Source organism: Ectothiorhodospira sp. PHS-1 (assembly GCF_000225005.1).
In the GTDB taxonomy this organism is placed as follows: Bacteria; Pseudomonadota; Gammaproteobacteria; order Ectothiorhodospirales; family Ectothiorhodospiraceae; genus Ectothiorhodospira.
In genome coordinates, this window is the sequence record NZ_AGBG01000026.1 from 1 (window position 1) to 44,509 (window position 44,509).

The 44,509-nt window shown below is 65.0% G+C and carries 39 protein-coding genes and 2 pseudogenes; 28 read left to right on the forward strand and 13 right to left on the reverse strand.

From position 1 onward, the window contains the following. Positions 1-25 precede the first annotated feature (25 nt). On the forward strand, positions 26-1,426 hold the full coding sequence (der, locus tag ECTPHS_RS10775) for a ribosome biogenesis GTPase Der (RefSeq protein ID WP_008932777.1): 1,401 nt from the start codon (positions 26-28) through the stop codon (positions 1,424-1,426). Positions 1,427-1,439: 13 nt separating this feature from the next. Here the strand turns inward: der and ECTPHS_RS14815 are convergent, their stop codons facing one another. From ECTPHS_RS14815 to ECTPHS_RS14960, 3 genes are all read right to left on the reverse strand, one after another. Beyond that, on the reverse strand, positions 1,440-1,595 hold the full coding sequence (locus ECTPHS_RS14815) for a hypothetical protein (protein WP_008932778.1): 156 nt from the start codon (positions 1,593-1,595) through the stop codon (positions 1,440-1,442). Between the two features lie 33 nt (positions 1,596-1,628). After that, positions 1,629-2,687, reverse strand: a complete 1,059-nt coding sequence (locus ECTPHS_RS10780; protein ID WP_008932779.1) for a folate-binding protein YgfZ — start codon at positions 2,685-2,687, stop codon at positions 1,629-1,631. A 178-nt stretch (positions 2,688-2,865) separates the two neighbouring features. Then, entirely contained in the window at positions 2,866-3,564 is a 699-nt protein-coding gene (locus tag ECTPHS_RS14960; RefSeq protein WP_210386915.1) for a YhcB family protein, read from the reverse strand. Positions 3,565-3,990: 426 nt separating this feature from the next. On the opposite strand from ECTPHS_RS14960, the gene ECTPHS_RS15200 reads away from it, so the two are divergent. Both ECTPHS_RS15200 and ECTPHS_RS15205 read left to right on the forward strand, forming a co-directional pair. Then, positions 3,991-4,419, forward strand: coding sequence for a protein YgfX (locus ECTPHS_RS15200; protein ID WP_246828358.1), 429 nt, complete (start codon positions 3,991-3,993; stop codon positions 4,417-4,419). 23 nt (positions 4,420-4,442) lie between these two features. After that, a complete protein-coding gene (locus tag ECTPHS_RS15205) occupies positions 4,443-4,841 on the forward strand; it encodes a NifU family protein (RefSeq protein ID WP_008932782.1) in 399 nt (132 codons plus the stop codon). Positions 4,842-4,862: 21 nt separating this feature from the next. Here ECTPHS_RS15205 and ECTPHS_RS10800 read toward each other — a convergent pair whose 3' ends face one another. The 7 genes from ECTPHS_RS10800 to asd form a co-directional block, all read right to left on the reverse strand. Continuing rightward, complete coding sequence (locus ECTPHS_RS10800) at positions 4,863-5,108, reverse strand: succinate dehydrogenase assembly factor 2 (protein WP_040405827.1); 246 nt, start codon at positions 5,106-5,108, stop codon at positions 4,863-4,865. Positions 5,109-5,239: 131 nt separating this feature from the next. Next, positions 5,240-6,016 (reverse strand): succinate dehydrogenase iron-sulfur subunit, encoded by a 777-nt coding sequence (locus tag ECTPHS_RS10805; RefSeq protein WP_008932784.1) that lies wholly within the window; start codon positions 6,014-6,016, stop codon positions 5,240-5,242. A 26-nt stretch (positions 6,017-6,042) separates the two neighbouring features. After that, the gene (gene sdhA, locus ECTPHS_RS10810) at positions 6,043-7,833 is read right to left on the reverse strand and encodes a succinate dehydrogenase flavoprotein subunit (protein ID WP_008932785.1); all 1,791 of its coding nucleotides are present in this window, start codon (positions 7,831-7,833) and stop codon (positions 6,043-6,045) included. Between the two features lie 3 nt (positions 7,834-7,836). Beyond that, positions 7,837-8,217 carry a succinate dehydrogenase, hydrophobic membrane anchor protein gene (gene sdhD, locus ECTPHS_RS10815; protein WP_008932786.1) on the reverse strand — a complete coding sequence of 127 codons (381 nt, stop codon included), beginning with the start codon at positions 8,215-8,217 and terminating at the stop codon, positions 7,837-7,839. 13 nt (positions 8,218-8,230) lie between these two features. Then, entirely contained in the window at positions 8,231-8,608 is a 378-nt protein-coding gene (gene sdhC / locus ECTPHS_RS10820; protein ID WP_008932787.1) for a succinate dehydrogenase, cytochrome b556 subunit, read from the reverse strand. Positions 8,609-8,769: 161 nt separating this feature from the next. Continuing rightward, entirely contained in the window at positions 8,770-8,946 is a 177-nt protein-coding gene (locus ECTPHS_RS14280) for a succinate dehydrogenase assembly factor 4 (RefSeq protein WP_083838836.1), read from the reverse strand. Between the two features lie 174 nt (positions 8,947-9,120). After that, entirely contained in the window at positions 9,121-9,987 is an 867-nt protein-coding gene (gene asd / locus ECTPHS_RS10825) for an archaetidylserine decarboxylase (protein ID WP_008932788.1), read from the reverse strand. Between the two features lie 42 nt (positions 9,988-10,029). On the opposite strand from asd, the gene prmB reads away from it, so the two are divergent. From prmB to ECTPHS_RS10845, 4 genes are all read left to right on the forward strand, one after another. After that, on the forward strand, positions 10,030-10,935 hold the full coding sequence (prmB, locus tag ECTPHS_RS10830; RefSeq protein ID WP_008932789.1) for a 50S ribosomal protein L3 N(5)-glutamine methyltransferase: 906 nt from the start codon (positions 10,030-10,032) through the stop codon (positions 10,933-10,935). A 135-nt stretch (positions 10,936-11,070) separates the two neighbouring features. After that, positions 11,071-12,459 (forward strand): oxygen-independent coproporphyrinogen III oxidase, encoded by a 1,389-nt coding sequence (gene hemN / locus ECTPHS_RS10835; protein ID WP_008932790.1) that lies wholly within the window; start codon positions 11,071-11,073, stop codon positions 12,457-12,459. Positions 12,460-12,461: 2 nt separating this feature from the next. Next, positions 12,462-13,562 (forward strand): chorismate synthase, encoded by a 1,101-nt coding sequence (aroC, locus tag ECTPHS_RS10840; RefSeq protein WP_008932791.1) that lies wholly within the window; start codon positions 12,462-12,464, stop codon positions 13,560-13,562. A 34-nt stretch (positions 13,563-13,596) separates the two neighbouring features. Then, positions 13,597-14,775 carry an MFS transporter gene (locus tag ECTPHS_RS10845; protein ID WP_008932792.1) on the forward strand — a complete coding sequence of 393 codons (1,179 nt, stop codon included), beginning with the start codon at positions 13,597-13,599 and terminating at the stop codon, positions 14,773-14,775. A gap of 60 nt (positions 14,776-14,835) precedes the next feature. On the opposite strand, the gene ECTPHS_RS10850 is transcribed toward ECTPHS_RS10845, so the two are convergent. Beyond that, positions 14,836-15,708 carry a LysR family transcriptional regulator gene (locus ECTPHS_RS10850; RefSeq protein ID WP_008932793.1) on the reverse strand — a complete coding sequence of 291 codons (873 nt, stop codon included), beginning with the start codon at positions 15,706-15,708 and terminating at the stop codon, positions 14,836-14,838. Between the two features lie 192 nt (positions 15,709-15,900). Here ECTPHS_RS10850 and leuC point away from each other — a divergent pair, with 192 nt between their 5' ends. The 10 genes from leuC (at position 15,901) to draG (ending at position 28,106) form a co-directional block, all read left to right on the forward strand. Then, positions 15,901-17,307, forward strand: coding sequence for a 3-isopropylmalate dehydratase large subunit (gene leuC, locus ECTPHS_RS10855; RefSeq protein WP_008932794.1), 1,407 nt, complete (start codon positions 15,901-15,903; stop codon positions 17,305-17,307). A gap of 17 nt (positions 17,308-17,324) precedes the next feature. Beyond that, a complete protein-coding gene (gene leuD, locus ECTPHS_RS10860) occupies positions 17,325-17,960 on the forward strand; it encodes a 3-isopropylmalate dehydratase small subunit (RefSeq protein ID WP_008932795.1) in 636 nt (211 codons plus the stop codon). Positions 17,961-18,061: 101 nt separating this feature from the next. Further along, complete coding sequence (leuB, locus tag ECTPHS_RS10865) at positions 18,062-19,141, forward strand: 3-isopropylmalate dehydrogenase (protein WP_008932796.1); 1,080 nt, start codon at positions 18,062-18,064, stop codon at positions 19,139-19,141. A 118-nt stretch (positions 19,142-19,259) separates the two neighbouring features. Further along, positions 19,260-20,282, forward strand: a complete 1,023-nt coding sequence (locus tag ECTPHS_RS10870; RefSeq protein WP_008932797.1) for an aspartate-semialdehyde dehydrogenase — start codon at positions 19,260-19,262, stop codon at positions 20,280-20,282. Positions 20,283-20,399: 117 nt separating this feature from the next. Then, positions 20,400-23,189, forward strand: a complete 2,790-nt coding sequence (locus ECTPHS_RS10875) for a FimV/HubP family polar landmark protein (protein ID WP_246828359.1) — start codon at positions 20,400-20,402, stop codon at positions 23,187-23,189. A gap of 34 nt (positions 23,190-23,223) precedes the next feature. Continuing rightward, positions 23,224-23,907 carry a CbiQ family ECF transporter T component gene (locus ECTPHS_RS10880; RefSeq protein ID WP_008932799.1) on the forward strand — a complete coding sequence of 228 codons (684 nt, stop codon included), beginning with the start codon at positions 23,224-23,226 and terminating at the stop codon, positions 23,905-23,907. A 49-nt stretch (positions 23,908-23,956) separates the two neighbouring features. Next, complete coding sequence (gene truA, locus ECTPHS_RS10885) at positions 23,957-24,757, forward strand: tRNA pseudouridine(38-40) synthase TruA (RefSeq protein WP_008932800.1); 801 nt, start codon at positions 23,957-23,959, stop codon at positions 24,755-24,757. Between the two features lie 180 nt (positions 24,758-24,937). After that, positions 24,938-26,455 carry a nitrogenase cofactor biosynthesis protein NifB gene (gene nifB, locus ECTPHS_RS10890; RefSeq protein WP_008932801.1) on the forward strand — a complete coding sequence of 506 codons (1,518 nt, stop codon included), beginning with the start codon at positions 24,938-24,940 and terminating at the stop codon, positions 26,453-26,455. A gap of 52 nt (positions 26,456-26,507) precedes the next feature. Next, positions 26,508-27,212 (forward strand): nitrogen fixation protein NifQ, encoded by a 705-nt coding sequence (locus tag ECTPHS_RS10895; RefSeq protein ID WP_008932802.1) that lies wholly within the window; start codon positions 26,508-26,510, stop codon positions 27,210-27,212. Further along, entirely contained in the window at positions 27,213-28,106 is an 894-nt protein-coding gene (gene draG, locus ECTPHS_RS10900; protein WP_008932803.1) for an ADP-ribosyl-[dinitrogen reductase] hydrolase, read from the forward strand. Here draG and ECTPHS_RS10905 read toward each other — a convergent pair. Continuing rightward, positions 28,103-29,284: an alanine--glyoxylate aminotransferase family protein gene (locus tag ECTPHS_RS10905; RefSeq protein ID WP_008932804.1), complete on the reverse strand. Its 1,182-nt coding sequence runs from the start codon at positions 29,282-29,284 to the stop codon at positions 28,103-28,105. The two genes, draG and ECTPHS_RS10905, sit on opposite strands and share 4 nt — an antisense overlap. Before the next feature lie 171 nt (positions 29,285-29,455). On the opposite strand from ECTPHS_RS10905, the gene purL reads away from it, so the two are divergent. Next, on the forward strand, positions 29,456-33,346 hold the full coding sequence (gene purL, locus ECTPHS_RS10910; RefSeq protein ID WP_008932805.1) for a phosphoribosylformylglycinamidine synthase: 3,891 nt from the start codon (positions 29,456-29,458) through the stop codon (positions 33,344-33,346). Further along, the gene (locus ECTPHS_RS10915; RefSeq protein WP_008932806.1) at positions 33,346-34,086 is read left to right on the forward strand and encodes a glycosyltransferase; all 741 of its coding nucleotides are present in this window, start codon (positions 33,346-33,348) and stop codon (positions 34,084-34,086) included. Before purL ends, ECTPHS_RS10915 begins: the two co-directional genes overlap by 1 nt. A gap of 6 nt (positions 34,087-34,092) precedes the next feature. Here the strand turns inward: ECTPHS_RS10915 and ECTPHS_RS10920 are convergent, their stop codons facing one another. Then, the gene (locus tag ECTPHS_RS10920) at positions 34,093-34,926 is read right to left on the reverse strand and encodes an NAD(+)--dinitrogen-reductase ADP-D-ribosyltransferase (RefSeq protein WP_008932807.1); all 834 of its coding nucleotides are present in this window, start codon (positions 34,924-34,926) and stop codon (positions 34,093-34,095) included. Between the two features lie 172 nt (positions 34,927-35,098). On the opposite strand from ECTPHS_RS10920, the pseudogene nifH reads away from it, so the two are divergent. The 9 genes and pseudogenes from nifH (at position 35,099) to ECTPHS_RS10965 (ending at position 44,331) form a co-directional block, all read left to right on the forward strand. Further along, positions 35,099-35,979: pseudogene (gene nifH / locus ECTPHS_RS10925) on the forward strand (nitrogenase iron protein). Positions 35,980-36,112: 133 nt separating this feature from the next. Further along, positions 36,113-37,582, forward strand: coding sequence for a nitrogenase molybdenum-iron protein alpha chain (nifD, locus tag ECTPHS_RS10930; RefSeq protein WP_040405821.1), 1,470 nt, complete (start codon positions 36,113-36,115; stop codon positions 37,580-37,582). A 99-nt stretch (positions 37,583-37,681) separates the two neighbouring features. Next, positions 37,682-39,252: pseudogene (gene nifK / locus ECTPHS_RS10935) on the forward strand (nitrogenase molybdenum-iron protein subunit beta). A gap of 73 nt (positions 39,253-39,325) precedes the next feature. Beyond that, on the forward strand, positions 39,326-39,538 hold the full coding sequence (nifT, locus tag ECTPHS_RS10940; protein WP_008932811.1) for a putative nitrogen fixation protein NifT: 213 nt from the start codon (positions 39,326-39,328) through the stop codon (positions 39,536-39,538). Between the two features lie 53 nt (positions 39,539-39,591). Further along, positions 39,592-40,311 (forward strand): nitrogen fixation protein NifX, encoded by a 720-nt coding sequence (gene nifX, locus ECTPHS_RS10945; RefSeq protein WP_008932812.1) that lies wholly within the window; start codon positions 39,592-39,594, stop codon positions 40,309-40,311. A gap of 228 nt (positions 40,312-40,539) precedes the next feature. Then, positions 40,540-41,952: a nitrogenase iron-molybdenum cofactor biosynthesis protein NifE gene (gene nifE / locus ECTPHS_RS10950; protein WP_008932813.1), complete on the forward strand. Its 1,413-nt coding sequence runs from the start codon at positions 40,540-40,542 to the stop codon at positions 41,950-41,952. Position 41,953: 1 nt separating this feature from the next. Continuing rightward, positions 41,954-43,384, forward strand: coding sequence for a nitrogenase iron-molybdenum cofactor biosynthesis protein NifN (nifN, locus tag ECTPHS_RS10955; RefSeq protein WP_008932814.1), 1,431 nt, complete (start codon positions 41,954-41,956; stop codon positions 43,382-43,384). Positions 43,385-43,394: 10 nt separating this feature from the next. Beyond that, positions 43,395-43,838 carry a NifB/NifX family molybdenum-iron cluster-binding protein gene (locus ECTPHS_RS10960; protein WP_008932815.1) on the forward strand — a complete coding sequence of 148 codons (444 nt, stop codon included), beginning with the start codon at positions 43,395-43,397 and terminating at the stop codon, positions 43,836-43,838. Between the two features lie 34 nt (positions 43,839-43,872). Continuing rightward, on the forward strand, positions 43,873-44,331 hold the full coding sequence (locus ECTPHS_RS10965; RefSeq protein ID WP_008932816.1) for a NifX-associated nitrogen fixation protein: 459 nt from the start codon (positions 43,873-43,875) through the stop codon (positions 44,329-44,331). Positions 44,332-44,509: the final 178 nt, after the last annotated feature.

Below are 44,509 nucleotides of genomic sequence, written 5' to 3' on the forward strand. Positions count from 1 at the left end.
TTTTTCATAACATCGGTATGTCCCAATGAAGCCCGTCATTGCCCTGGTAGGGCGCCCCAATGTGGGAAAATCCACCCTTTTCAATCAGCTCACCCGTTCCCGCGACGCCCTGGTGGCGGACCTGCCCGGACTCACCCGTGACCGTCAGTACGGCACCGGTCGCGTCGGCGGCTACGGCTACATGGTGGTGGATACCGGCGGTCTCAGCGGCGAGAGCGATACCCTGGATACACTGATGGCTCAGCAGACTCGCCAGGCCATCCGTGAAGCGGATCTGGTGATGTTTCTGGTGGATGGCCGCGCCGGCCTGTGCGGTGCGGACGAGACCATTGCCCAGGAGCTGAGAGGCTTCAACAAGCCGATCGTGCTGGTGGTCAACAAGACCGACGGCGTGGACCCGCAGGCGGTCACCGTCGAATTTCACCGCCTGGGTTTGGGCGAACCTCGTTCCATTGCCGCTTCTCATGGTCGTGGTATCCAGGCTCTGATGGCTTCGGTCCGATCCCTGCTGCCCGAAGCCATGGATGACGAGGACGAGGGTGAGCGTTGGCCGGGCATTCGCATTGCCTTTGTCGGGCGTCCCAACGCGGGCAAGTCCACCCTCATCAACCGCATCCTCGGCGAGGAGCGGATGGTGGCCACGGACATCCCCGGCACCACCCGTGACAGCGTTTTCGTGCCCTTTGAACGGGATGGCCAGGTCTATACCCTGATCGATACCGCCGGTGTGCGGCGTCGTTCCAGGGTCAAGGAGACGGTGGAAAAGTTCAGCGTGGTGAAGACCATCCAGGCCATCGACGCCGCCCATGTGGTGATCTTCCTGCTGGATGCCCGGGAGGGCATTGCCGAACAGGATGCCCATCTGCTGGGAATGGTGATGGACGCCGGTCGGGCGCTGGTGGTGGCCATCAACAAGTGGGACGGCCTGACCCCGGATCAGCGGGATCGGGTGAAGACTGACCTGCTGCTCAAGCTGCCCTTCCTGGACTTTGCCGAACGGCGGTTCATTTCCGCCCTTCACGGCACCGGGGTCGGCGACCTGTTCGGCGCCGTGCAGCGGGCCCATGAGTCCGCCTTCCGGGACATGGGTACCAGTGTCCTGACCCGTCTGCTGGAAAGCGCCGTGGTGGCGCATCAGCCGCCCCTGGTGCGGGGACGGCGGATCAAGCTGCGCTATGCCCATCAGGGGGGGCGCAATCCACCGGTGATCGTCATCCACGGCAACCAGACCGACGCGCTGCCGGGGGCCTACAAGCGTTACCTCACCAACCACTTTCGCGAACACCTGCAACTGGTGGGTACTCCCATCCGGCTGGAGTTCAAGAGCGGCGAGAACCCTTACGAGGGCAAGCGCAATACCCTCACACCCCGCCAGATCCACAAGCGCAAGCGCCTGATGCGGCACATCAAGAAGAAGGGACGATGAAGGCCCGGTCGGATCAGACGAGCCGCAGGTAGCCGGCCACGAACAGCACCCCCATGATCCCGGCGGTGATGTACAGGGCGTTGGAGAGTTTCCTGTTGCCGGGGCGGCTGAAGTAGGCCGCCCACAGCATGAGCAGGATCACGACGAACAGAAAGAACAGAAAACGCACGGTGATGGCTCCCGAAAGGTCATCGCTCCATCATCAGGGGGCTGCCGCCAGGTCAAAGGCGTAGGGGAGGGCCTCCACCCGGGTCGGGGTACCTTCCGGCCCCTCCAGGCGGGGTTCCCCGGCTTCCGCGCTGACGACCTGCATCACTGCCAGGGCGGCGGCGCCGCCATCGGGATGGAGCTGGGCATCGACGATGGTGCCGGCGGGCTGATCGGATGGCTGGGCCGGATCGACGAGGATGTCTCCGGGCCGTGGTGGTGTTTCCACCGGCAGGTGGATCAGATACATGCGGCGTTTGAGCTTGCCCAGGTACTGCATCCGGGCCACCACTTCCTGTCCCGGATAACAGCCCTTCTTGAAACTCACGCCGTCCAGCAGATGCAGGTTGGTCATCTGCGGCACGAAGGCCTCGGCCGTGGCCGGATAGAGATTGGGTATCCCCGCCAGGATGTCCATCAAGGCCCATTGCGCCGCGCCCACCGGGGCGCAATGGACATTGAGGGCCTGCCAGAGTCGCTGCATGGATTCCAGGTCGCCGTACAGCTCGAAGCGGGGATGGCGACCGGGGACGCGAATGATCGTGATGCCGTCATGACGGGTACAGGCGTTCGCTTCGGCGGGGATGTCGCCACCCACGGCGTCCCTGAGCAGGGTCTCCGCATGTGGGCCGGACAGCCCCAGGGGGATGAAGGCGCCACCGGCGTCTTCCAGGGTCACCTTGGCCCGCAACACGTACAGGGACAGACGCTTGAGCACCGCTTCCACCTGTTCCCTGGGCAGGCGCAGGTAGAAGGCATCACCGCGGTTGAACAGGCGGAATGTACAGATCATGCGGCCCTTGGCGGTGCACCAGGCACCCGGAAGGCTTCGCCCGGGACCGACCTCGCCCACATCGCAGGTGAACTGCCCCTGCAGGAAGGCGGAGGCCTCCTCGCCGTGGGCACTGATCAATCCCAGGTGTGACAGATCGCAGATCACGTCGCCGGTAACGGCCACGCTGCGTTCACGCTCCGGGTTGCCGTAGTGGGATACCCGGTCGTTGTCCATCTCGGCACCGGCGTCGAGCAGGAAGGCTTTCCACTCGGGTTTCATCAGTTCGCACCTTTGGGGATGTCTCGATATCCGAACGCCATCTTAGACCAAAGTTCGATACAAGGGGAGAAAGGGCAAGGCGCCATAAACGCACATCCCGGCACGAGGCCGAGATGTGCATGCGGGACCTGCCTGTCCCTCGGGGAGAACCCCGGTGCTCATCCTGGGTCTGAAGCGCTTACTTCTTGGCGGCTTCCAGGTCCTTGGCGGCCAGGCGGATGCGATCAGGCTGGCCGGGGGCCTTGACGGAAGTGGCGCCGGGTATGGTCTTGGCGGACTCGGCAGCCTTGGGCTTGATGTCGCGCTTCAGCGCCGTGGCGCCACGGGGATCGGGGCGGCTCTGGGGCTTGGGCTGAGGTGCGGCGGCAGCGGCGGGCTTCTGCGGGGCCGGAGCAGCCTTGGGTGCCGGTGCGGGAGCAGCGGCCTTGGGAGCGGCAGCCGGAGCAGGGGCAGCCTTGGGAGCCGCGGGGGCGGCCTTGGGTGCTTCAGGCTTGGCGGCGGCGGGAGCCTTGGCGGCGGGAGCGGCAGCCTGAGCCGGCTTGGCGGCGGCGGGGATGGCGCGTCTCTGTTCTTCCTTGGACAGTTCCAGCAGCGCGGAGGCGCGGCGGGGCAGGAAGCGGTTGGAGGGGCCGTCACCCAGGCGATCGTAGCTGTCTACCAGGTGATCATAGAGTTCACGGTAGGAGTGGGCCATGCCCGTGAACAGGGTGGCGGTCTTTTCGAAGTGACGGTTGACCTGGGATCGATAGTTGTTGATCTTGCGCTGCTGGTTGTCCAGTTCCTTTTCCAGGTCCCGTACCCGACCGGCGTCCCCCTGCTGCCGACCGAACCAGAAGCCCAGCAAGCCCGCGCCCACAAAACCCAGGACCGTGAGCATGCTGTCCCCAACCATCAAGAACTCCCGCATATTCGCGGCTATTTCTGTCGATGACATACTTATCTCCTGCAAGTTTGCCGCCGTTGGCCCCCGCGACCATACGGGTCTTTGTGGCGGCGGTTAGCCCGCGGTGTCTTTAAGGTGACGACCGCATGTTGATGACTCCGGTGAGTCGAAAATCCCGTTGATGCTATCCAGCCCGAACATTATGCACAATAACAGCAAGGTATGCTGCCATGAATTCGGGATTAAGTCGTTGTTTTCCCACTTTAATGGTTGGTTATGGGTGGTGAGCCTGGAAGGCCTTTCCAGGTCATGTCACATGATGCTGAATGATGGTTTTGAAGGCCTAAGGATGACAGGGATATTTTGCAGGGAGCGTTGACCGTGGTCATGGTGACGAACAGTCGTGGGTATTTTGTGCGCTTGAAGTCCTCCGCGAAGGTCCTGGGAGGGCTGTTTCTGGTTCATATGGCCGCGCTGGCATCCGTCTGGAGCAGCGGCCTGCCGTTCTGGGGGCAGGTATCGGCCACCCTGGGTGGCCTGTGCAGTCTGGTGCTGATGGTACGCCGGGTGGGTGTGGGGCCATTTCCCGGACAGTGGCGTGCCGTGGGTTGGGATGCCGATGGGACATGCTGGCTGGAGTCATGGGACGGTCGGCGGGTGATGGCGCGGATCCTGCCCGAGTCGGTGGTATTGCCGGGGTTGATCCTGTTGTTGTTGCGGGATGAGACGGGGCGCCGCCTGCAACTGCCGCTGATCCGGGATGCGGTGGTCGGCGGGGATCTGCGGCCGCTGCGACTGCGCTTGCGCCGGGTAGCCGGGGACAGGCAGACTGCGGGGCCGGAGCCGTGATCACGGGCAGGAGCATGACCGTCATGACCGAAACCAGAACCGACCTGGACTCGCTGCTGAGTCCTGATGCCCACCATGTTTATTCCGAGGCGGAACTGGATGCCATCGAGGCCGTGGACCCCGAGTTGGCATTGAGGCTGGATCGCGCCCAGACCCTGGCCGCCCGGATGCGGGAGGACGCACCGGCCCGGGGTGACATCGACGAGGCGGCCGTGCGGGCCGCGGTGGAGGAGGCGCGTCGGGTGCTGATGCAGGATGGCGGCGATATCGAGTATCTGCACCTGGAGGGACGGACGGTGCTCGTCCGTCTCAAGGGGGCCTGCGTGGGGTGTCCCCGCTCGGCGCTGGATCTGCGCAACATCGTCGAGCGCCTGGTCAAGGCCCGTTGCCCCGGGGTGGAGGCGGTGGTCAACCGTTTTTGATGTTGCGCAACAAAGGCGGGCTCAGCGCTCGATGAAGTGACGCCTGACGCGGTCGATCATCGTGGCCAGTTCGGCCTTTTCCACCGGCTCGCCGTAGAGGAGCCAGCGCTGGAGGTCGTCATCTTCCTGCTTGAGGATTTGCTCGAAGGTCTGCAGTTCCGCGGCATCCAGGTGTTCACCCTGGGCGAGCAGGAACCCCTCCAGCATGAGATCCAGCTCCTTGGTGCCGCGTCGGCAGTGCCAGCGTAATCGGGCGATATCGCTCATCATTCAGGACTCATGGGCAGGCAGGAACGAAGTCCGCGGGGCAGGTCCGCCTGCGAACGGCGGCGCGGAAATCCCCGGCCGGATGCCATCGCGGCCGGGGGTATTTCCTGGGACGGGGATATCCGGCGGACTCAGCGCCGGATCACCATCAGCTTCTTGATCTCCGCAATCGCCTTGGCCGGATTCAGGCCCTTGGGGCAGGTGCGGGTACAGTTCATGATGGTGTGGCAGCGGTACAGCTTGAACGGGTCCTCCAGAGCGTCCAGACGCTCACCGGTGGCCTCGTCACGGCTGTCCGCGATCCAGCGGTAGGCCTGCAGCAGGATGGCCGGACCCAGATAGCGGTCGCCGTTCCACCAGTAACTGGGGCAGCTGGTGGAGCAGCAGGCGCAGAGGATGCACTCGTACAGGCCGTCCAGCTTGGCGCGCTCTTCCTTGGACTGCAGCCGCTCGGAATCCGGCGGCGGCGGGGTCTGGGTCTGGATCCAGGGCTTGATGGACGCATACTGGGCATAGAAGTGGGTCATTTCCGGAATCAGGTCCTTGACCACCTTCATGTGCGGCAGCGGGTAGATGTTCACATCTCCCTTGATCTCGTCGATGGCCTTGGTGCACGCCAGGGTATTGGTGCCGTCGATGTTCATGGCGCAGGACCCGCAGATCCCCTCCCGGCAGGAGCGCCGGAAGGAGAGGGTGGAGTCCATCTCGTCCTTGATCTTGATGACGGCGTCCAGCACCATCGGCCCGCAGGTGTCCAGGTCCACCTCGTAGGTGTCGATGCGCGGGTTTTCACCGCTGTCCGGGTCCCAGCGATAGATGTTGAAGCGCTTGACGTTGGTGGCACCCTCGGCCTTGAAGGTCTTGCCCTTCTTGATCCGGGAATTGATTGGCAATACAAACTGGGCCATGGTCTTGCGTTCTCCTGAATCTGCGCTCAGTAGACCCGTGCCTTGGGCGGCACGACTTCCACGTCATCGCTGAGGGTGTACATGTGCACCGGGCGGTAGTCGAGCCTGACCTTGCCCTGTGCGTCGACCCAGGACAGGGTGTGCTTCATCCAGTTCTCGTCGTCGCGCTCCGGGAAGTCCTCGCGGGCGTGGGCGCCGCGGCTTTCCTGGCGATTCACCGCCGAGCGGATGGTGGCCACGGCGCTGCCCAGCAGGTTTTCCAGTTCCAGGGTTTCCACCAGATCCGAGTTCCAGACCAGGGAGCGGTCAGTGACCCGCACGTCGCCGAAGGACTGGAACACCTCGTCCATGCGCTCGCAGCCCTTCTGCAGGGTCTCGCCGGTACGGAACACGGCGGCATAGCGCTGCATGCATTCCTGCATGTCGCCGCGGATGGAGGCGGTGGAGCGGCCGCCGTTGGCGTAGCGCAGGCGGTCCAGGCGCTCAAGAGCAGCGTCACTGGCGCCGGCCGGCAGGTCGGGCACGGAGGCACCGATGTCCTTGACGATCTCGGCGGCGCGGATGGCGGCGGAACGCCCGAACACCACCAGGTCCAGCAGGGAGTTGGAGCCCAGACGGTTGGCGCCATGGACGGACACGCAGGCCGCCTCGCCGATGGCCATCAGGCCCGGCACGATGTGGTCCGGATTGCCGTCCTTGAGGGTGACCACTTCGCCACGGTAGTTGGTGGGGACGCCGCCCATGTTGTAGTGCACCGTGGGCAGCACGGGGATGGGTTCCTTGGTGACATCCACGCCGGCGAAGATCTTGGCGGTTTCGGCGATCCCCGGCAGGCGCTCGTTGATCACTTCCGGACCCAGGTGCTCCAGATGCAGGTGGATGTGGTCCTGTTTCGGACCCACGCCGCGACCTTCGTTGATCTCGATGGTCATGGAGCGGGAGACCACGTCGCGGGAGGCCAGGTCCTTGGCGTTGGGGGCATAGCGTTCCATGAAGCGCTCGCCCTTGGAATTGGTCAGGTAGCCGCCTTCGCCGCGCACCCCTTCGGTGATCAGGCAGCCGGCACCGTAGATGCCGGTGGGGTGGAACTGGACGAACTCCATGTCCTGCAGGGGCAGGCCGGCGCGCAGCGCCATGCCCATGCCATCGCCGGTACAGGTGTGGGCGGAGGTGCAGGAGAAGTAACTGCGGCCGTAGCCGCCGGTGGCCAGGACCACCAGATGGGCGCGGAAGCGGTGCAGGGTGCCGTCCACCAGGTTCAGGGCCATCACGCCGCGGCAGGTCTCGCCGTCCATGATCAGGTCGGTGGCGAAGTATTCGATGAAGAATTCCGCCTGGTGCTTGAGGGCCTGCTGGTACAAGGTGTGCAGGATGGCGTGGCCGGTACGGTCGGCGGCGGCACAGGTGCGCTGGGCGCGGCCTTCACCGAAGCGGGTGGTCATGCCGCCGAAGGGCCGCTGATAGATCTTGCCGTCCTCGGTACGGGAGAAGGGCACGCCGTAGTGTTCCAGCTCGATGATGGCGGGCACGGCCTCGCGGCACATGTATTCGATGGCATCCTGGTCGCCGAGCCAGTCGGAGCCCTTGACGGTGTCGTACATGTGCCAGCGCCAGTCATCTTCGCCCATATTGCCCAGCGCCGCGGAGATGCCGCCCTGGGCTGCCACGGTATGGCTGCGGGTGGGGAAAACCTTGGTCACGCAGGCGGTCTTGAGACCCTTTTCCGCCATGCCGAAAGTGGCTCTCAGGCCGGCGCCACCGGCGCCCACCACCACCACGTCATAGGCATGGTCGACAATCTTGTAGTCGCCCTTCATCAATCAGCTCCCGAAAGCAATGCGCAAAATGGCGACGATCCCAATGATCGCCAGCAGCCACGCGAGAAACGTCATGGCAATGAGCACGGTGAATTTCTTGCCTTCACTGTGCACGTAATCTTCGATCACGGTGTGCAGGCCCATCTGGATGTGGTGGAACATCACGCCGACGCCGAGGATCAACAGGACCGTGTTCAGGGGTTTGGCGGCCCAGGCTAGGGTGGCCTCGTAGCCGGCGCCGGCCAGGGTGGCCAGGCTGAAGATCAGCCACAGCATCAGCGGTACCAGGGCGATGGAGGACAGACGCATCACCCACCAGTGGTGGGTGCCGTCCTTGGCGGAACCGAGGCCGCGGGCCCGGCCGAGTGGTGTACGAAGGCTCATGTGGATATCCCCGTCAGATCACGACGACCCAGAAGATCAGGGTCAGAAGCAGTGTGGTGGCCAGGGCGGTCCAGCCGGTGACGTAGACGCCCTTGATGGTCAGTGCGACACCCGCATCCCAGACGAGATGGCGAATGCCGGCGCACAGGTGATAGAACAGCGCCAGGGTGACGGGGATCAGGATCGCGATCCCGATCCAGCCATGCAGCAGGGCCTCGGCCCGGGCGAACGCCTCGGGGCCGGCGGCCAGGGCGGCCAGCCAGTAGACCAGGATCAGGCTGGCGACGCTCAGGATCACGCCGGTGATCCGGTGCAGGATCGAGAGTACCGAGGTCATCTGCGGCCGATAGACCTGCAGATGGGGTGACAGCGGCCGGTTGTCGTTTGGCATGGCTTGGAAGGCTCCGCTTGAAGAATCCGCAGTGTGCGGGTGTTGACGGTCTGCGGCCCCGAACCCGTGATACGCATGACGCTCCGGGGCGGGGCAGGTCGTTCAGTCGTGCAATACTCGAGGATAGCGGGTGCAAGAGTGCCCGGTGGTCCGGGCTGCTTTCAGAAGTCGGTGCAACGTCCGCGCTGTTCCCAGTCACCGTAGCGGGTGGGCTCGGGACCCTGGTAGCCCCCGATCTCGCGGGTGGACTCGGCTGTGACGGATGAAGGGGTATCTGTATCGTCCGCCTTCGACGCCCGGTCATCATCGGGCGTCGATGTGTGATCTTTCTCGCTCATGGATGTTCTCTGTTATTCGCCACGATAGGGGCGTCCGGGTGCTTGTGGCGGCCGATGGTGATGTGAAGACACCGGCTGCGCCCCCCGTGATATGGCTGCCGCGCATGACGCGGCGCATCAAATACGAGTATAAATAGCAGTTCTGCGCCGGACCCGCAAGGGTCCGGCCTCGCCTCAGCGTCGCGCCAGGGCCTGGCCCATGCGCACCGCCTGCCCAGGCGCCAGTGCCGGCAGCCAGCCGGAGACCTGTTCGGGGAGTAGCAGGATGACGGTGGAGCCCAGGTTGAATCGCCCCATTTCCTCACCCCGCGCCAGGGTCGGCGGGTTGTCCCGGTGGTCCCATCGGCACGGTGTCCGGGGGCTGCGCGGCGTGACCTCGCCGGCCCAGACCGTCTCGATGGAAGCCACGTTGATGGCACCCACCAGCACCATGGCCATGGGGCCGAAATCCGTCTCGAACAGGCAGGCCAGGCGCTCGTTGCGGGCGAACAGGCCGGGTACGGTCTTGACCGTGAAGGGCGCCACCGAGAACAGGCGACCGGGCACGTATACCGATTCCCGCAGGGAGCCGTTCCAGGGCATGTGGATGCGGTGATAGTCCCGAGGGGACAGGTAGAGGGTGATGAAGTGTCCGTCGGCAAAGGGCGCCGCCAGGTCTGCGTCCCCGCCCAGCAGGGCAGTGGCCGAGTAGGCGTGTCCCTTGGCCTGGATCAACTGCCCGTCGCGAATGCGGCCGAGCTGGCTGACGCGGCTGTCCGCCGGGCTGATCAGGGTGTCCGGGGCGGGGTCCAGCGGCCGGGCGCCGGGCTTGAGGGCGCGGGTGAACAGGTCGTTGAAGCTGGCGTAGCGGCTCGGATCCGATTCGACGGCCTCGGACATGTCCAGGCCATAGCGGCGAATGAACCACCGTGCCACCGGGTCCTTGTGCCGGGTTTCCCAGCGCGACAGACGGTAGACCAGCCGCGAGATCCCATGATGGGGCAGCAGATACAGGGGCAGGGCCTTGAGCCAGTCCTGCCAGTTGGCCACTTGATCGTTCATAGGCGTATTATTCCACACCCTGAACCGCACTGGCTGATTTCCATGACCGATTCCACCGCTACCGACGGGCTGCTGACCGTCCGTGACTTCATTCGCTACGGCATGAGTCGTTTCACCGCCGCGGGCCTGAGTTTCGGCCATGGCACCGACAATGCCCTGGACGAGGCCGCCTGGCTGGTGCTTCACACCCTGCACATGCCCCACGACATGACCGGTCCCTGGCTGGAATGCCGTCTCACCCGGGACGAACGGGCGCGGGTGACGGAACTGCTGGAGCAACGGGTGCAGACCCGCAAGCCCGCCGCCTACCTGACCGGTCAGGCCTGGTTCATGGGGCTGGAATTCTTCGTCGACGAGCGGGTGTTGGTGCCCCGCTCCCCCTTGGCGGAACTGATCCAGCAGGGTTTTGCGCCCTGGATCGAGGCCGGGGCGGTGCATCGGGTGCTGGACCTGTGCACCGGCAGCGGCTGCATCGGCATTGCCTGCGCCCATGTGTTTGACGAGGCGAAGGTGGATCTGGGCGACATTTCCCCCGATGCCCTGGTGGTGGCGCGGGAGAATATCCGTCGTCACGGCCTGGAAGGGCGGGTGGAAGCGGTGCAGTCCGATCTTTTCACGGGTCTGGGCGGGCGCCGCTATGACATCATCGTCAGCAATCCTCCCTATGTGGACGCCCGGGACATGGCGGCCCTGACTCCGGAGTTCCGTCATGAGCCGGTGCTGGGGTTGGCCTCGGGGCCGGACGGCCTGGATGCGGCCCTGGAGATTCTGCGGGGCGCGGCGGATCACCTCAACCCCGGCGGCATCCTGGTGGTGGAGGTGGGCAACAGCGCCCCGGCCCTGGAAGCGCGCCTGCCCGACGTGCCGTTCACCTGGCTGGAATTCGAGTCGGGCGGGGAGGGGGTATTCCTGCTGACCGCCGAGCAATTGCAGGCGCTGGATCTGTAGGGGCGAACCGTAAAACCGTCCCGGGATGGCCGTCGACTTGGCACAAGTCACCAAAATCCCCCAATACGTTCGGCACATCCGTCCCGAGCGGTTACAATAGACAGTTACATTCCTAGACCGGGTACCAATGCCGTCATGAGCTTGTCGCAGACCATCGATTTCGATCTGGACCTGATCAACCGTTACAACACGGCGGGTCCCCGCTACACCTCCTATCCCACCGCCGTGCAGTTCCACGAAGGTCTGGATGCCGATCGCTATGCGGAGATCGCCCGGGGCACCAACGCCAGCGGCCGTCCCCTGTCCCTGTATTTCCACATCCCCTTCTGCGACACCGTGTGTTTCTACTGTGCCTGCAACAAGGTGGTGACCAAGGACCGCGCGAAGGCCCGCCCCTACCTGGATCGGCTCTACAAGGAAATGGCCCTGCAGGGCGAGCTGTTCGACCGCAGCCGTCCGGTGACTCAGCTGCATTGGGGCGGCGGCACCCCCACCTTCATCTCCCATGACGAGATGATCGAGCTGATGGACAAGACCCGTGAGCACTTCAGGCTGCTGGATGACGATACCGGCGAGTATTCCATCGAGATCGATCCCCGCGAAGTGCAGGAGGACACCCTCGCGCTGTTGCGCAAGCTGGGTTTCAACCGCATCAGCCTCGGGGTGCAGGACTTTGACGAGACCGTGCAGAAAGCCGTCAACCGGGTCCAGACCGAAGCCCAGGTGATGAGCGTACTGGATGAGGCCCGCCGTCTGGGCTTCCGCTCCACCAGCGTGGACCTGATCTACGGTCTGCCGCATCAGACTCCGGACACCTTTGGCGACACCGTGCGCAGGATCATCGAAGTGAACCCGGCCCGGATATCCGTATTCAACTACGCTCACCTGCCGGACCGCTTCAAGCCCCAGCGCCGCATCGACGAGGATGCCCTGCCCAATCCCGCCGACAAGCTCACCATCCTGCAGCAGACCATCCAGCAGCTCACCGAGGCCGGGTATGTCTACATCGGCATGGACCACTTTGCCCGTCCCGACGACGAACTGGCCGTGGCCCAGCGTGACCACACCCTGTACCGCAACTTCCAGGGGTATTCCACCCACTCCAACTGCGACCTGATCGGCCTGGGTTCCACCAGCGTGGGCGTGGTGGGCAACAGCTACAGCCAGAACCACCACGACCTGGAGAAGTATTACCAGTGCCTGGATGAGAACCGCCTGGCCGTGTTCCGGGGCGTGGAACTGGATACGGACGACCTGCTGCGCCGGGATGTCATCACCCGTCTGATCTGCCACTTCGAACTGGCGTTCGCAGACGTGGAGCGGGCCCACGGCATCGTTTTCGGTGACTATTTCGCCCAGGAACTGGAAGGACTCAAGCCCATGGAGGCCGATGGCCTGCTCAAGGTCACCGGCAACGCCATCACCGTGCAGCCCGCCGGCCGCCTGCTGATCCGGAACATCTGCATGGTGTTTGACCGTTACCTGCGCCAGGCCACCGAACAGCGCTATTCCAAGGTGATCTGAACGTGTCGGGCAACACCATCGGCAAGCTGTTCACGGTCACCGGCTTCGGTGAGAGCCACGGGCCGGCCATCGGCTGCATCGTCGATGGCTGTCCGCCCGGACTGGCCCTGTGCGAGGCCGACCTGCAGCAGGACCTGGAGCGGCGGCGACCGGGCAAGACCCGGCACACCACCCAGCGTCGGGAACCGGACCAGGTGAAGATCCTCTCCGGGGTGTTCGAGGGGCGCACCACCGGCACGCCCATCGCCCTGATGATCGAGAATACCGATCAGCGCTCCAAGGACTATGCCGACATCGCCCGGCAGTTCCGGCCGGGCCATGCGGACTATACCTACCACAAGAAATACGGCCTGCGGGATTACCGGGGCGGCGGCCGCAGTTCCGCCCGGGAGACCGCCATGCGGGTGGCGGCCGGTGCCATTGCCAAGAAATACCTCCGGGAACGTTTCGGTGTCCAGGTGCGGGGCTATCTGGCCCAGCTCGGCCCCATCCGCGCCCGGCAGGTGGACTGGTCCGTGGTGGAGACCAATCCCTTCTTCTGCCCGGACCCGGACCGGGTGCCGGAGATGGAGGCCTACATGGATGAGCTGCGCAAGTCCGGCGATTCCATCGGCGCCCGCATCAACGTGGTGGCCACCGGGCTGCCCCCCGGCTGGGGCGAGCCCATCTTCGATCGCCTGGACGCGGACATTGCCCATGCCATGATGGGCATCAACGCGGTCAAGGCGGTGGAGATCGGTGACGGCTTCGCCTGCGTGGAGCAGAAGGGCACCGAGCACCGGGACGAGATGCTGCCCGAGGGCTTTGCCTCCAACCATGCCGGAGGCGTGCTGGGAGGTATCTCCAGCGGCCAGGACATTCGCGTCAGCATCGCTCTGAAACCGACGTCCAGCCTGCGCATCCCGGGGCGCTCCCTGGACGTGGACGGACAGCCGATTGAGGTGATCACCACCGGACGTCATGACCCCTGCGTGGGCATTCGCGCCACCCCCATTGCCGAGGCCATGCTGGCCATCGTCCTGATGGACCATGCCCTGCGGCATCGGGGACAGAACGGCGATGTGTCGGTGACCATGGCGGACATTCCCGCGGGACAGCCCTGAGCGGCCATCCCGCCGCGCCATCATGTAAAACCCCATGCCTGCCGCCTACTGGAAACTTTCCAGCTTCTATTTTTTCTATTTCGCCAGTATCGGCGCCTTCATGCCCTACTGGGGGCTGTATCTGAACGAGCAGGGGTTCTCCGCCGGACAGATCGGTGAGCTGATGGCCATCGTGCTGGCCACCAAGATCATCGCCCCCAATGTCTGGGGCTGGGTGGCGGATCATACGGGGCGTCGCACCCTGGTCATCCGCATCGCCGCCGCCCTGGCCATGCTGTGCTTTTCCGGGCTGCTGTTCTACAGCGGCTACTGGTGGATCGCCGTGGTGATGGCCTTGTTCAGCTTCTTCTGGAACGCGGCCTTGCCCCAGTTCGAGGCCACCACCATGAATCACCTGGGCAAGAGCACCCATGCCTACAGCCGCATCCGGCTCTGGGGGTCCATCGGTTTCGTGCTCTCCGTGGGTTCCCTGGGGGCGGTGTTCGAACGGGTGGATGTGGCTGTCCTGCCCTGGATCGTGCTGGTGCTGCTGGGCTTCATGTGGCTGAGCACCCTGCAGGTCCGTGATGGTCAGGCGCCGGTGCACGAGTCTGCCCCCGTCTCTATCTGGTCCACCCTGTCCAGTCCGGCGGTGATCCTGCTGCTGGTGGCCTGTTTCCTGATGCAGGCCAGTCATGGCCCCTATTACGCCTTCTTCACCCTGTATCTGGAACTCCACGGCTACACCCGGACCATGGCCGGTTATCTCTGGGCCCTGGGGGTGCTGGCGGAGGTGGGCGTGTTCCTCATGATGCACCGGTGGCTGCCCCGTTTCGGTGCCTGGCCGTTGCTGGCGGTGGCCATGTTCGTCACCATGGTGCGCTGGGCCCTGCTGCCGCTGTTCGTGGACAGCCTGCCCATCATCATCCTGGTGCAGCTCATGCACGCGGCCAGTTACGGGCTCTACCACGCGGCCGCCATCTCTCTGGTGCACCAGTTCTTCGTGGGGCGCCAGCAGGGCCGGGGGCAGGCCTTGTATTCCTCCCTGAGCTTCGGCATGGGCGGGGCCATCGGTGCCCTGATCAGCGGCTATGTCTGGGATGGCCTGGGGCCGGCCTGGGTCTATGTGATGGCCTCGGTGATGGCGGGTCTGGGCTGGCTGGCCGCCATGGCCGGCAGCCGGGCCTGGAAGGCCGCCTGGGGGCGTGCCCCATCTTCCCGAAGCAATTATTAATCGAGGCCCTATGTGCCGCCCGCGCAGCTACGGTGCGCGAAGGGGTGGAACCTCGTATCCCTACGGCATCGCCCGCTGAGCCTCCAGCAGCCGGATCAGGGCGGTGGCGGCATTGGAACGGGTGCGTTCCCGGTGGATGACCCAGCCCAGTGACCGCTCCATGGTCAGCCCCTCCAGCGCCAGCCGTTGCAGGGATTCCCCCATGGACAGGGGCAATACGCCCCAGCCCAGCCCGATCCCGACCATCATCTGAATGGTCTCCAGATAATTGGTCTCAAGAATCCGGGCGGGGGCAATGCCCAGGGGCAGGAAGGCCCGTTCCACCAGACCTCGGGTGAAGGTGCCCGCCGGCGGCAGGATGGCGGCATGGGCATTGAGCCGTTGCGGGGTGACATCCCCCCGGGTCAGATCATGATCCGGCGCGGCCATGGGCACCAGCGGGTCATCCCAGATCACCCGGCAGCCCAGCAGGGGAGAGGGCCTCTCCGGCAGCGTCACCACCGCCAGATCCACCAGCCCCTGTTCCGCAAACCGGCAGGCATCCTCGGAATCCATGAAGCGGATGTCCAGCTCCACGGCGGGATATTGCCGGGCGAAGGCCTTGAGCACCGGCGGCAGACGCCGCAGGCCGATGTGATGGGAGGTGGCCAGCACCAGGGGGCCTTCCACCCGGTCCGACAGACTGTCCAGGAGCCGACGGGTCTCTTCCAGGTCCAGCAGGATGCGCCGGGCCTGGGGCAGCAATACGCGACCCGCCTCGGTCAGGCTGACCTGGCGGCCGATGCGGTCGAACAGCCGGCGTCCCAGTTCTTCCTCCAGGGCGGCCACCCGCTTGCTCACCGCCGGTTGGGTCAGGTGCAGCATTTCCGCGGCCCGGGAAAAGGAGCCGGCGGTGGCAACGGCGGTGAAGGCTTTCAGGTTATCGATCAGCATGGAGAATCATCATGGCAGAGTGGCTGAGACTGATCTTGATCCTTCTCCCCGCCTGGGAGAAGGGCCGGGGATGAAGGGCCTCATGATCGGGATGTGCATTCTTTATGGGAATCTCATTCATGAATAACATGAATTTGTGTTATCAAACAGATCGGCCTATCCTCATTCCCAGCGTACACCGAGGTAAGCGTGATGACTGCAAAGACCCTTTACGACAAGCTCTGGGATGCCCACGTGGTCCGTACCGAAGAGGACGGCACCGCGCTCCTGTATATCGACCGGCATCTGGTCCACGAGGTGACCTCGCCCCAGGCCTTCGAGGGCCTGCGACTGGCCGGCCGCAAGCCCTGGCGCAGCCACTCCGTGGTGGCGGTCCCCGACCACAACGTACCCACCCGTGATCGGGATCAGGGCATCGCCGATCCGGTCTCCCGCACCCAGGTGGAGACCCTGCAGCAGAACGTGCGGCATTTCGGGCTCACCTTTTTCCCCATGGGGGACATCCGCCAGGGTATCGTCCATGTGATTGGACCGGAGCAGGGGGCCACCCTGCCGGGCATGACCGTGGTCTGTGGCGATTCCCACACCTCCACCCACGGCGCCTTCGGTGCCCTGGCCATGGGCATCGGCACCTCCGAGGTGGAGCATGTGCTGGCCACCCAGTGCCTGTTGCAGAAGAAAATGAAGAGCATGCTCATCTCCGTGGACGGGCAGGTGGGTCCTGGTGTCACCGCCAAGGACATCGTGCTGGCCATCATCGGCGAGATCGGCACCGCCGGTGGTACCGGCTATGCCATCGAGTTCGGGGGAGACGCTATCCGCGCCCTGTCCATGGAAGGACGCATGACCGTCTGCAACATGGCCATCGAGGCCGGTGCCCGTGCCGGCATGGTGGCGGTGGACGACACCACCATTGATTACGTCAAGGGTCGTCCCTTTGCACCCAAGGGGGCCTACTGGCACCAGGCGGTGGCGGCCTGGCGCGAACTCCATTCCGATCCCGATGCCCGGTTCGACCGGGTGGTGCATATCGACGCCGCCGGTATCGAACCTCAGGTGACCTGGGGCACCTCTCCCGAAATGGTGTTGCCGGTCTCCGGCAAGGTCCCCAACCCGGACGCGGTGGCCGACGAGGTGAAGGCCAACGGCATGCGCCGGGCCCTGGAATACATGGGCCTGACCGCCGGCATGCCGGTGTCCGACATCACCGTGGACAAGATTTTCATCGGTTCCTGTACCAATGCCCGCCTGGAGGATATCCGCGCCGCCGCCGAGGTGGTCAAGGGACGTCGCGTGGCCGGGAACGTGAAGCTGGCCCTGGTGGTGCCAGGTTCCGGGTTGGTGAAGCAGCAGGCGGAACAGGAGGGGCTGGATCGCATCTTCCTGGATGCCGGGTTCGAATGGCGCGAACCGGGCTGTTCCATGTGCCTGGCCATGAATGCGGACCGGCTTGAGCCCGGCGAGCGTTGCGCCTCCACCTCCAACCGCAATTTCGAGAGTCGTCAGGGCTTGGGTGGCCGCACCCATCTGGTGAGTCCGGCCATGGCCGCGGCGGCGGCGGTGACGGGCCGATTCGTGGACGTGCGTGAGCTCAACTGACAAAAGGTACCGCAGTGATGGAAAAATTCGAGACACTCAACGCCCTGGTCTGTCCGCTGGACCGCTCCAACGTGGATACGGACGCCATCATCCCCAAGCAGTACCTCAAGTCCGTGAAACGCACCGGTTTCGGCCCCAACCTGTTCGATGACTGGCGCTACCTGGACCCGGGTGAGCCGGGCATGGACCACAGCCGGCGTCGGGTGAACCCCGACTTCGTACTCAACCAGCCTCGCTACGAGGGGGCGCGGATCCTGCTGGCGCGCAAGAACTTCGGTTGCGGTTCCTCTCGCGAACACGCGGTATGGGCCCTGACCAACTACGGTTTTCGCGTGGTCATCGCGCCGAGCTTTGCGGACATCTTCTTCAACAACAGCTTCAAGAACGGCCTGCTGCCCCTGATTCTGGACGAGGCCATTGTCGATCAACTGTTCCGCGAGGCCGAGGCCTCGCCGGGCTACAGGCTGACCGTGGACCTTCAGGCCCAGACCGTGGTGACGCCATCCGGGGCATCCTTCCCGTTCCAGGTGGACCCCTTCCGCCGCCACTGCCTGCTCAATGGTCTGGATGACATCGGCCTGACCTTGCAGCACGGGGAGGATATCCGGGCCTACGAGGCCCGTCGTCGGACCGAGGCGCCCTGGCTGTTCTGAGCCTTTCCCCTCATCCCCGGCCCTTCTCCCCCAAGGGGGAGAAGAGAGCCCCATGCAAAGCCCCTCTCTCCAATTCCACTCATCGCGGAGAATCGACATTCATGACCCAGAACATTCTCATCCTGCCCGGTGACGGCATCGGCCCGGAAATCGTTGCCGAGGCCACTCGTCTTCTCAACGCGCTCAAGGACCGTTTCGGCCTGGCCGTGGAACTGGAAGAGGCCCCCATCGGTGGCGCAGGCTATGATGCCGCCGGCAAGCCACTGCCCGACGAGACCCTGGCCCTGGCCCGGGCTGCCGATGCGATCCTGCTGGGTGCCGTGGGCGGCCCCCGCTATGACCAGCTGGCCTGGGAACTGCGCCCCGAACGGGGGCTGCTGGCCATCCGCTCCGAGCTGGCCCTGTTCTCCAACCTGCGCCCGGCCATCCTCTATCCGCAGCTGGCATCCGCCTCGGCCCTGAAGCCGGAGATCGTCGGCGGCCTGGACATCATGATCCTGCGCGAGCTGACCGGCGGTGCCTACTTCGGCAAGCCCCGCGGCATCCAGGCCCGCGAGGACGGGGTGCGGGAAGGCTTCAACACCATCATCTATTCCGAGCCGGAAATCGAACGCATCGTACGCAGTGGTTTCGAGATCGCCATGAAACGTGATCGCCGCCTGTGTTCGGTGGACAAGGCCAATGTGCTGGAAGTCTCCCAGCTCTGGCGCGAGGTGGCCGAGCGGGTGGCCAAGGAGTACCCGGAGGTGGCCCTGTCCCACATGTACGTGGACAATGCGGCCATGCAGCTGGTGCGGGCACCCAAGCAGTTCGACGTGATCGTGACGGAAAACATGTTCGGCGATATCCTCTCCGATGCCGCCGCCATGCTCACCGGTTCCATCGGTATGTTGCCTTCCGCCTCCCTGGATGCCGGGGGCAAGGGTATGTACGAACCCATTCACGGCTCCGCCCCGGACATCGCCGGCCAGGGCGTGGCCAATCCGCTGGCCACCTTGCTGTCGGTGGCCATGATGCTGCGCTACACCCTGAACGAAGAGGCCCAGGCCGCCCGCGTGGAAGCCGCGGTAGGCCGTGTGCTGGATCAGGGGCTGCGCACCGCCGACATCTGGACCGAAGGCTGCCGCAAGGTGGGAACCCGGGAGATGGGCGAGGCCGTGGTGGCCGAGCTGGCGGACTGACGGGCAAGGCAGACGATGGCCGGTATCCGGGATTTTCGTGCGGATACCGGCGTACCTGTTAGACTGATACACAACGCAGTTCGAACGACAGATACCGAATCCAAGGAATTATTGAACGATGAGCAAAACCTATGATGTGGCCGTGGTCGGCGCCACCGGCGCCGTGGGCGAGACCATGTTGTCCATCCTGGCGGAACGCAAGTTCCCGGTAGGCAATGTCCATGCCGTGGCCAGCAGCCGCTCCGCCGGCAGCCGGGTGGCCTTCGGTAACAAGCAACTGGTGGTGGAAGACCTGGCCACCTTCGATTTCTCCAAGGTGCAGATCGGCCTGTTTTCACCCGGTGCCTCCGTCTCCAAGGAGTATGCGCCCAAGGCCGCGGCCGCCGGTTGTGTGGTGATCGACAATACCTCCCAGTTCCGTTATGACGATGACATTCCGCTGGTGGTACCGGAGGTCAACCCCCACGCGGTGGCCGGGTACAAGAACCGCGGCATCATTGCCAACCCCAACTGCTCCACCATCCAGATGCTGGTGGCCCTCAAGCCCCTGCACGATGCCGCCGGCATCGAGCGCATCAACGTGGCCACCTACCAGGCCGTGTCCGGCACCGGCAAGGAGGCCATCGAGGAACTGGCTACCCAGACCGCCCAGTTGCTCAACGGCAAGCCGGTGGAATGCAAGGTCTATCCCAAGCAGATCGCCTTCAACGTACTGCCGCACATCGACGTCTTCATGGAGAATGGCTACACCAAGGAAGAAATGAAGATGGTCTGGGAGACCCGCAAGATCATGGAAGACGACCGGATCCAGGTGAACCCCACTGCGGTGCGCGTACCCGTGTTCTACGGTCATTCCGAGGCGGTGCACATCGAGACCCGCGACAAGCTCACCGCCGAACAGGCCCGTGACCTGCTGTCCAGGGCGCCCGGCGTGGTGGTCATGGACGAACGCCGTGACGGCGGTTATCCCACGGCGGTTACGGAAAGTGCTTCCCAGGATCCGGTGTTTGTCGGGCGCATCCGGGAAGACATCTCCCATCCCCGCGGCCTGAACCTGTGGGTGGTGGCGGACAATGTCCGCAAGGGCGCGGCCTTGAACAGTATTCAAATCGCGGAAGTTTTGATAAAAGATTTTCTTTAAGCATAGGTCCTGACCTGTCCCTGCACCTGACCGGCAATGCAGTTCCGCCGGTCCGGATGCAGGGCGCGTCACATCGGCAGGGGACTTGGCCGGACCGTTTCAGAAAGGGGACATGCCGTGCGCAGACTGGCTTTGGGAACCGCCTTGTGGGCACTCATGGCGCCGGGGGCGTCCGTGGCCCTTGGCTTGGGGGAGATCGATACCCGTTCGGCACTGAATCAGCCCCTGCGGGCGGAGATCCACCTCTTGTCCGTGCGCCCCGGGGAGATGGAAGACCTGGTGGTCAGGCTGGCCCCCGATGCCCTGTTTCAGCGTCTGGGCATTGATCGCGCCCACCTGCTCTCCGATCTTCAGTTCGAGCCGGTCACCACGTCGGATGGACGTCATGTGATTCGGGTCACCTCCCGTAACCCCATCCGCGAACCCTTCCTGAATTTCCTGATTGAAGCCAGCTGGCCCGGTGGTCGACTGGTCCGTGAGTACACCGTGCTCCTGGATCCGCCCACCATGTTCGAACGGGCACAGCCGCCGGCCCCCGCCGTGACCGCTCCCGCTCCGGTCGACCGCCGTCCGCCGCCACCTGGTACGCCCCGCCCGGATGCCGCGACTCCCCCCCCGTCCACCTACCGGGTCAGGGGAGGGGACACCATGTGGGACCTGGGCACGCGACTGCGTCCGGATGCCGGTATCTCGGTCGAACAGATGATGATGGCCCTGTTGCGCGCCAATCCCGAGGCGTTCCCCGACGACAACATCAACAATGTCCGCAGCGGTAGCGTGCTGCGGGTGCCCGGACGTGACGAGATCATGGCCCTGAGCGCGGCGGAGGCCCGTCGCGAGGTGGCCGCTCAGCACCGTCTGTGGCGGGAGTATCGGGCCCGTGCCGCCGAACAGCCGCCCAGGCCCCAGGTTCCAGCCGCGCCGGATGCACCGCCCGCGCCCCCCGCCGTGGCACTGCCGGATCCGGCGCCGAGGACGGCGGAGGAGGGGCGCCTGGAGATTGTGGCCGAACCCGATGCCCGGACGGCCGATCGGGCGGCACGCCTGGAACAGGAACTGACCCTGCTGCGGGAGACCAGTGAAACCCGGCGCCAGGAAAGTCTCGAACTGCGGGACCGCATCCGCGAACTGGAAGACCTGCTGGAACGTCAGGGTCGCCTGCTGGCACTGAACAATCAGCAACTGGCACAGTTGCAACGGCAACTGGCCCTTGCCCAGGGCGAGGACATGGATGCCATGCCCGCGCCGGTGCCGCCCTCGGCACCGATGATCCCCGAACTCCTGCCGCCCGCGGTGCCTGAGGTCCCACCGGAGGCCCCGGCCCCGGCCCCGGCCCCGGCCCCGGCTGCGCCTGCCGCTCCCCAGCCTTCCGTCACCGCACCGGCACCTCAGCCCCAGGCGACCGGCTTCCTGGCCGAGCTGTTGCGCAGCCCGTCCCTGCTGATCGGCGGGGGCTTCGGTATCCTTCTCATCCTTGCCCTGATCCTGCTGACCCTGCGGCGTCTGCGTGGTCAGTCCGATGAGGCCGGGGAGGCGACCGCCCCGCCGGTGCGTTCGTTCCGTGAGCAGGAGACGCCGGCTTCCGCGGTCGGTACCGGTACCGCCACCCTGACCACCGGGGCCGCGGCGGCGGGTGCCGGTCTGGCCGCGACGGCGACCAGACCCGCTTCGTCCGGGACCATGACGGATGGCGAAACTGATCAGATTGATCTCACTTCCACTGCCATGATGGATACCGTGGAGACCCAGTTGCCCCAGGTCCCCGTGTCCGCCGCGGACGGTACGTCTTCCGAGGCGGGCAGCTGGGATGAAGTGATCAACGACGACACCATCGCCGAAGCTGATGTCTACCTGGCCTACGGCCTCTACCAGCAGGCCGAGGATCTACTCAAGGAGGCCCTGGCCCGCGAACCCGAGCGTCCCGATTACCAGTTCAAGCTGGCGGAAACCTACTTTGCCACCGGCAACCAGAGTGCCTTCGACGAGATGGCGGCACGAATGTTCGAACTCAAGGGAGACCGTGCCTCCGCCCTGTGGGATCGACTGGTGACCATGGGGCAGGAGCTGAGTCCGGGTAACAGCCTCTACCAGGGCATGGGCAAGGCATCTTCCCCAGTGTCTTCGGCGGGTAGGGACGACAGCGATCTCCTGAGTATGCAGGATCTGGACGTTTCTCTCGGTGACGTGGATTTTGATATTCGTGATGACCTGGATGCCCTGGCGACGGATCGTTCCGATGCTTCCGGTATCGATGAGGAAGCACCGACGGCACTGCAGCCAGGGAATGAAGAAGAAGCGCCGACCCGCTTGCAGGATGCTGGCTCCGATATTGCGACGCCGGCCGAGCCAACCCGGGATGCCGGGAGGGTTCGGGATGAGGAGGAGGACACCCTCCAGTTCAATCTGGGGGACCTGGATTTCGACATTGACGAACTGGAGTCGGAGTCCGCCAAACCACGCCAGGCGTCGGTGGATCAGGAGGATGATACGGTCAATATTGACCGGCCTGAACGTCAATCCGTCTCGACGTCTGATCGGCCGGCGGAACCGCCGTCCCCCGGGGACGAGGCAACGCTGGAAATCGATCTCAAGGATCTGGACTGGGCGGATGAAGACGCCACCCTCAAGGTGTCCGAGTCCTCCAGGAAGGACGATGCGGACGATACGGTACGTCTGTTGGAGGACTCCTTTACCGAAGATGATCTGAGAAATCTGGAGGACGACACCCAGAGTCTGGAAGATGCCTTCGGCCTCGGCGATGAAGTCAGCACCAAGCTGGACCTGGCCCGCGCCTACATCGACATGGGCGACGCGGAAGGTGCCCGCGCCACCCTGGAAGAAGTCCTGGCGGAAGGTGATGCCCTGCAGCAGCAGGAGGCTCGGGAACTGCTGGATCAGATCCGTTGACCCTGCTCCGGCGTGATGTTGAGTGTCTGAGCGGATGCACCCGGCCCTGAAGATTCTGGGTGTCGTCCTGTTCATCCTGTGCGTCGCCCAGGCCGGCTGGGCCGTGCTGGCGGTGGGCGGTCTACTGGCCGCCGTCGCGCTGGCGGCCACCGGCGCCGAGGGCGTGGGGCGGTTCCTGGCGATGTCCCGCCGCCTCAAGTGGTTCTTTCTTTCCATCATCCTGATCTTTGGCTGGTTCACCCCCGGTACGCCGTTGCTGGAATGGATGGGGGCCTGGTCTCCGGGGCGGGAAGGTCTGGTGATGGGCCTGCAGCGGACCCTGGTGCTGGTACTGGCGGTGGCCGCCGTGGTCTGGTTACTGCATGTCACCTCGCGGGAATCCCTGGTCAAGGGGCTGTTGTGGCTCACCCGTCCCCTGGCGCCGCTGGGCTTGCCCCGGGAACGTTTCGCCGTGCGGCTGGTGCTGACCCTGGAGGCACTGCCCCAAGTCCGGATACTGGCCGCCGCCGGTCGTCCGGATACCACGCCGCAAGGCCCCAAGGCGCGGCTTCAGGGGCTGGGGCAGCGGGCCACCGGTCTGTTTCGGCAGGTGCTGGAGCAAGCGGAGAAGGCGCCGCTGGAGCCCATTCGCCTGGATCCCGTGCCGCCACCGGGACCGGGTCAGTGGCTGTTGCTGTGCCTGATCCTGCTACCGCTGCTGCTGGCCGCCCTGCACTGATGCCGGGAACTGGTATCATCCCGCCTCCCATTCATGCCCCACGAATCCAATGAACGACACCCCCCGTCGACTGGCGATCGGACTTGAATACGACGGCTCCGGATTCCGGGGCTGGCAGCAGCAAAAAGATGGCCGCACCATCCAGCCCCTGGTGGAACGGGCGCTGGCCAAGGTGGCGGATCATCCCGTGCAGGTGACCTGTGCCGGCCGTACCGATGCCGGGGTGCATGCCACCTGTCAGATCGTGCATTTCGATACCACCGCCGACCGTCCGCCCCATGCCTGGTTGCTGGGCGGCAACAGCAATCTCACGCCGGAGATCAGTCTGCAGTGGGTCAGGCCCGTGGCACCGGATTTCCATGCCCGGTTCTCCGCTCGCTGGCGCCGTTATCGCTATGTCTTCCTGAACCGTTTGGCCCGTCCCGCCGTCCTGCGTGGGCGGGTGACCTGGTATCACCGTCCCCTGGCGGCGGAGCCCATGCACGAGGCGGCCCAGCATCTGCTGGGCGAACATGATTTCAGCAGTTTCCGTGCCCTGGGTTGTCAGGCCCGTCATCCCATCCGGGAGGTGCAGTCGGTGTCGGTGACCCGCGATGGGGATTTCATCTATCTGGACATTCGGGCCAATGCCTTTTTGCATCACATGGTACGCAATATCGCCGGCGCCCTCATGTGCGTGGGTCGAGGCGAGCGGCCCAGTGACTGGTTGGCGGAACTGCGGGAAGCCCGGGATCGCAGCCAGGGCGGGGTGACGGCACCGCCGGACGGCCTGTATCTGGTTCAGGTGGGGTATGACGCGCAGTTCGACCTGCGCCCGGAGGCGGTCATTCCCCGCTACGGCTTCGTTTAGCCGGTGGCTGTGACTTTCCCGACATTTCCCTGTGGCAAGCCCCACATTCTCCCTGGGTGATCTTTTTTTTATCCATTAAAAACAGATAAATACCACCCATTAAAGGCCGGGCACAGGTCTTGCATCCCTCCAGGAAAACCAAGTCAATCCCGCTGCGGCGGGCACCCTGGGAGGATTGTGATGGACCCAAAGCCCGACAGAATCATTCAAATCCCCGTCACCGTCCAGGGCGGGTGCGCCAGCACCAAGCCCAGTTCCGGTTGCGGCGACAGCCACGGTCGGAAACCCGGACTGCCCGCCCACATCCAGGCCAAGATCCAGGATCACCCCTGCTACTCGGAAGAGGCTCATCACCACTTTGCCCGCATGCATCTGGCGGTGGCTCCGGCCTGCAACATCCAATGTCATTACTGCAACCGCAAGTACGACTGCTCCAACGAGTCCCGTCCCGGCGTGGTGTCCGAGGTCCTCAAGCCGGCTCAGGCCATCCACAAGGCCCTGACCGTCGCGGCTTCCATCCCCGAGATGACCGTGGTGGGCATCGCCGGACCCGGTGACGCCCTGGCCAACCCAACCCGCACCTTTGCCACCTTCCGGGGCATCCGGGAGCAGGACCCCGGCATCAAGCTTTGCCTGTCCACCAACGGCCTGGCACTGCCCCAGCATGTGGATGAACTGGTCGCGCTGGGCGTGGATCATGTCACCATCACCATCAACAGCATCGACCCGGAGATCGGCGCCCGCATCCATCCCTGGGTGCTGTGGGAGCGTCGCCGGGTGTTCGGCCGGGAAGGGGCGCGGATTCTGATCAGCCAGCAGCAGAAAGGCCTGGAAATGCTGGTGGAGCGGGGCGTTCTGGTGAAGGTCAACTCGGTGATGATTCCGGGTATCAACGATCACCATCTCAAGGATGTCTCCCGCAGGGTCAAGGAGAAGGGCGCCTTCCTGCACAACGTCATGCCCCTGATCTCCGACCCGGCCCACGGCACCTATTTCGGTCTCAACGGTCAGCGTGGGCCCACCGAGGCGGAACTGTCCGCCCTGCGGGATGCGTGCGAGGGCGATATGAACATGATGCGCCATTGCCGCCAGTGCCGTGCCGACGCAGTGGGCATGCTGGGCGAGGATCGGGGCGAGGCATTTAGCCTGGCGCGCATTGATCAGGATCTGCCGGACTACGACGCGGTCCGTGAACGCCGGGATCAGGTCCAGGCGACGATCAGGGAACGCATGGCGGCGCGCAAGCGCCAGGGAGGCACTGTGACTTCAATACCTTCGGCCGGATCCGCCGCACAACCGCCCGCCCGCCCGGTGCTGATGGCGGTGGCCACCAAGGGCGGCGGCTTGGTCAATCAGCATTTCGGCTATGCCCGGGAGTTTTTGATTTACAAGGCCACGCCGGAAGGGGTTCGGTTCGAGGGGCACCGGCGGGCGGATCTGTACTGCGCCGGACCGGAGGCCTGCAATGACCGGGCCCAGGTGCTGGCCAGCACGGTGCGGGCCCTGGAGGACTGCGAGGTGCTGCTCTGTGCCCGTATCGGCATTGAACCCTGGTCGGTACTTGAGGCGGCCGGGATCATGCCCAACGGCGAGCACGCCATGGCCCCCATCGAGGATGCGGTGATGGCCGTGTACCGAGAGATGATGGCCGCCGGGCGCCTGGACATGGCCGCGGAAGAGGCGACGCAGTGCGCGTGACGCAGCCTGCAAACCCCAGGCGGTCGATGACAGGCAACATGAGGAAATACCCATGCCACTGAATCTGTCAGCGTCGAACATGGCAGCCTCACACGCCGTCACGCCGGTGCCGGCGGGTACCGTGCATTGGAAAAAAAGCCCCCATGGCCGGCACCGCGCCGGCCATCCGCCCCGGGTCGGTGGTTGTGATGAGGTTGCCGAGGCCGGCGAGGGCAGGATGGACAGCCTCCACGACCGACTGCTTGCCCATGCCGGGGGGCTGCCCAACGATGATCTGCTGGCGTGTCTGTTGTCCGCCTGGATCGGCGGTCGCGGCGTCCTGCCGGCGCATCTGGGGCTGTCCGGCAGTGACTACCGGCAGATGCTCGGTCGTCACTTTCCGGGGCTGACCCTCAATCCGCCTGCCCTGGAGCCGGTGGAGGTGCAGCGCCTGGACGAACGGCGGGATCTCCAGCAGTTGCTGCTGTCCCATCGCCGGGGACGGGATCCCTCCGAGGTCTGGCTGGCCGCCATCGTGGCCGCCGCCTGCATGGGGCTGGATCATCTCTGGCAGGATCTGGGGCTTCGCAGTCGTGATCAGCTCACCCGGCTGATGCGGGACAATTTCCCGGGGCTGGTGGCACTCAATGCCCAGGACATGAAATGGAAGAAATTCCTCTACCGCCAGCTCTGCCTGGCCGAAGACATCCTGATCTGCCGGTCACCGTCCTGTGAGGTCTGTCAGGACCATGCGGTGTGTTTCGGGCCGGAGGTCTGATTGTCGAAAGCACCACTGCAATGGGGACTGGGGGCCTATCTGGGGCTGGCCGTGGGGGATGCCCTGGGGGCCACGGTGGAGTTCATGACGCCTCGGGAGATACAGGCCGTTCATGGGGTGCATCGGCGCATCATCGGCGGCGGCTGGCTGAACCTCAAGGCCGGCGCCGTCACCGACGACACCACCATGAGCCTGGCCCTGGGTCGGGCGATCCTGGCATCCGGCGCCCTGGACGGGGTGGCCATGGCCGAGGCCTTCAGTCAGTGGATGCGGGATCGTCCGGTGGATATCGGCCATACCGTGCGTCGCGGCATCATCCGGTATCGGCGCACCGGTGAGATCGAGACGCCGCTCAACGACAATGACGCGGGCAATGGTGCCTGCATGCGGGTCCTGCCCGTGGTGCTGGCGACCCTGGACCAGCCCCTCGATACGCTCCTTGCCGCTTGCCGCCTGCAGGGGCGGATCACCCACCATCACTCTCTGTCCGACGCGGGGACAGCCTGTGTGGCCACCATGGTGCGGATGGCCGTCCAGGGCCACGGCCCCGCGGATCTGATCCAGGGGCCGGTGGAGGCGCTGGTGACGGCCCATCCGGAGTTCCGCTTTCGGGGCAAACGGGAGGAGAATCCCAGTGGATTCATCGTCCACACCCTGCGGGCGGTGTTCCAGGCCCTGTTCGACACGGACAACCTGGAAGACTGCCTGGTGGACGTGGTCAACCGGGGCGGAGATGCGGACACCACCGGGGCCATCGCCGGGATGATCGCCGGTGCCCTGTACGGTGAGGCCTCCATTCCTCACCCGTGGCGAAGTGCCCTGGATGGCCGGGTGGCGGACGCCGTCGCCACCCAGGCCCGGGCATTGATGGCGGGTACCTTTCTCTCCGCTTAGCCGGCGTATACCCGCGATGCGGCAGGCATGGCGTGGCCGCGCTCGATGGGGGCGTTCATTTCCAGCAGCACCGCTTCCAGGGCATGCAGGCAGAGTTGCACGTTCTTGCGGTTGCAGCCAAAGCCCATCAGGCCGATGCGCCAGATCTTGCCCGCCAGCGGCCCCAGTCCGGCGCCGATTTCCAGGCCGTAGCGCTCCAGCAGCAGACCGCGCACCCGGGCTTCGTCCACGCCGTCGGGCACCTTCACCGCATTGAGTTGGGGCAGGCGGTGGGCCGCGTCCACCAGCAGGTTCAGACCCATGGCCTCCAGGCCCGCCTTCAGGGCCTCGTGATGATGCCGGTGCCGTGCCCAGGCATTCTCCAGACCTTCTTCCCGCAGCAGCACCAGGGCCTCGTGGAGGGCATAGAGGGCATTGATGGGGGCGGTGTGGTGATAGGCCCGCTTGGCATTGGGACCCCAGTAGCCCATGACCAGGTTCAGGTCCATGAACCAGCTCTGCACCGGATGCTTGCGCCCCTTGATGCGGGTCACCGCGGCCTCGCTGAAACTCACCGGTGCCAGGCCCGGGGTGCAGGACAGACACTTCTGGGTACCGGAGTAGATGGCGTCCACGCCCCAGTCGTCCACCCGCAGTTCACAGCCGCCCAGGCCGGTGACGGTGTCCACGATCACCAGACAGTCATGGGCATGGGCCACCTGGGTGAGGGTCTTCACATCGGAGCAGGCCCCGGTGGAGGTCTCGGCGTGGACAAAGGCCACCAGACGGGCTTCGGGGTGGGCCGTGAGGGTGTCTTCCAGCTGCTGGGGGTCCACCGGACGACCCCACTCACATTCCACCACCACCGGGGTGCCGCCGCAGCGTTCCACGTTCTCCTTCATGCGCATGCCGAACACGCCGTTGATGCACACCACCACGGTATCGCCGGGTTCCACCAGGTTGACGAAGCAGGTTTCCATGCCGGCGGAACCGGGGGCGGAGACGGGCAGGGTGAGGGCATTCTGCGTCTGGAAGGCATACTGCAGCAGGCCCTTCATCTGATCCATCATGCCGACGAAGGCAGGGTCCAGGTGGCCGATGATGGGGCGGCTCATGGCGGCCAGCACCCGGGGGTTGATATCGGAGGGGCCGGGACCCATCAGGGTGCGAACGGGGGGGTGGAAGGACTGGATGGTCATGGTCGGCACGTCCTGTCAGAAGTGGTTGTGTATTATGGTAGGAATTTTGCAAATGGCCCGGAGTATACGAAGCCCGCGCCAAGGGCGGCAAGTCGGCGCAACTCCGTCCCCGTCCCTTGCCGCTTTGCAGTATCATTGCCCCTTTTACGCACCGTAAGTTCGGGGTCATCGATGCTGTGTCTGCCGGGTAGTCCTTCCCTCTCCACCTTCCGCCGTCAACGCCTGTTGGAGGCCCTGCGCCAAGCGGTGCCGTCCATTACCGCCGTCAGCGCCCGTTTCGAGCACTTCGTGCAGACGGAGCGGGAACCGAGTGCCCGTGATCGCCAGGTGCTGGAACAGCTGCTGACCTACGGCGGCGGCACCGCCGATGAAGGGCATGGCCGATTGATCCTGGTGGTCCCCCGTATCGGCACCATCTCCCCCTGGTCCAGCAAGGCCACCGATATCGCCCGCAACTGCGGCCTGGACGGCGTGGTCAGACGCATCGAGCGGGGCACCGCCTGGTGGATCGACAGCGACACCCCCCTGGACGCCGAGGCCCTGGCACGCATCCTGCCCCTGCTGCACGACCGCATGACAGAAACCGTCCTCCATGAACGGGACGAGGCGGTGACCCTGTTCTCCAACGCGGCGCCGGCACCGCTGCGGACGATCCCCCTGGGGGACGACCCCCATGGCGTCCTGGCCCGGGTGAACGGGGAACTGGGCCTGGCACTGACCCAGGACGAGATCGACTACCTGGCCGATGCCTACGAGGCCCTGGGCCGGGATCCCTCCGACGTGGAACTGATGATGTTTGCCCAGGCCAATTCGGAGCACTGCCGCCACAAGATCTTCAACGCGGACTGGGTGATCGACGGCAAGCCCCAGGAAAAAACCCTGTTTGCCATGATCCGCAACACCCATGCCCATGCCCCGGAAGGCATCCTCTCCGCCTACCGGGACAACGCTTCGGTGATCCAGGGCCACAAGGCCCGACGCCTGACCCCGGACCCTGTGAGCGGTGAATACCGGGATCAACCGCTGGACCTGCCCATCATCATGAAGGTGGAGACCCACAACCACCCCACCGCCATCTCCCCGTTCCCCGGTGCCGCCACCGGTTCCGGCGGCGAGATCCGCGACGAGGGCGCTACCGGCCGGGGGTCCAAGCCCAAGGCGGGACTCACCGGGTTCTCGGTGTCCAACCTGCGCATCCCCGGTTTCGAGCAGCCCTGGGAACAGGACTTCGGCAAGCCCGAGCGCATCGAATCCGCTCGCCAGATCATGCTGGACGGCCCCATCGGCGCCGCCGCCTTCAACAATGAATTCGGCCGTCCCGCCCTGGCGGGTTATTTCCGCACCTACGAGGCCCTGGTGCCCGGCGCGGGAGAACCGGAACTCAAGGGCTATCACAAGCCCATCATGATCGCCGGCGGCGTCGGCAGCATTCGCGCCGAGCACGTGGAGAAGCTGGCCCTGCCGGAAGGCACCCCCGTGGTGGTGCTGGGCGGCCCGGCCATGCTCATCGGCCTGGGCGGCGGCGCCGCCTCCTCCATGGCCAGTGGCGAGAGCGCCCTGGAACTGGATTTCGCCTCCGTGCAGCGGGGCAATCCGGAGATCGAGCGCCGCTGCCAGGAGGTCATCGACCGCTGTACCGCCCTGGGCGCGGATAACCCCATCCTCTCCATCCATGACGTGGGGGCCGGTGGCCTGTCCAATGCCATCCCCGAGATCCTCAACGATGCCGGCCGCGGCGGCAGCATCGAACTGCGCACCGTGCCCTCCGACGAGCCGGGCCTGTCCCCCATGGAGATCTGGTGCAACGAGGCCCAGGAACGTTACGTCCTGGCCATCGACGCCCGCCGCCTGGAGGCCTTCACCGCCCTGTGCGAACGGGAGCGGGCGCCCTTTGCCGTGGTGGGCACGGCCACCGCCGAACAGCGTCTATTGGTGGGCGATGCCCTGTTCGCCAATCACCCCGTGGACCTGCCCATGGAAGTGCTGCTGGGCAAGCCCCCGAAGATGCTTCGGGACGTGCATCATCGCAGTTTCCAGAAACCGGAGGTGGATACCTCGGTCATGGATCTGGGCGAGGCCGTGCGCCGGGTACTGCGTCTGCCCGCCGTGGCCTCCAAGTCCTTCCTCATCACCATTGGCGACCGCACCGTGACCGGGCTCGTGACCCGGGATCAGATGGTCGGCCCCTGGCAGGTGCCGGTGGCGGACGTGGCGGTCACCGCCAGCGATTACTGGTCTTACACCGGCGAAGCCATGGCCATGGGGGAACGCACCCCCATCGCCCTGGTGCATCCCGCCGCTTCCGGCCGCATGGCCATCGGCGAGGCCATCACCAACATGGCCGCGGCGGCGGTGGATGACCTGTCCCTGATCCGTCTCTCCGCCAACTGGATGGCCGCGGCGGGTCATCCGGGGGAGGACGCGGCCCTGTTCGACACCGTCAGGGCCGTGGGAGAGGAACTGTGCCCCCGCCTGGGCATTGCCATTCCGGTGGGCAAGGACTCCCTGTCCATGCGCACGGTCTGGCAACAGGACGGCGAGGCGCGGGTGATGACCGCGCCCCTGTCCCTGATCATCTCCGCCTTTGCCCCGGTGAGCGACGTGCGCAACACCCTCACGCCGGCGCTGGTCACCGACCAGGGCGATACCGACCTGATCCTCATCGACCTGGGCAAGGGCCAGCGCCGTCTGGCCGGTTCCGCCCTGGCCCAGGTGTTCGGCCAGGTGGGGCATCATGCCCCGGATCTGGATGATCCGGACATGCTCAAGCGCTTCTTCGCCGCGATTCAGGAACTCAATCGGGAGGGCTACCTGCTGGCCTATCACGACCGCTCCGACGGCGGGCTGCTGGCTACCCTGTGCGAGATGGCCTTTGCCGGCCGCACCGGCGTCACCGTCCATCTGGATGACCTGGGCGAGGACGACCACGCGGCCCTGTTCTGCGAGGAACTGGGGGCGGTGGTGCAGGTGCATCATGACGCCGTGGAAGATGTGCTGGCGGTACTCCATGGCGCCGGTCTGGGCCATCACAGCCACGTCATCGGCACCCTCAACGACGACCAGGCCATCGTCCTGCGTCGGGGCCACGACACCCTGTTCCAGGCCCCCCGCGGCGAGCTGTACCAGTGCTGGGCCGAAACCAGTTACCGCATGCAGGCCCTGCGGGATGATCCCGACTGCGCCCGGGAAGCCTTCGAGGCGCTGGCCGACGACGGCGACCCCGGCCTGTCCTCGGTGCTGGGCTTTGATCCGTCCGAGGACCCGGCCCTGCCGTTCATCCAGACCGGCACCCGTCCCCGGGTGGCGATCCTGCGGGAGCAGGGGGTGAACGGTCAGGTGGAGATGGCCGCGGCCTTCCACCTGTCCGGCTTTGCCGCCGTGGACGTGCACATGACCGACCTCATCGAGGGTCGGGTGGATCTGGCGGACTTCCGCGGCCTGGTGGCCTGCGGCGGTTTCTCTTACGGCGACGTGCTGGGCGCCGGTGGCGGCTGGGCCCGTTCCATCCTGTTCAACCCCCGCCTGCGGGAGGCCTTCCAGACCTTCTTCCACCGGTCGGACACCTTCTCCCTGGGGGTGTGCAACGGCTGCCAGATGCTGTCCCAGCTCAAGGACCTGATTCCCGGTGCCGGACACTGGCCCCGTTTCGAGCGCAACCGCTCGGAGCAGTTCGAGGCCCGCCTGTCCCTGGTGGAAGTGATGCCCAGCCCCTCGGTGCTGCTCAGGGGCATGGAAGGCTCCCGGTTGCCTATCGCCGTGGCCCACGGCGAGGGCAGGGCGGACTTCGGCGGCGACTCGGCCGAAGGGGTGATGGACTCGGGGCTGGTGTCCCTGCGCTATGTGGACAATCGGGGCGAGCCGGCCCGGCGCTATCCGGCCAACCCCAACGGTTCGCCCCTGGGCATCACCGGGCTGACCACGGAGGATGGCCGGGTGACCATCATGATGCCCCACCCGGAGCGGGTGTTCCGCACCGTGCAGTATTCCTGGCATCCCCGTGACTGGGCCGAGGACGGCCCGTGGTTGCGGATGTTCAGAAATGCCCGGGTCTGGGTGGGCTGATGCCGAAGGCCGCCCCCCAGGTCTCCCTCATCATTCCCGCCTGGAACGAGGCCGAGCTGCTGGGGCGCACCCTGGACAACCTCCGGCAGGCCTGTGACGGCCTGCCGGAGTCGTATGAAATCATCGTCGTCGACAACGATTCCGACGATGACACCCCCGACATCGCCCGGGCGGCGGGTGCCGTCGTGGTGCATGAGCCGGTGCGTCGTATCGCCCGCGCCCGCAATGCGGGGGCCAAAGTGGCGCGGGGGCATTGGCTGATCTTCGTGGATGCCGATACCTGGCCGTCCCGGGCGCTGCTGCGGGCCAGCCTGGACGCCCTGGCCTCGGGGGAGGTCTGCGCCGGGGGTGCCCGGCTGGAGTTCGACCACCTGGAGTACGGGTTCTATCGTCTGGGGAGCCGGTTCTGGAACTGGCTGTCCCTGAGACTGGGGCTGGTGGCCGGGTGCTATGTCTTCTGCACCCGGGAGGCCTTCCAGGCCGTGGGCGGCTTCAGTGAAAAGGTCTATGCGGGGGAGGAGGTGTTCCTGTCCCGCCGCCTCAAGCGCTGGGGGCGTCGCCACGGGCAGCGGTTTCACGTGCTGCCGGAACCGACGGTGCGGACCTCAGGGCGCAAGGCCCAGTGGTTTTCTCCCTGGCAGCATTTTCTGGTGACGGCAACGGTGCTGCTGGTGCCCTTTGCCCTGCGCTCCCGCCGCCTCACCTGGTTCTGGTACCGCAGGCCGACACAAAAGCCCTGAGGGGCGCTACATCAGGCTCACCTTCACCCGATACACCCCGCCGATCACCAGGTGCTCTCCCTCGCCCTGCAACACCCCCGGCAACAGGTCCTGGAAGCAGCAGACCTTGGCCGTCGGCACCTTCACCGTCAGGATGTAATCCCCGAATTCGTCCGCCCGTTCCCGCACCGCGCTGAAGGCATTCACATTATTCAATAGCATCAGGGCCTCGCCGCCGGGCAGACGGGCCAGTACCTCGTGGTCCGCCAGTCGATTCACGCCGCGATACAGGGTGAGATGGGTGCGCTCGGGTGCCCGCCGCCGCAGCTCGTACTGGGTATAGGAGTACAGCAGGTCCAGCTGTGATTCCAGGGCGTTGGTGTTGTAGACCCCGCCTGCCCGTTCCTGCATGAACCGCCCATAGGCCAGTGACTCCGCATCCGGCAGGGGTTCCCGATGAAAGCGGGTGATCAACCCGAAACGGGATTCCACCCAGCCCTTGAGGACCGCCGCCTCCCGGCCGTCCGGGTTGAACCACCAGCCCCGGAGGGTGCGCAGGTAGTCTGCCCGCGCCCGACCACCTTCTTCCCCCTCCGCCAGCCCGCAGGCTGCCGGATCATCCAGGCAGAAATGACCGCGCATGTAGGCCATGAAGTCATGGATGCGGACCGCCGGCCCATCCAGTCTGTCCAGGTGACGCCACAAATCTCCATGCAGTGCCCGCACCCCGTCCAGTTCCAGCGGGGCAGGGTGGTCCTGAAAGGTGAGACTGCCCAGGATCACCGCGGGCAGATTGCAGCGATTGATGGGCAGACGGGCTTCGGCGGGCAGGGAAGGGGGCGGCGGGGTGTCGTTATCCATACAGAACCGGGGTCTTTGTCGTGTATCTCACGTGCAATGTCGGACTGCCTCAATGGTGTTTTTATTTATTAAACAGTGGCTTATGAGTTTATTTTGCGCTTGGCACGGGGTTTGCTGAACACAGGTTGCACGCACACCCAATCGCAACAGTCAGGCAGAGGAGAACAAAGCCATGGCCCTTCGTCAATGTGCAATCTACGGTAAAGGTGGTATCGGCAAGTCCACCACCACCCAGAACCTGGTCGCGGCCCTGGCCGAGGCCGGCAAGAAGATCATGATCGTCGGCTGCGACCCCAAGGCCGACTCCACCCGTCTGATCCTGCACGCCAAGGCCAGGAAACCATCATGCAGATGGCCGCCGATGCCGGCAGCGTGGAAGACCTGGAACTGGAAGACGTGCTCAAGACCGGTTATGCCGGCATCAAGTGCGTCGAGTCCGGCGGTCCCGAGCCGGGCGTGGGTTGCGCCGGTCGCGGCGTCATCACCGCCATCAACTTCCTGGAAGAGGAAGGCGCCTATGAAGAAGACCTGGACTTCGTCTTCTACGACGTGCTCGGCGACGTGGTCTGCGGTGGTTTCGCCATGCCCATCCGCGAAAACAAGGCCCAGGAGATCTACATCGTGGTCTCCGGCGAGATGATGGCCATGTTCGCGGCCAACAACATCGCCAAGGGCATCGTGAAGTATGCCAGCTCCGGCAGCGTCCGTCTGGCCGGCCTGATCTGCAACAGCCGCAACACCGACCGCGAAGACGAACTGATCATCGCCCTGGCCGAAAAGCTGGGCACCCAGATGATCCACTTCGTGCCCCGCGACAACGTGGTGCAGCGGGCCGAAATCCGCCGCATGACCGTGATCGAGTACGACCCCAAGGCCAAGCAGGCCGACGAATACCGGGCCCTGGCCCGCAAGGTCATCGACAACAAGCTGTTCGTGGTCCCCACCCCCTGCACCATGGATGAACTGGAAGACCTGTTGATGGAGTTCGGCATCCTCGACGCGGAAGACGAGAGCATCGTCGGCAAGACCGCGGAAGAAGAAGCCACCGCATAAGGGGCTGGGCCGGAAGGGAGGTGCCCCGAGGGGGGCCTTCCGCTGGCAGGCGCGCCGCAACGCGGCGTGTTCATGAGCATTCCACCTGGCGCGTGTCCACGGATAAGTGGCGGCGCAAGAGGAGCAAATCGCAATGTGCGCAATGAAACGCGAAGAAGCCGAGGCCCTGATCCAGGAAGTCCTCGAGGTCTATCCGGAGAAGGCCCGGAAGGACCGTGCCAAGCACCTGGCCGTCAGTGACCCCAATGTCGAACAGGCCAAGAAGTGCATCGTCTCCAACCGTAAGTCGGTGCCCGGGGTGATGACCATCCGCGGTTGTGCCTACGCCGGTTCCAAGGGCGTGGTCTGGGGACCCATCAAGGACATGGTCCATATTTCCCACGGCCCCGTCGGCTGCGGCCAGTATTCCCGCGCCGGTCGCCGCAACTACTACACCGGCCATACCGGCATCAACGCCTTCGGCACCATGAACTTCACCTCGGACTTCCAGGAGAAGGACATCGTCTTCAGCGGCGACAAGAAGTTGGAAAAGCTCATCGACGAGATCCAGACCCTGTTTCCCCTGCACAAGGGCATCAGCATCCAGTCCGAGTGTCCGGTGGGCCTGATCGGTGACGACATCGAGTCCGTCTCCAAGAAGAGGGCCAAGGAACTGGACAAGCCGGTGGTGCCGCTGCGCTGCGAAGGCTTCCGTGGCGTGTCCCAGTCCCTGGGTCACCACATCGCCAACGATGCCATCCGCGACTGGGTACTGCCCAACCGCGATGACGACACCAGCTTCGAATCCACCCCCTACGACGTGGCCCTGACCGGTGACTACAACATCGGCGGCGACGCCTGGGCCTCCCGCATCCTGCTGGAGGAAATGGGCCTGCGGGTGGTGGCCCAGTGGTCCGGCGACGGCACCATTTCCGAGCTGGAACTGGCCCCCAAGGCCAAGGTGAACCTGCTGCACTGCTATCGCTCCATGAACTACCTGGCCCGCCACATGGAAGAGAAGTACGGCATTCCGTGGATGGAATACAACTTCTTCGGCCCCACCAAGATCGCCGAGAGCCTGCGCAAGATTGCCGCGCTGTTCGACGAGAAGATCCAGGAAGGGGCGGAGCGGGTGATTGCCAAGTACACCTCCGAGATGAACACCATCATCGAGAAGTACCGTCCGCGCCTGGAAGGCAAGAAGGTGATGCTCTATGTGGGTGGCCTGCGCCCCCGTCACGTGGTGGGCGCCTACGAGGACCTGGGCATGGAAGTGGTGGGTGCCGGTTACGAGTTCGCCCACAACGACGACTACGACCGCACCATCAAGGACCTGGGTGAAGGCACCCTGCTGTATGACGACGTCACCGGCTATGAGCTGGAGGAGTTCGTCAAGCGGGTACGGCCCGACCTGGTGGGTTCCGGGATCAAGGAGAAATACATCTTCCAGAAGATGGGCATTCCCTTCCGGCAGATGCACTCCTGGGATTATTCCGGTCCCTACCACGGCTATGACGGCTTTGCCATCTTCGCCCGGGACATGGACATGACCCTGAACAATCCCTGCTGGGACAAGCTACAGGCCCCGTGGAAGAAGGCCGCAGCGGCTGCCAAGGCCGCCTGAACCTGACCGTGGCGCCGCCGCAATCGGCGCCACGGCCACCGACAGATGTCATTCCAGACCGTTCGTCCACAGATTGGTGGCGCGGCAGGAGAAATCACCATGAGCCAGAACGCAGACAACATCAAGCCCTGCTACCCCCTGTTCCAGAGCGAGGAGTATCAGGAAGTCCTGGCCCGCAAGCGGGCCGTTGCCGAGGAGGCGCACAGCCCCGAAAAGGTACAGGAAGTCTTTCAGTGGACCACCACGGAAGAGTACAAGGAACTGAACTTCCAGCGCGAGGCCCTGACCGTGGACCCGGCCAAGGCCTGCCAGCCCCTGGGTTCGGTGCTGTGCTCCCTGGGTTTCGAAAACACCCTGCCTTACGTGCACGGTTCCCAGGGTTGCGTGGCCTATTTCCGCACCTACTTCAACCGCCATTTCCGCGAGCCCATCGCCTGCGTCTCCGACTCCATGACCGAGGACGCCGCCGTGTTCGGTGGGCAGAAGAACATCATGGAAGGCCTGCAGAACGCCAAGGCCCTGTACAAGCCGGCCATGATCTCCATCTCCACCACCTGCATGGCCGAGGTCATCGGTGACGACCTCAACGCCTTCATCGGCAACGCCCGCAAGGAAGGCTACATCCCCGAGGACTTCCCCACGCCCTATGCCCATACGCCGTCCTTCGTGGGCAGCCATACCACCGGCTGGGACAACATGTTCGAGGGCACCATCCGCTACTTCACCGTCAACGACATGGAAGGCAAGGAGCCTGGCAAGAACGGCAAGCTCAATCTGGTGCCGGGTTTCGAGACCTACCTGGGCAACTACCGGGTGATGAAGCGCATGATGAAGGAAATGGGCGTGGACGCCACCTTGCTGTGCGACCCGGAAGAAGTGCTGGACACCCCGGCCGACGGCGAATACCGCATGTACGCCGGCGGCACCACCCAGGAAGAACTCAAGGATGCCCCCAACGCCCGGGACACCATCCTGCTGCAGCCCTGGCAACTGGAAAAGACCAAGAAGTACGTGCAGGGCACCTGGAACCATGAAGTGCCCAAGCTGAACATCCCCATGGGTCTGGAGTGGACCGACGAGTTCCTGATGAAGGTCTCGGAGATCACCGGCCAGCCGATCCCCGCCTCCCTGGAAAAGGAACGGGGCCGTCTGGTGGACATGATCACCGATTCCCACACCTGGCTGCACGGCAAGACCTACGCCCTGTACGGGGACGCGGACTTCGTCATGGCATGGCCAAGTTCCTGATGGAGCTGGGCGCCGAGCCCAGGCACATCCTGGTGCACCATGCCAACAAGCGCTGGAAGAAGGCGATGGAGAAGATCCTCTCCGAGAGCCCCTACGGCGCCCGCAGCGAAGTGCACGTCAACCGGGACCTGTGGCACCTGCGTTCCCTGGTGTTCACCGACAAGCCGGACTTTTTGATCGGCAACTCCTACGGCAAGTTCATCCAGCGCGACACGCTGGCCAAGGGCAAGGAGTTTGAGGTACCGCTGGTGCGGATCGGTTTCCCCATCTTCGACCGCCACCACCTGCACCGCATGACCACCCTGGGCTATGAGGGCGGCATGTACATCCTCACCACCCTGGTGAATGCAGTGCTGGAGCGTCTGGACGAAGAGACCCGCATCATGGGCGACACGGACTACAACTACGATCTGGTTCGCTGATCCACCCGCGCCCCACTCCAACCCCTCTCCCCCCTGGGGGAGAGGGGCTCACTTCGCCGGAGAGCACACCATCATGCCCAGCGTCATGATCAACAAGACCGAAGCCGGGGGCCTGACCCTCTACGTCCCCAAGAAGGATCTGGAGGAGATGATCGTCTCCATGGAACACGAGGGCCCCGGCCGCTGGGGCGGGGAACTGACCCTGGCGGACGGTTCCCGCTATTACCTGGAGCCCATGGACGCGGCGCCCCGGCTGCCCATCACGCTGCGCGTCAAGCGCCTTTGATAGTGAACCGGGTCAATGAATGCGCCAGATACCGACACCAGCAGGAGATCCTCATGTCACCCGACATCCTCAACCGTGAATGCGCCCTGCGCATCGCTCTGGCGAGCCGGGTCCTGCCCGGGGTGCAGCTACCGCGCCTGATCGAGGCCATCATCGAGAAGGTGGATGCCCCCATCCGGGAGGACGGCCTGGCCCGGCTCACCGTGGCGGATCTGCGCCAGGCCCTCAAGCGTCCCAAGTCGGAATCGGAGGAGGAGGGCGGCCCCGGGGACGAGGCCCTGGAAATGGCCGTTCGTTATCTCAGTGGGGAACGGGACGTGGAGCCCGGATTGCCCACCATCGAGGACTACGTGCCCGGTGACATGGCGGATTCCGTGCGTATCGCCATGGCCTCCAATACCGGGGAAAAGCTGGACGGACATTTTGGTTCCTGCCTGCGGTTTCTGGTTTATCAGGTATCCGCCACTGAATCCCGCCTGGTGGACATCCGCGAGACGGAAACCGCGGATCTGAGCGATGATCGCAACGCCGCCCGTGCTGCGATGGTGAATGACTGCCAAGTATTATATATCCAGGGCATCGGTGGTCCCGCCGCCGCCAAGGTGATCCGCGCCGGGGTACACCCGGTGAAGTTCCCTCGGGGCAGCGTGGCAGCGGAAGTCATCACCCAGTTGCAGGATGTCCTCAAAGGTTCCCCCCCGCCCTGGCTGGCCAAGTCCATGGGACGCCAGCCGCAGACGCTGGAAAAGTTCCGTACCGGGCTGGAAGCCTGAATGAATCTCTCTACGCCCTTCTCCCCCCGGGGGAGAAGGGCCGGGGATGAGGGGCGACCCATCCTCCGCAATGACACCCTTGCTCCAATCCTCCCACCATTGTCACATTCGCAACAATCCCTCCGTTCCTGAAAGTCTTGAATAAACAATGGCTTGACGCCATTATTCAGCCTGGCCCGCTCCTTGCATTTCATCACCTCAACAACGCGCCAAACGCGGAGGCAAGGCATGAAGGCACAGGACATCAAGGCACTGCTGGACGAACCGGCCTGTGCCCACAACACCCACAAGCCCAAGGGCGGCTGCACCCGGCCCAAGCCCGGCGCCACCGCCGGCGGTTGCGCCTTCGACGGCGCCCAGATCGCCCTGCTGCCGGTGGCCGATGTGGCCCATATCGTCCACGGCCCCATCGCCTGCGCCGGTAACACCTGGGACAACCGGGGTACCCGCTCCTCCGGTGGCCCGGACCTGTTCCGCCTGGGCATGACCACCGACCTCACCGAACAGGACGTGATCATGGGCCGCTCCGAAAAACGCCTGTTCCACGCCATCCGCCAGGCCGTGGAGGCCCACCGACCCCCAGCGGTGTTTGTCTACAATACCTGCGTCACCGCCCTCATCGGCGATGACGTGGATGCCGTCTGCAAGGCCGCCCAGGAACGCTTCGGGGTACCGGTGGTGCACGTGGATGCCGCCGGTTTCTACGGCTCCAAGAACCTGGGCAATCGCATCGCCGGCGAGACCATGGTGAAGAAGGTGGTGGGTACCCGGGAGCCGGACCCCATCCCGGCGTCCGCGACACGCCCCGGCATCCGGGTCCATCAGGTCAACCTCATCGCCGAATACAACATCGCCGGTGAGTTCTGGCACGTGCTGCCCCTGTTCGACGAGCTGGGCCTGCGCATCCTCTGCACCCTGTCCGGGGACGCCCGCTTCCACCAGATCCAGTCCATGCACCGCAGCCAGGCCAACATGCTGGTCTGCTCCAAGGCCATGATCAACGTGGCCAGAAAGCTGGAAGAGCGCTACGGCATCCCCTGGTTCGAGGGCAGCTTCTACGGCGTGCAGGACATGTCCCAGGCCCTGCGGGATTTTGCCTGCCTGATCGATGATCCGGATCTGACCCGGCGCACCGAGGACCTCATCGCCCGGGAAGAATCCCGCATTCATGCCGCCCTGGAACCCTGGCGGGACCGCCTGCGGGGCAAGCGGGTGCTGCTCTACACCGGTGGCGTCAAGTCCTGGTCGGTGGTATCCGCCCTGCAGGATCTGGGCATGACCGTGGTGGCCACCGGCACCCGCAAGTCCACGGATGCCGACAAGGCCCGCATTCGCCAGCTGATGGGGGAGGACGCGGTCATGATCGAGGACGGCAGTCCCGCCAACCTGCTGCGCATCTATGAAGAAACCCGGGCCGACATGCTCATCGCCGGCGGCCGCAACCTCTATACCGCCCTCAAGGCCCGCATGCCCTTCCTGGACATCAACCAGGAACGGGAACACGCCTACGCCGGCTACGAGGGGATGCTGGAACTGGCCCGTCAGCTGGCCATCACCCTGGAAAGCCCCATCTGGCCCCGGGTCCGTGAACCCGCCCCCTGGGATGCCGACGGCATGCCCGCCACCTCGGAGGTCCGCTGACATGCCTGAAATCCTCAAGCGCAACAAGGCCCTGTCCGTCAGCCCCCTCAAGGCCAGCCAGCCCCTGGGGGGTGCCCTGGCGTTCCTGGGCATGGATCGGACCATGCCCATGTTCCATGGCGCCCAGGGCTGTACCGCCTTTGCCAAGGTGTTTCTGGTGCGCCACTTCCGGGAACCCATCCCCCTGCAGACCACCGCCATGGATCAGGTGAGCGCGGTCATGGGCGCCGACGAGGCCCTGGTGGAAGGCCTGGCCACCATTTGCAACAAGTCCGCGCCGGCCCTGATCGGCATCGTCACCACCGGACTGTCGGAAACGGAAGGGGCCGACATCCATCGGGTGGTGCGGGAGTTCCGGATGCAGCATCCCGAGTTTGCCCAGGTGGCGGTGGTGCCGGTGAACACCCCGGATTATTGCGGCTCGGCGGAGACCGGCTTTGCCCTGGCGGTGACCGCCCTCATCGACACCCTGGTGCCCGAGGCGAAGGCGGCCGGGACGGTCCCCGGCAGTCGGCCCCGGCAGCTTAACGTGCTGGCCGGGTCAAGCCTGACCCCGGGCGACGTGGACCATCTCAAGGAGATCATCGAGGCGTTCGACCTGGAACCAGTGGTCCTGCCGGATCTGTCCGCCTCCCTGGACGGTCATCTGGACCAGGCCCGTCTGTCCGCCCTGACCACCGGCGGCACGCCCCTGTCCGCACTGGCCACGCTGGGGAATGCCCAGGCCACCCTGGTGGTGGGTGCCTCCATGGCGACGGCGGCGGACCTGCTCAAGGCCCGTACCGGCGTGCCGGATCTGCGTTTTGACGGCCTGATGGGCATGGATGCCACGGATGAACTGCTGCTGACCCTGTCCCGGCTCAGCGGCCGGCCGGTGCCGGTCCGGTTGCGCCGCCAGCGCGCCCGTCTGCAGGACGCCATGCTCGACACCCATTTCATGATGGGACTGGCACGCATTGCCGTGGCCGGCGAAGCGGACCTGCTGGCGGGGTTTTCGGCCCTGCTGCGGGAAGTGGGCAGCGAGGTGGTGGCCGCCGCCGTGCCCGTCAAGGCGCCGGTACTGGATCGCCTTTCAGTACGCACCATCAAGATCGGCGACCTGGAAGATCTGGAGGCCATGGCCCGGCAGCAGGGAGCGGAACTGCTCATTGCCAATGCCCATGGGGTGGCCTCGGCCCAGCGGCTGGGCATCCCCCTGCTGCGGGCCGGGTTCCCCCAGTACGACTGGCTGGGCGGCTTCCAGCGGACCTGGATCGGTTATGGGGGTGCCCAGCAGGCCCTGTTCGATCTGGCCAACCTGCGGGTGGCGTCCCACCACGGCGTGACCCCCTACCGCTCCATCTACGACCGTTCCCCCGACACCGACCTTCCGGAGGGTCCTCGCCATGGGACTTCAGCGTCGCCTGCAGGTGGTTACGCCGCCTGTCACTGAGACCGCCGCCATGTCATCGCCAGCCCCGGTTCTGATTGCCTTTGCCAGTACGGACCTCAAACGGGTGGACCAGCATTTCGGGTCCGCCCAGTGCCTGGCCATCTACCGCCTGGAAAGCGAGGGCAGTGCACTGGTGGAGGCCGTGCAGTTCGGCATGCAGGCCCGGGACGGCCATGAGGACAAGCTGATGGCCAAGTTCGATGCCCTGCAAGGCTGTGCCGCCGTGTACTGCGAAGCGGCGGGCGCCTCGGCGGTCAAGCAACTCCTGGCCCTGGGGGTACAACCCCTGAAGGTGGCCCACGGGACCCGCATCGGTCCGCTGCTGGGCGAGCTTCAGGACGTGATTCGGGACGGTTGTCCGCCGCCCTGGCTGGCCAAGGCCATGCAGCAGGGACGTTCGGACCCGGACCGGTTTGACGCCATGGCCGCCGAGCCATGGGAAGAAGAAGCCTGATCCATCAACCTGTGGACATTTGGGGAAGACATCCATGAGCAACACCACCGCTGATCCCATTCTGGAAACTGATTTCATGAAGGAGATGGTTCGCCAGATGCGGGCCCTGGACACCTTCGGCACCCGGGATGGGCAATCCGACGAAGCGCTGCTGTCCAAATTCGTCATCACCCCGGAAAAGCGCAAGGAGATCCCCCTGGTCGCCGACATGGACCGGGCCACCCTGGCACGGGTGAATGCGTTCTACAACGCCGTCGCGGTGCTGATCGAGAAGGAATGCGGCCGCATGGCCACGGTCATGCTCAGCCTGAACGGGGAGGGTTTTGGCCGCGTGATCATTTCCGTGGGCAAGCTGCTGGTGGTGGACAAGACCCTGCGTGACGTTCATCGCTTCGGTTTCGACAGCCTGTCGAAGATGAAGACCGAGGCGGACAAGCTCCTGTCGGTGGCCCTGAACATCGTCGGCGATCACCCGGACGTGGCGGGGATGTAACGAACCAGCCCTTTCATCCAAAAGGGGCATGACAAACAAGCCCCTCTCCCCTTGTGGGAGAGGGGTTGGGGTGAGGGGAAGGCCCACGGCACGGTGCCACGCCCATCNCNCNCNCNCNCNCGCGCGCGACGACGACGACGACGACGACGACGACGACGACGACGACGACGACGACGAC

Bases quoted from the DNA above. Each gene is read 5' to 3' on its own strand.
- purL (WP_008932805.1), top strand. From the start codon at position 29,456: ATGCTGTGTCTGCCGGGTAGTCCTTCCCTCTCCACCTTCCGCCGTCAA.
- nifT (WP_008932811.1), top strand. From the start codon at position 39,326: ATGCCCAGCGTCATGATCAACAAGACCGAAGCCGGGGGCCTGACCCTC.
- ECTPHS_RS10805 (WP_008932784.1), bottom strand. From the start codon at position 6,016: ATGGCCCAGTTTGTATTGCCAATCAATTCCCGGATCAAGAAGGGCAAG.
- truA (WP_008932800.1), top strand. From the start codon at position 23,957: ATGAACGACACCCCCCGTCGACTGGCGATCGGACTTGAATACGACGGC.
- ECTPHS_RS10895 (WP_008932802.1), top strand. From the start codon at position 26,508: ATGCCACTGAATCTGTCAGCGTCGAACATGGCAGCCTCACACGCCGTC.
- der (WP_008932777.1), top strand. From the start codon at position 26: ATGAAGCCCGTCATTGCCCTGGTAGGGCGCCCCAATGTGGGAAAATCC.
- ECTPHS_RS10845 (WP_008932792.1), top strand. From the start codon at position 13,597: ATGCCTGCCGCCTACTGGAAACTTTCCAGCTTCTATTTTTTCTATTTC.
- ECTPHS_RS10870 (WP_008932797.1), top strand. From the start codon at position 19,260: ATGAGCAAAACCTATGATGTGGCCGTGGTCGGCGCCACCGGCGCCGTG.
- leuC (WP_008932794.1), top strand. From the start codon at position 15,901: ATGACTGCAAAGACCCTTTACGACAAGCTCTGGGATGCCCACGTGGTC.
- ECTPHS_RS10920 (WP_008932807.1), bottom strand. From the start codon at position 34,926: ATGGATAACGACACCCCGCCGCCCCCTTCCCTGCCCGCCGAAGCCCGT.
- sdhD (WP_008932786.1), bottom strand. From the start codon at position 8,217: ATGAGCCTTCGTACACCACTCGGCCGGGCCCGCGGCCTCGGTTCCGCC.
- ECTPHS_RS10880 (WP_008932799.1), top strand. From the start codon at position 23,224: ATGCACCCGGCCCTGAAGATTCTGGGTGTCGTCCTGTTCATCCTGTGC.
- nifD (WP_040405821.1), top strand. From the start codon at position 36,113: ATGTGCGCAATGAAACGCGAAGAAGCCGAGGCCCTGATCCAGGAAGTC.
- ECTPHS_RS10800 (WP_040405827.1), bottom strand. From the start codon at position 5,108: ATGAGCGATATCGCCCGATTACGCTGGCACTGCCGACGCGGCACCAAG.
- sdhC (WP_008932787.1), bottom strand. From the start codon at position 8,608: ATGCCAAACGACAACCGGCCGCTGTCACCCCATCTGCAGGTCTATCGG.
- ECTPHS_RS14280 (WP_083838836.1), bottom strand. From the start codon at position 8,946: ATGAGCGAGAAAGATCACACATCGACGCCCGATGATGACCGGGCGTCG.
- nifE (WP_008932813.1), top strand. From the start codon at position 40,540: ATGAAGGCACAGGACATCAAGGCACTGCTGGACGAACCGGCCTGTGCC.
- ECTPHS_RS10905 (WP_008932804.1), bottom strand. From the start codon at position 29,284: ATGACCATCCAGTCCTTCCACCCCCCCGTTCGCACCCTGATGGGTCCC.
- sdhA (WP_008932785.1), bottom strand. From the start codon at position 7,833: ATGAAGGGCGACTACAAGATTGTCGACCATGCCTATGACGTGGTGGTG.
- ECTPHS_RS10780 (WP_008932779.1), bottom strand. From the start codon at position 2,687: ATGAAACCCGAGTGGAAAGCCTTCCTGCTCGACGCCGGTGCCGAGATG.
- nifB (WP_008932801.1), top strand. From the start codon at position 24,938: ATGGACCCAAAGCCCGACAGAATCATTCAAATCCCCGTCACCGTCCAG.
- ECTPHS_RS10850 (WP_008932793.1), bottom strand. From the start codon at position 15,708: ATGCTGATCGATAACCTGAAAGCCTTCACCGCCGTTGCCACCGCCGGC.
- ECTPHS_RS10915 (WP_008932806.1), top strand. From the start codon at position 33,346: ATGCCGAAGGCCGCCCCCCAGGTCTCCCTCATCATTCCCGCCTGGAAC.
- hemN (WP_008932790.1), top strand. From the start codon at position 11,071: ATGAGCTTGTCGCAGACCATCGATTTCGATCTGGACCTGATCAACCGT.
- ECTPHS_RS10965 (WP_008932816.1), top strand. From the start codon at position 43,873: ATGAGCAACACCACCGCTGATCCCATTCTGGAAACTGATTTCATGAAG.
- prmB (WP_008932789.1), top strand. From the start codon at position 10,030: ATGACCGATTCCACCGCTACCGACGGGCTGCTGACCGTCCGTGACTTC.
- ECTPHS_RS14960 (WP_210386915.1), bottom strand. From the start codon at position 3,564: ATGCTCACGGTCCTGGGTTTTGTGGGCGCGGGCTTGCTGGGCTTCTGG.
- leuD (WP_008932795.1), top strand. From the start codon at position 17,325: ATGGAAAAATTCGAGACACTCAACGCCCTGGTCTGTCCGCTGGACCGC.
- ECTPHS_RS10960 (WP_008932815.1), top strand. From the start codon at position 43,395: ATGTCATCGCCAGCCCCGGTTCTGATTGCCTTTGCCAGTACGGACCTC.
- nifX (WP_008932812.1), top strand. From the start codon at position 39,592: ATGTCACCCGACATCCTCAACCGTGAATGCGCCCTGCGCATCGCTCTG.
- ECTPHS_RS15205 (WP_008932782.1), top strand. From the start codon at position 4,443: ATGACCGAAACCAGAACCGACCTGGACTCGCTGCTGAGTCCTGATGCC.
- leuB (WP_008932796.1), top strand. From the start codon at position 18,062: ATGACCCAGAACATTCTCATCCTGCCCGGTGACGGCATCGGCCCGGAA.
- asd (WP_008932788.1), bottom strand. From the start codon at position 9,987: ATGAACGATCAAGTGGCCAACTGGCAGGACTGGCTCAAGGCCCTGCCC.
- nifN (WP_008932814.1), top strand. From the start codon at position 41,954: ATGCCTGAAATCCTCAAGCGCAACAAGGCCCTGTCCGTCAGCCCCCTC.